The following is a 57671-nucleotide window of genomic DNA, read 5'->3' as shown; positions in this document are numbered from 1 at the left end:
CGCGAACGTGAACTCGACGGTGCCGCTCACTGGATGGCTATCGGCGGAAATGACCCGGTAGGCGATGGTGTAGGTGCCGGACGGGCCGAGATCGCGCACCGAGACGAACGCGGACGAGTCCTCGACGCGCACATCATCGAGCGACCACCGGGACCCTTCGGGGCCCGTGACAGTGAGCGCGGCGAATGCCTCCTGCAGCCGCTCGTTGAACGTCACCCGCACTTGCCCGGGCGAGGCGTCGAGGCTCGCGCCAGCAGCGGGCTCGGACTCCACCAGCGCGGCATGCGCCGAGGCGACCGCCGGCAGGATCACCCCGAGGGACAGCACCGCCGCGAGAATGGCGACAATCGCGCGCAGCGAGAAAGCGGAACGCGTGGAATGCATCAGATCCTTCCCTGGAAAGCCATGTGGCACCCTGCCCCGCGGCGGGGCCAGGCGAGCGAGGCGCGAGCTCAATCCTGAGTACCACGCCGCAGGGAGGCGCGCCACATCGTGGCCCCGGAGGAAGCGGGCCCCGGAGGAAGCGGGCCCAGAGGAAGCGACCTGGTGCGGGAAGCGCTAGCGAACGCCCAGGCGGGCGAGCAGGTCCGCCTCGATGCCGTCGAGCTCGGTGGCGATGGCCTGGTGAGCCGCCCGGCGACGCGCAGGTGCCATCCGCTCCGCGGCGCGCACTGCGGTGTTCAGCTCATCGAGGCGAGACGTGATGGCCTCGGTGAACTGCTTGACCTCCGCGTTCTTCGGATCGCGATCATGGACCTCCCGCGTCGAGGCCTCGGCGCCGGAGATCCGCGCGCCCAGCTTCGCGCCGTACCCGGTGAACTTGCCAAGATCCTCCACCGGAACGCCGTAGTTGCGAGCACGACGAGTGTCGAGATAGCCGCGTGCCGAGGTAACGCCTCGATACACCACGGGAACGAGCACAGGGGCGAGGATCCGTGTGACGCCCACGATCCGCTTCGCGCGATGCACTGTCAGCTTCCCTTCCGCAGCGGCCTTGGCGTTCTGCTCGGCGATCCTCAGGTCGTTCTCGGAGACCTTCATGCTCGCCTTCTCCGCACGCCTGCGCGCCTTGTCCTCCTGCTTGGCCAGCTTGCGCTCGAACTTCATGGCCCGGGCAGCGTTGCGGGAATCGTTGCGCGCCGCCAGCCGTGCCTCGGTCTTGGCCTTGGCCTTGAGAGCCTTGGCCTCCGCCTTGCGTGTCGCGCGACTGGGTTTCTTGCTGAACAAACCCATTCGAGTCTTCCTCCCTCATGGCGGCGTGATCCGTGGTGCTCGCCGGTGGACGATCAGTGACCATATTCGCTTCTACCCTAGGACAGGGAATAGGGTTCGTCATCGTGAACCCGCAGTCTGGTGTCCGCGTCCTCCTTGATGCGAGCGTCGTTTCCCGATGCCGCCATCGAGTACACCTTGACGCCACCGCTGCTGGGGCGGGAATGAGCGAATTGGCGCGCCGCCCCATCCCCGCGGGAGCCGTCCAGCGACGGGAGGCCGCCGCGCTGCACCGCCGCACCGTGCGCGAGATGATGGCCGCCCACCATCACGAGGGCTGGATCGCCATCGACCCTGATCAGGCGATGCGCGAGCGCGCCAACGATACCCTTGCTGCCTGCGCGGAGGGATTCCAGTGGATCTGGGGCGCGGTGCTGCCCGTCGACGAGAACGGTCGCCGTGGCGGAGCCGAGCTGCTGGTGCGGGATCCCGGGGGCACCGGCTACATCCCCGTCATCGTCGTCAACCACAAGGTGACCGACCCTGGTTCTGGCGCGATGACATCACCAGTGACCCGGTTCGATCCACGGCCGGACCAGCGCCGCAGGATACGCAGCCAGCCGCGCGACCAGTTCCGCCTCGCGCATCTCTATCGCATCCTCGAGTCCGTGGGCCTGGCCGCGCCGCGCGCCATCGGTGGTGTCATCGGCTACGACGCGGACTGCATCCTCGCCCACGACCTCGGCCGCGAGACCCCCGCCTACGGCCGCAGCGTGCTCGCCGAGTACGACTTCCGGCTCGCCGACCGCCGTGACATCGTCGCCGGGCGCGCCCGCACCTCCCCGGACCGCGTGGGGGAGTGCAAGATGTGCGAATGGTGGCCGCACTGCAAGACCCGGCTCGAGGAGTCCCACGACGTATCACTGGTGGTCAACGGAGCGCAGGCCGACATGCTGCGCGAAGCTGGCCTCCCCACCATCGACGCTCTCGCGAGCACGAGCGCCAGCGCGCCCGCCGCGTGGCATGGCGTGCCCTTCGGCCATGTCCAGGCCTTCGCCCGGGCGTGGCTCCACGACGTTCCCCTGATCCGGATGGTCGAGTGGCCCCAGGTTCGCCGCGCCGACATCGAGGTCGATATCGACATGGAGAGCTACCAGGATCACGGCGCCTACCTCTGGGGCACCTTGCTCACCGAGCGGGACAGCGAACCGCAGTATCGGCCATTCGTCACCTGGGATCCGCTGCCCACCCGCGAGGAGGGCCGCAACTTCGCCGAGTTCTGGGAGTGGCTGACCAGCATCCGCCGGGACGCCGCGCAGCGAGGGCTCACCTTCGCGGCCTACTGCTACTCGAAGAACGCCGAGAACCGCTGGCTTATCGAGTCCGCGCAACGCTTCCGAGGCATGAACGACATGCCCTCGGTCGCGGAGGTCACCCGCTTCATCAATTCCGAGGAATGGGTCGACATGCTCGATGCCGTGCAGGAGCAATTCCTCTGCCCCCACGGGCGCGGCCTCAAGAAGGTCGCCCCGGTCGCGGGATTCTCCTGGCACGATCCCGATGCTGGTGGCGAGGCCTCGATGAGCTGGTACCGGGACGCCGTCGGGTACGAGGGCGGCCCCCCGGTGCCCGACCAGCAGCAACGGCTCCTGCGCTACAACGAGGACGACGTCTGGGCCACGCGCGTGCTGCGGGAGTGGATGGACTCGCCCAGGGTGCTGGAGGTGCCCACGGAGGAGGAGCTCGACACGCGCTACCGCGCCGAGCTTGATGACGAGGCGCGGGACTAGTCGGGCAGGCCGCCCCGCGCGATGGCGCCCGGCATCGCGGTCGCCCGCCGCCCTGCGCGCGGTGGGGCCGGGCATCGCGGTCGCCCGCTTCCCGCGCGCCAAACGCGATAGAAGCCGCAGAGATCGCGGCACATTTTCTATCGCGTTTGACCGCTTCCGGTGCTTTTGCCGCAACTTGGCTGCCTCGAGCCGCCGGGGCGACCGAAAGCGACGAGCCCTGAGCTGCGAGGCGGTCAGCGGGTGCTGCTGGCCGCATCCATGATCGTCTCGGCGACCACGTCGGGACGCGAGATGTGGATCGCATGCGCGCCATCGACTTCAGTAGCAGTGGCACCGGCGCGCTCGGCCATAACGCGCTGGGCGCGGGTAGGCACCGCCATGTCCTGGCGCGGGATCACATACCAGCTGGGCACGGTTTGCCACGCAGCGTGGGTGACGGGCTCGAGGTTCGCGGTGAGGGCGAACGATCTCTGGTTCTCGGCGAGCTCGCGCGCTTGCTGCTCGGGCAGATCAGCGGCGAATGCCTCACGGAACCGGTCGGGGTCGATGACCAGATCGATGTTGGTGCCGAGCAGGTTGGTGTCGTCGGAAACGATGCGGGGCTGCACGACGGGCGGCAGGAGCTTGCCCTCGGGATAGCGGATCGGATCGATCGTGAGCTGCGCGGGCTCCCCAGGGACTGGCGCGATGCCCGCCACGTAGACGAGTGCCTCGACGCTGGGATGGGTGGTATTCGTGATGACGACCCCGCCGTAGGAGTGCCCGGCAAGCACGACAGGTCCATCTACGGTGTCGAGGACCGCGTTGAGCGCGGCAGTGTCATGCGCGGGGCCACGCAGTGGATTGTCGACGGCAATGGCGCGATAGCCGGTTCCGCGCAGCGTGTCCTCCACGGCCGCCCAGCTGGTCTTGTCGGAGAAGGCTCCGTGGACGAGCACCACGGTCGGTGGTGCCTGCGCGGAACCAACAGCCGGGACACCCGCGAGGGTCGCGATGCCGGCGAGGAACGCGATCAGGAGGCTCCTGGCGCGGCGTGCGATCATCGGGGTGCTCCCCATCCTCGAGAATGCTGTGACACGGTTCACAGTACCGGCGCGTGGGGCAGTGCGCATCCGGCCGCTGCTGTGCCGCCCGCTTCACCGCAAACGCGATAGAAGCCGCGGAGATCCCAGGTCGGTTTCTATCGCGTTTGGCGTTTTCCGGTGCGTTTGCCGACACCCGGCCGCGACCAGCACCCGGCCACGGCCCGGGCCGAGCCGGCTAGTCCAGTGCTATTCGCTGCGCGGCACGCTCGCTGAGCAGCGCGAACGCCGCACCAAGAATGAGCCACAACGTGCCCTGGACGAGCAGCGAGGCCATCCGGAAGTCCCACAGCAGGCTCGCGGGGAATCCGGCGCCTACCTCGTCGACGGCGGGCAGCACGATATACCCAGCCGATACCACGGCGAGAAAGCCCGCGATCGATGCCAGGGCGCGCAGCTCGCTCCCGGTCCGCGCTGGTACCCAGGAGCGCGCGAGGATGCCCGCGCCGATGGCAACGAGGCCCACGAGGACGATCCCGCACCACAGGAGCGTCCGTTCGGTGATCGTCGCCGGGTCACCCACCGCGGGAGGGTTGGCGGGGTACTTGAAGAATGGCACCGCCTCGAGGGCGAGCCAGCCGCACCCGGCGATGGCGAGCACCAGTGCCGGGCCACTCATGGCGACGCGGCGGCGGGCGTGGTGGGCGATCACCGCGACGATGGCGCCCAGAGCCATGCCGATCAGGGTGGTGGCGAGGAACAGGCCGAGCTTCTGCCCGGCACGACTGATCAGGGCATCCTCGCCGTGATCGTGGGACGTCCCCTCGGTGTGGGCGACGGCCTCCTCGATGGCGATGGCCGCATCGATCAGCGGCTCGCCGAGCAGGAACGCGACCGCGCCCGCAGCGATCCCGGCGATCGCGCCGGCGGCCAGCCCGCGCAGCACCAGGGAGCCGAGCGACCCCCGCAGGGGACGATCCGCAGCAGCAACGCCGTGGACGGTCGTTTGGTCGGTCAGTGGCATGGCACGCCCATCAGGTGGCGGCCGTCGTGCATCAGCTCGTGCATCAGCATTCCGGTGCCGGTGAGGGCACCTTGCTCGAAGGCCACGATGTAGAGCACGACGGCGGCGCCAGCCATGATGGCGAGGGCGATCAGCGCGGCGCGCACCGGATGGCTGCTCGCGCGCGGTGTCGATTGGATTGTCATGGGTTCCTCCTGGGATCGTCGCGTCCCAATCGCGGATGGTGACCGGCATTGCCGAGGTCTGGGCTTCCCCGCGTGGCCAGCGTGGCTGGCAGCGGGGTCACAGTGGCGCGACCGCCCCGGATTCCCACCGGGTTCCCGGCAATGTCGATAGGTGCAGCTCGAATACTAGCCGCACACCGCGCCATGGGATGCCGAGCCCACCAGCTTGGCGTACTTGGCGAGCACGCCGCGCTCGTATCGCGGTGGCAGCGGGGCCCAGCCTTCCTTCCGCCGAGCGAGCTCGGCCTCGTCCACCATCAGGTCGAGGTGCCCATTAGCGACATCGAGGCGGATCTCGTCCCCGTCCTGCACGAACGCGATCGGGCCAGCGTCCACGGACTCGGGCGCGATGTGCCCCACGCACAGCCCGGTCGTGCCTCCGGAGAACCGGCCATCGGTGATGAGCAGGACATCCTTGCCGAGCCCGGCACCCTTGATGGCACCGGTGATCGCGAGCATCTCCCGCATTCCGGGCCCGCCCTTGGGGCCCTCGTAGCGGATCACGACGACATCCCCGGCGGTGATCGTGCCGTCCTCGAGCGCATTGAGGGCAGCACGCTCGCGCTCGAACACTCGCGCGGTCCCGACGAAGACGTCGGTATCGAACCCGGCGGACTTCACGACGGCGCCTCCCGGTGCGAGGGAGCCGTGGAGGATCGTGATGCCGCCGGTGGGATGGATGGGCTTGCCGAGCGCACGGAGAACCTTGCCATCTGGGTCGGGCGGGCGGATCCCGGCGAGGTTCTCCGCCACGGTCTTGCCGGTGACGGTGAGGCAATCGCCATGCAACAGGCCAGCGTCGAGCAGGGTCTTCATGACGACGGGGACGCCGCCGATCTTGTCGATGTCGGTCATGACGTACTGGCCGAACGGCTTGACATCGGCGAGGTGGGGCACGGTGCGCCCGATGCGCGCGAAGTCGTCGAGGGTGAGCTCGACCTGGGCCTCGTTGGCGATGGCGAGCAGGTGCAGCACCGCGTTGGTGGAGCCGCCGAGCGCCATGACCACGGCGATCGAGTTCTCGAGCGCCTCCTTGGAGAGGATGTCCTTGGTGGTGATGCCGCGGCGCAGCATGTTCACCACGGCCTCGCCGGACCTGCGGGCGAAGCCGTCGCGGCGCCGATCGGTCGCGGGTGGCGCCGCGCTGCCGGGCAGCGACATGCCCATCGCCTCGGCAGCGCTCGCCATGGTGTTGGCGGTGTACATGCCACCGCAGGCGCCCTCGCCGGGGCAGATGGCCCGCTCGATGGCGTCGACGTCCGCGCGGCTCATCAGGCCGCGCGAGCATGCGCCGACGGCCTCGAAGGCGTCGATGATGGTGACTTCCTTCTCGGTGCCGTCGGAGAGCTTCACCCAGCCCGGCAGGATCGATCCGGCGTAGAGGAACACCGAGGCGAGCTCGAGGCGCGCCGCGGCCATCAGCATGCCGGGCAGCGACTTATCGCACCCCGCGAGCAGCACCGAGCCATCGAGGCGCTCGGCGCTCATCACTGTCTCGACGCTATCGGCGATGATCTCGCGCGAGACCAGCGAGAAGTGCATGCCCTCATGGCCCATGGAGATGCCGTCGGAGACGGAGATCGTGCCGAACTCCATCGGGTAGCCCCCCGCGGCATACACCCCGTCCTTGGAGGCCTTGGCGAGCCGATCGAGGGAGAGGTTGCACGGGGTGATCTCGTTCCACGAGGAGGCCACGCCGATCTGTGGCTTGGTGAAGTCCTCGTCGGACATCCCGACCGCCCGGAGCATGCCGCGCGCGGCGGCGCGCTCCAGGCCGTCGGTCACGTCGCGGCTGCGCGGCTTGATGTCGACCTCGTCGCTGTTCGTCGTCATCTGTTCTCCTCGGCGGTCCTGGTGCGGGCTGGCTATCCGCAGCCCATTGTTCTCCCCACTGGTGTGGCCCCTGCAACAGGGGTCCTGCACCAGTGGATGGACCGGCGCGGGATCGACCGCTAGCGCGGGGCCATGCGCAGCGCGCCATCCATGCGGATGGTCTCGCCGTTGATGTAATCATGCTCGACGATCATCCGTGCGAGCTGGGCGAACTCGGCGGGCTGGGCGAGGCGCTTGGGGAACGGCACGCCCTCGCTGAGTCCGAGCCGGTACTCCTCGGTGACCCCGGCGAGCATGGGGGTATCGACGATGCCCGGGGCGATGGTGTTGACCCGGATGCCGAACTGGGCGAGGTCGCGCGCGGCCGGCACGGTCATGCCATGCACGCCGCCCTTGGAGGCGCTGTAGGCGATCTGGCCGACCTGCCCCTCGAACGCCGCGACCGATGCCGTGTTGATGATGACGCCGCGCTGCCCGTGCTCGTCGATCGGTTCGGTCTTCGCGATCGCCTCGGCCGCGAGCCGCATCACGTTGAACGTGCCGAGCAGGTTCACGGTGATGACGGTGCGGAACAGCTCGAGATCGTGCGGGCCATGCTTGGACAGGATGCGTCCGGCCCAGCCGACGCCGGCGCAGTTGACGGCGATGCGCAGTGGCTCGCTGCCCGCCACGACCTGCTCGATCGCGGCCTGGACCTCGGTATCGCTGGTGACGTCGGTCGCGATGAGCGTGATGCCGGCGGGGGCGGCGCCGGCACGCTCGATCGAGCTGGCGAGATCAAGGCCGTAGACCGTGGCGCCCGATTCGACGAGGGCGGCCGCGGTGGCGGCGCCGAGGCCCGATGCCGCGCCAGTGACGATGGCGGCGCTTCCGGAGATGTTCACGAGGATGTCCTTCCTGGCAGGGGAGCAGGGGAGCAGGCGCGAATGGGTGACACGCTGTCTCCGGCAAAGCGTAGCGCGCGGGCAGTCCTAGGCCGCGAGCAGCATCGCGAGCACCGCGGTGTCGGGGTCCTCGTTGGGATCGACCCCAACCTTGTTGATCATGCTCGTCACTGTTCCATCGAGGTCCGCCTCGACCCACGACGCGCGGTGGTCGAGCCCGAGATCCGGGATTCCTGGCAGCAGCAGGCAACCGGACGCAGCGGCCACGCATTCCGGCAGGGACGGGCGGGTCTCGGAAGGAGGATGGAGCATGAGCAGTGCCGGGGGCTGTTCTCCCGCGAAGGCGCCTGGGCGCACGGCATGCTCGCCGAGCACGGGGCCCACGGCGATCAGGAGCCCCACGGCGTTGGGGACCAGGCTGTCCGGGCGGTCCTCCCGGGCACCGAATACCATGGACGTGGGCAGCAGCCCGGGCAGTGATGCGATGCGCACGGCGTGGATGAGCAGCTGGGACCATTCCCGGGTGCTCTCGGGCCAGCGGCCACTGAGCAGGAAACCGCGCAGCGTGCCATCCTGCTCGAACGGAGACATCTCGACCGATCCTGGGAACACGGCTCTTACCTCCTGCCTGCCCAGGAGCGCGGAGCCGTGGTTGGCGCGCGCCCTGTGCTAGGACTATGAGCAATTATCCCGCTGGCACACAAGATCGGTCGAGTGCCAGCCTGTTCGTCGCTCGTACATGCGATGGACACGTGCTGGTGGCCACAGTGTGAATAATCGTCTGGGGCGCTGGACAGGGCAGCCATCCAGTCCTGGAACCGTGGAGAGGGGAGTCGTGTGATCGCTGAGGATCTCGACACGGCCATCAACGAGTGGCCAGATCGGCTGCGCGAGGGCCAGCTCGCTACGGTTGGTGGCGAGGCGTCCGAGCTGCCGTTGCCCGACTTGGTGTGGGTGCTCGAGCGGTTGCGGGTGCGGGACCGGGCGATCGTCTTCCGGCTTCTTCCCAAGGGGCTCGCGCACGAGGCGTTCGAGCGCTTCGACGAGGGCTTGCGCGCCGAGCTCTTCACCAGCCTCCGCGATGACCAGGTGATCACGTTGTTCGGGGATCTCGATCCCGATGATCGCGTGCACCTGATGGATGAGCTGCCGGCGAATGTCGCCCGGAAGCTGCTGCAGGGATTGTCCAAGCACGAGCGCGAGCTGACCGCGCCGATCCTCGGCTATGACCGCGGTTCGATCGGTCGCTGGATGAGCACCGAGTACGTGCGAGTCCTTGATACCCAGACCGTGCTCGAGGCGCTCACGCAGATCCGGCATCGCGGGCGTGATGCCGAGACCATCTATACGGTCCCGGTGACGGACTCGTCCAAGCAGCTCGTGGGCGTGGTGAGCCTGCGCGAGCTGATGCTCGCCGACACGGGACGCCCGGTGGGCCAGATCATGAACGAGCCGATCAGCGTGGCTGCCTCGGAGGATGCCGAGGCCGCGGCGCGCCGTTGCCTCGATGCGCAGGTCCTTGCCCTGCCGGTGGTCGACAAGGAGGAGCGCATCGTAGGCATCCTCACTGTTGATGACGCGGTGCGGATCATCTCGCAGGCCGAGGAGGAGGATGCTGCTCGCGCTGGAGCCGCGGAGCCGCTCGGGCGCCCCTACTTGTCGACTCCGGTCCGGACGCTTGTGCGGTCACGTGTGGTGTGGCTGCTGCTGCTCGCTGTCTCGGCGGTGGCGACGGTAGGTGTCCTTGATCATTTCGAGGGTGATCTCTCCCAGGCGGTGACCCTGGCCGTGTTCATCCCGCTGATCATTGGCACGGGCGGAAACACCGGTTCGCAGGCGGCGGTGACGATCACGCGCGCGGTGGCGGTGGGCGACGTTCGGCCGCGCGATGTGGGCATCGTGCTGTTGCGCGAGATCCGCACTGGCGCGGCCCTGGGGGCGAGGCTGGGGACTCTCGCGTTCGTGGCCATTGCCCTGGTGGCGGTCTTCATCGAGGGATACGGCCTCGATATCGGGCTGGTGGTGGCCCTCTCGATGCTTGCGATCTGCACCCTTGCTGCCTCGGTGGGCGGGGTGATCCCGTTGTTCGCCAAGGCCGTGAAGATCGACCCGGCGGTGATGTCGACGCCGTTCATCTCGACCTTCGTTGATGCGACGGGGCTGATCCTTTACTTCGTGATCGCGAAGATGGTGCTGGGCCTCTAGCCGGAGTCGGCCGGCTTGCCATGGGTAGCTCGTGCTTGCGCCAAGAAAGCACCCCTGCCAAAGCACCCCTTGCCAAAGCACCCCTGCCGCGGGAAGCCGGGGCAGGGGTGCTGCTGTATCGCTGCGGTGGAGTGCCTAGACGATCAGTCCGCTGGTCTGGCTGCGCGCGCGGTCGAAGCGGGCAGCCACGTCGTCCCAGTTGACGACGTTCCAGAAGGCGTTGACGTAGTCGCCCTTGACGTTCTTGTACTGCAGGTAGAAGGCGTGCTCCCACATGTCGAGCATGAGCAGCGGGGTGAGCCCGATGGGGATGTTGCCCTGCTGGTCGTAGAGCTGCACGATCACCGGGCGGGCGCCGATGGAATCCCAGGCGAGGATGGACCAGCCCGAGCCCTGGATGGCGTTGGCGTTGGCGTTGAAGTGCGCGCGGAACTTATCGAACGAGCCGAAGTGCTCATCGATCGCCGCAGCGAGGTCGCCGGTGGGCTTGTCGCCACCGTTGGGGGAGAGGTTGTTCCAGAACACCGAGTGGTTGGTGTGGCCTCCGAGGTGGAACGCGAGGTTCTTCTCGTGGAGGTTGACCACGGCGGCGATGGTGTCGTTCTCGCGAGCCTCGGCGAGCTTCTCGAGCGCGGTGTTGGCGCCGGTCACGTAGGTCTGGTGGTGCTTGGAATGGTGCAGCTCCATGATCTGGCCCGAGATGTGGGGCTCGAGAGCGGAGTAATCGTAGGGCAGATCGGGAAGCGTATAGACAGCCACGAGCATCCTTTCCTGAGCGAGCGCGGGATTGCCTGTGGGTGATCCCGGCCCGGCTGCGGATTTTGTTCTCACTACAGCCCCAACTCTTATGCATCGGGAGGCTTTCTGCAACAACTTCGCGCTCGGCGAATTTCGCGGATTGACAATTCGTTGAGACGAAGAAATTATTCAACTTCACCGAATCCGTCGGCGCGCGCCCGGATGCCAGGGGTCCCCCGAGCGCGTAGCATTTTCACCATGACATGGTTCGACGAGCTCACTGGCCGACGCAAGACCACCATGATCACGCCTGACCAGGCCCTGCCCGGCCGCGATACCCCGATCAGGATCTCCGGGACCCACGCGGTCAACCAGCACCGCATGACCCCGCCCTTCCCTCCGGGCATGCATACCCTAGTCGTGGGCGAGGGCTGCTTCTGGGGCGCCGAGCGGGGATTCTGGCGGCTTCCTGGTGTGTACTCCACGGCGGTCGGCTACTCGGGCGGATACACCCATAACCCTACTTACGAGGAAGTGTGCACCGGCATGACGGGGCACACCGAAGCGGTGCTCGTGGTGTTCGATCCCGGGACGATCAGCATCGATGACCTGCTCGCCGCGTTCTGGGAGTCCCACGATCCGACCCAGGGGATGCGCCAGGGCAACGATGTGGGCTCGCAGTATCGCTCGGCCATCTACACCGTCGGCGAGCGCCAGCATGAGGCCGCCACGGATTCCGCGAGGCGCTACCAGAAGGCGCTCGATGCCGCGGGGCACGGCACCATCACCACCGAGATCGCTCCGCTCAGCACTTTCTACTATGCCGAGGAGTACCACCAGCAGTACCTGCACAAGAACCCGAACGGCTACTGCGGCCTCGGCGGGACCGGCGTGAGCTGCCCGGTTGGCCTCGGCGCGTGAGCATCACAAGCGTTCGAGCAGTTCTTTCTTCTTCGCGCTGAACTCCGCATCGGTGAGGATCCCGTCGGCGCGCAGCTTGCCGAGCTCGCGGATCCTGTCGTAGATCTCGCTGGGCGCCACGCTGGTAGCGCTGGCGGGAGCGGTGTCCTGCCGGTTCGCTTGCTCGGCGGCGCGCGCGTGCGCGGTAATGGTGGCGGCCATCAGCAGCAGCCGTGCTTCCTCCTCGCCGGCGCGTCCGAGCAGGCAATGCAGGTCATTGCGCGGGCTGAGCGCCTCGCGGCCGGGCTCCCGCGGCACGAGGCGGAGGATCGCGTCGGTATCGCCGTCCCGGGGTACCCATTCTGCTCGGGCGAGGTCGGCCAGCGCGATCTCTTTGCGCTGGTGCAGCTGCTTGGGCGAGGGGATCCGTGCACCAGGCCAGGTGAGGGTCACCGATGTGCTGTCGCAGGACGCGGTGCCCTCCCAGGTCTGGACGTGGAACGGCACCGCGGGCACCAGGCTAGTGATGGCGCTCTCGCTGATAGGGCCAGGGGAGGAGTCGCGGGCGAACTCAGCGGCCTGCATGATGGCGTCGGCATGGAACCGAGCGACCAGCTCGTCCGTGCCGCCCTCGCCGACGAGGGCGAAGGGCTGGCGATCGGGGGAGAGTGCCGCCCCCGCCGAGGCGAACGGATCCAGGCCGGGCGCCAGGCGCAGCCGCGCGACCCAGGGATCGCGGCGCTGGCCCGGCTGCACCTGCACTGCCTCGATGAACGCGACGGGCACGCTGAGCCGACCGAGCCCGCGATAGAAGGGATCCGAGCGGCGGCCCGCGTGGAACTCGATGGTCACCGTGTCGGTATCGATCGTCCAGACCGCATCCCGCCCGCGCAGCTCGTACATGCCCACTGATCGTAGGGGGTAGTGGGTGCGGCTGCCATGTTCCACGTGGAACATGGCGGCCGACGCTTCTCGGGCGGCAGCGCGGGTGTCAGGAACGAATACGTGACGCAACGAAACGTCAACGAGATGGTGACATCCCGGTTCGCCACTCTGAATCACCTGTGGATAACTCATCATATTTGCAGGCCAGTAGCGCCAGAATGGCGTAGTTATCCACCGAAACTGTGGATTACCCTGTGGATAATGTGCACAGGAGGGGCGCCCCCACGAGTACTTACGTCACGGGGCCTCGCTACCGCGCGAAGCGCCGAAGCAGTGGAACCCGCGCGCCCCGTCGTGCCACTATCGAGGGATGAGCGAGACGATTCCGTCCGAGCCGGCTGCCGAGATCCCCGATGCGGGGGACGGTGGCGTCACTATCGTCGATGTGCGCGAGCAGGACGAGTGGGACCAGGGGCACGCGCCCGGTGCGCTGCACATACCGATGGTCGACATGCCCGCCCGCTACGGCGAGATTGATCCTGATGACGACATCTACGTCGTGTGCCGCAACGGCGGACGCAGCTTCCAGGTGACCCTGTGGCTGCAATCGGTCGGATACGATGCCACCAACGTGTCCGGCGGAATGGTCGCATGGCAAAAGGCCGGGCGAGCCATCGAATCCGCTGATGGTGGGTCCGGATACATCTACTAGCGCCTCGCGTGGCCCGGCCATCGGAGCGGCACGCAGCGGGAAGGGGGCAGGGAGCATGACGATGCCACCGTCGTCGAGCCCGCTCCATCCCGTCCTGAGGCGCCCGGTCGACCATCGCTGGACTGCCAGCCCTCCCCAAGGGAAGCAGATCGTGCGCACTGTCCAGCCCAAGCCGGCCCCCGAGCGCACGCCCCGCTACACGCGGATCCCGACCTGGGGCCTGCGCCAGGAGCCATCGCGGCCCGAGCCCGCCCCGCGGACAAGGCTCCAGGCCCTCGCTGGCTATGCGCCCCTGCTCCTGGGGTTCACCGCCCTCCTGTACGTCGCGGCCGCCCTCGCGGAACTCATCCGGTACGGAATGGTCCTGGCCAATCGCGACCGCCTGCTCGCTCCAGTGATCGCGAACGGCTCGGACCTCCTCGTCGTCACCCTCGCCTGCACGGCTCTGCTCTTCGCGATCGGAACCGTCCTCGCGTGCGCTGCCTGGCTCGTGGAGCATCGCCGCCAATGGTTCGCGCGAGAGGGGCTGAAGGACCCGAGGCGTCCCCGCGTCCAGTTCCTCGCTAGCGTGCTTCCGCCATTCACGCTGTTCTACCCGGGGACCCTGCTCGGTGAACTGATCCACCGGGAAACGGAGCGGGATCGCGAGAACCACGACGTGGCTGCCTCCGCAGTGCTCCTCAGGGCCTGGTGGCCGCTATGGATCGTGACGTGGGCCTGCGCCATCGCGAGCGCGGCCTGGCGGATCGCCGACACGATCCAGGCCCAGGCCAATGGGATCCTCTTCGCGGCCCTGGCCAATGTGCTGGCGGCGGGCTGCGCGATCGCGGCCCTGCTGCTGATCCGGCGGCGCCAAGCGGTGCAGGGGGAGTCGGTGGAGACGGAGCGCCCGCGGTCGCCCAAGCGTTGGATCGCCTCCGTCTCCCCCTAGCGGCGATCGCGGCAGTGCTGCATGAGCGGGACGCACATGTTCATCCAACCGGCGGCCAGCGTCAGTGTTGTCTTAACCTCATGCTCTTGCCTTCGTTTCCCTGGTAGGAAAACATGGGGGTGTGACCCGCAGAAAACCAGGTCATCCTGGCATTCCACCGATGGTGGTCGCGCACCGTGGGGCTTCCGGCGAGCGACCCGAGCACACCCTGGCTGCCTACGAGCTTGCCTTGCAGCAAGGCGCTGACGCGCTCGAGTGCGATGTCCGGCTGACCCGCGATGGAACGCTGATCTGCATGCACGACAGGAAGATCGATCGGACGTCCAGCGGTCGAGGCGTGGTCAGCACGATGACGCTCGATGACCTGCGTGCCCACGACTATGGCCGGTGGCACGCGGAGATGCAGGGTCGGCAGCGCTCGGCCGTCGCGCTCGGTGATCCAGAGATCGCGGATGCCGCGGTTGACCGCTACTCCGAGCCGCTCTCGGTGCTCACTCTCAGCGAGCTGCTCACCCTCGTGCTCGACTGGGGCACGCCCAAGACCCTCTTCATCGAGACCAAGCATCCGGTGCGATACGGGGCGCTCGTGGAGGCGAAGCTCATCGCGGAGCTGCAGCGCTTCGGGCTTGCCCGCAAGCCCGCGGGCAGCTTCCCGCCCGTCGTGATGATGTCGTTCGCGCCGTCGGCGGTGTTCCGCGTCCGCCGCTCCGCGCCTGCCCTGCCGACGGTGCTGCTCGGCGAGAACTCCCGCTACCTCGGCTACCGGCCGACCACCACGGGCGTGCCGGCCGCGATTGGTCCGTCGATCGAGATGCTCCGGGAGCATCCACGGGTGGTCGAGCGCGCCCGCGCCTCTGGACGGTCCACCTACGTATGGACCGTCGACGAGCCCGTTGATGTCCAGCTCTGCCGGGACCTCGGCGTCCGCTGGATCGCCACGAACTTTCCCGAGCGCACCAAGCAGCTCCTCGGCGGCTAGCCGGACCCGTCCCAGGCTGGGCACGCCCGCCGATCGGTGCACTGATCCAGTGCCGCTGCGCCACCCCTGCGGCCCGAGGCGGTAGGTTGGCAGCGTGGGTAAGAAGAGCAAGAGAAACACAGGCCCGCGCGACGGCAGCCGTCGCGCCGAGAAGATCGCGCAGCGGCAGGCGAGGCTTGCTGATCAGCCCGCGCGCCGCCCGTTCGAGGGCTTCGCCGCGGAATGCGATCTGGTAGCCATGCGGGAGTTCGTCCCCTCGGCCACCGCGCACCTCCCCGGAGCCACGGAGCAGGCCGGGCGGCCAGTAGGGATCGCCACTGTCCTGCCGGGGGCGGTGGCCGCGATTGTCCGCAAGGACAGTGCCGATGAGCCGGGCGAGGCGCTAGCGGGACTACAGGTCGCGATGCAGTCGCCCAACCCGGCGCGCGACCTCGCTGAATCCCTGCGCTGGGTGAGCTCGGCACAGCCAGGGACATCATTGCAGCAAGCCGACACGGCGTCCTCGAGCGCGGAGCTCGCCGAGTACCTGCCCGCCGACGAGCTGCTCCAGATCACCGTCTACAACGATTTCAACTGGTGGATCCCGGAAGGGGTCGAGGCATCGGGCGAGACCGGCCTCGCGGTGCAGCGGGCCAATGAGATGATCATGCCGTCCGCGCGGCTCGACGCGGACGAGCTCGTCGCTGCCTGGTGGGTGGATGCCGGCGAGAAGGCGCACCTGCGCTGGGTGCGGGCCGAGGACGAGGACGCCCTGATGATGGCCATGGCCCGGCTGCACGCGGCGGGACAGCTCACTCTCGGTCCCGAATCACGCTTCGCGGGATCCTTCCGCACCCATGGGCTGCTCGTGCCCGTCTTCGACCTCGATCCCGACATGCATCCCGATGAGTGGGTGGCGCCAGCCGTGGAGCTGCAGGGCCGGATGGCCGAGGCGCTTTCCACCGATGCGTCGCTCACGCTGGAGGAGCGCCGCGCTCGCGACGGGATCATCGGGCGGCAGGTCACTCTCCGCTAGCATTTCGGGCGCGTGCGGCGCCCTGCGTCGCGAGCCCAGACGCCAGCAATGAACCCAGGCACGAGGATGCCCCGGACCGAATGGGGTCCGGGGCATCCTTCGCTCTGGCGAGGAGGTGGCCTAGATCGCGCCACCCGCGGCGGCGGGAGCCGTGCTGTCGCGGCCCCCCGCGCCCATCTCGCGGGCAACGAATGTCTCGAGGTCGAACAGGTTGTCGCCGGCGCGCTCGGCAACGGTGAGCAGGGTGCTCATCGTGGCAACCTCTTCCACCTGCTCCTTGAGGAACCACTGCATGAACTGCTCGCCGACGTAGTCGCCATCGTCCCGGGCAGCACGCGCGAGATGCACGATCTCGTCCGTGACGCCCTTCTCCTGCTTGACCGCTGTGGCGATGGCCTCGCGCACGGAGGCGAAGTCGTTATCGACATCGCCGATGCCGGGGATGTCCACGCGCTTGTCCCGGTCGAGGAAGTACTGCACGAGCATCATCGCGTGGTTCCGCTCCTCGTTGGCCTGCTTGTAGAAGTGGCCGGCGAGCTGGGGGAGGTCCTCGCCATCGAAGTAGACCGCTAGGGCGATGTACTGCTGCGAGGCAGTGAACTCATTGCGAACCTGCTCGCGGAGCAAGGCCAGGAATTTAGAATCATTGCTCGTATCGATGCTCATGCCCAAATGGTAGTGAAAATGCTAAATCCTGTCATCGAAGCATAGCCTCAGTGAATATAGCGCGACCTTACTAAGGCATACCAATCCTTATTGGTTCAGTAAAGTCAGAATGGTGCCCGGCCGACTATTCGATTCCCTCGGGAAGCGGGGCATCCCGGGCGATCGAATCCCACAGCGCCGTCGCGCCCTGCTCATCCCACAGCATCACGTTGCCCCTGCCAGCAACATCCATGAAACCGGAATAAGGCACGCTCACAGTCGGGATATCACCACGCAGCGACCAGGCGATCCGGCCCGTGTCCCAGATCCGATCGCCCTCATCGACCGACATCGACCGCAGCAGGGCCAGCCCGACCGGGACCGAGCGGAATGGATTGAGAACGACCCCCGGGCTTCCCGCTTTCCGCGCCAGTCGCGCCAGGAAATTCCGCTGATTGTTCATTCGATCAATATCGGCGAGCGGGGTGGACCGGCTTCGCACATATCCAAGCGCGTCCCCGCCGGAAAGGACCTGGCAGCCGGCGGGCAGATCGATTCCCGCGAGCGGATCCACGATCGGCGATTCCAGGCATACCTCCACGCCTCCGATGGCACTCGCGATCTCGGCGAAGCCACCGAACCCGATCTCCGCGTAGTGATCGATACGGACACCCGTCTCCAGCTCGATCGTCTCGACGAGCAACGAGGCCCCGCCGACCGAGTAGGCAGCGTTGACCTTGTCCTCGCCCCACCGGGGGATCGTGACGTAGGAATCACGGGGGATGCTCACGAGCACGGAGTTCCCGCGGGCCGAGACGTGCAGCAGCATGATCGTATCGGTCCGGGTGGCGCCGGCATCGCCGCCGGTGGACAGGTCCGCTACCTGCTCGTCGCTCAGGCCAGCCCGGCTATCGGTGCCGACGAGCAGGTAATTGGTCCCTGGAGTGTCGGCGATCCGGCCGGGGTAGGGGCCGAGGGCATCGACGCGATCAAGCTTCTGGTCCGCGATGACCAGGGCAATCACCGCGGCGAGGAGCAGGAGGACGAGCAGCAGCACGAGCGTGCGCAGAACCCGGGGGCGACGGCGCCGGCGCGGGGGGACGCGGCCTGGCCGGGGCTCTCCGGGGTGCTCGCCCCGATGGCCCATTCGATCACCATGCATGGCCTGACTCTACGCATATGCCCAGTATTGCTGGGCAGGATGCCACTACCTCCGGCGCGGCGCTCGCTTGCGCGAGCCCGCGGGCTTTCCGCGACCGGGCGTGCCGGTCTCGCGGCGATCGCCCTTCGGCGCGGTCCTCGGGGAGCGCGCGGAAGGCGGCTCGCCCGCGATTCCCCGGCTCGATCGCGCGGTGCGGCCCCGGACGATCCCCACCATTTCCTCGAGCAGTGGGTCGTCATTGGTGGAGCGGTCGCTCGACCAGGCGATGCCCACCTGCTGCTCGGGCCCATCGACCAGCGGTATGGACACGATGTCCTTGCGGTGATGCAGCCGGGCCAGGGATAGGGGCGCGACCACGAACCCGAGGCCGGTCGCGACGAGCGCCACGGCCTCCGCGGCGCCCGGTGGTTGCTGGTCGGGCCGTTGGCCTGGCGGGCGCCCGCCAGGCCATTCGAGCGGATCGTCCAATGGCTGCCACGCGATGTCGCCGTCGAGATCGGCGAGCGAGAGCTGGTCGGCAGCGGCGAGGTAGTGATCGCGGCCGCAGACCACCACGGGCTCCTCGCGGTAGAGGGGGATGACGCTGACCTGATCGGATGGCTGCCCAGGCCCGGGCGTGATGCGAACGAGCGCAGCATCGACATGCCCGTCGAGGATCGCCGCCCACTGCTCGGCGAGCGCAACGGGAACCAGGTCGAGCCGGGTGCCTGGCAGGCGCTCGGCCCAGCGGCCCGCCCACTTCGAGGGCATCACGCCCGGCACGAATCCCAGGCGGAACCCGGTCACTGCGGGGCTCCTTCGGTGTGTCCCAGCGACCTTCCGGGCGCGATGACATCACGCACGCGTCGCTTGAGGTCCGCGATATCCGGGAAGCCGCCGTCGATCGCTCGGTCCCACACGGTGCACGCATCTACGTCGATGCGGTAGGAGCCGCTCGGGCCGGGGCGCAGCGCCACCTCCGCGAGGTCGGCGGCGAACGTGGTCAACAGTTCCTGCGCCATCCAGGTCGCGCGGAGCAGCCAGCCGCAGCGCGCGCAGTAGGTGATGATCACTTGGTGGTCCTGGCTCATGGCTCCAGTATCGCGGACCAGCCTCCTGGCAGTGGTGCCGTCGTGGTCAACGCAGCATCGCGTACCCGACGAAGGCGACGATATCGATGAGCGCGTGGGCGGTGACGAGCGGCCAGGCGCGGGAGGTCGCCGGGAAGTAGCGCGCGAAGATGATGCCCATGACGATGTTGCCTCCGAACGAGCCAATGCCCTGGTAGAGGTGGTAAAGGCCACGGAGCGCGGCGGACACCGCGACCGCCGCCCAGGGGCGCATCCCGATCTGATGGAGCCGGACCAGCAGGTACACCACCACGAGGATCTCCTCCGCCGCGGAGTTCGCTATCGCTGAGAGGACCAGCATCGCCACCGACCACCAGGCGTCGGGCAAGGCGGCAGGAACAACCTCGACGGTGATGCCGAGCGCGCGCCCGGTGAAATAGAGCCAGAGGCCGGGCAGGCCGATCAGTGCCGCGAGCACAGCGCCAGGGAGGAGATCGCCGGCGCGCGGGCGCAGGAATCGCTGGGCGCGCGCGAGGGCGCCGCTGCGCCACAGCAGGTAGCCGCCGAGCGTGGCCCAGGCGAGCAGGCGGAGCGCGCTGGCGAGCTGGCGGAGGAAGTCGATCAGCCCGGACTGCGAGCGGCTCGCGTTGAGGGCCACGGATTGCTCGGCGAGCGCGGCGGGCGCGAGCAGGGCCTCGGTGAAGCTGATCGCGCTGTAGAAGCCTTGCAGGCCGAGCGTGACGGCGAGCACGATGACGATCTCGATGCGCAGCGCGCGCGCCTCCGCGGGGTTGCTCGCGCGGCCGGGAAAGCCGTGGAGGGGTGGTTCTCGCCAACTGCTTATGCTCACGGCCGACGACGCTAGCAGCGCGCCCCGGCTCAGGGCTGCCGGGCGCGCAATCCGTTGAGGAACGGGCAGCCCATCAGGATGCGCAGTGCCTGGTCGAGCTCCCTGGCGGAGGCCACGGGGGCGGGGAAGGCGATGCGGATGTCCTTGTCGTGGTCAGCGCGCTCGATGCGCAGGCGCAAGCCGAAGCGGTCGAGGCCGAGCGGCCGTACGCGGCCGTCGCGGAGGACCGAGGCAGGCAGCTTGCGGATGATCATCTCGAGCATCTCGGGGTGATGGTGCTCGAGATGATGCAGCCAGCATGCCTCGTGCTCGCTGAACGGGTCTGGCTGGGCGGCGGCGAGGTCGTCGATGGGCACGGACTCCGCTCCCGAGGAGTCGGCGACGACGACGGAGTGCAGCTCGATCCGCACGAGGGCGGTGGTGTGGCCGAGGTCGAGCAGGGATTCGTCGGGGCGGGCGTCGAGGAGGCGGGCGGCGATCGCGGGAACGTCGTCCGGATCGAGCGTGGTGAGCTGGCCGCGGAGCCAGATGAGGCTGCGGACGGGCTCGCGGAGCTCGAGGGGCGCGGTGTCGGCGAGCTCGAGGAGCGCTGGCACCCCTAGCGCGCCGGATTGCCAGGCGAGGGCGTGGGCGGGGCTGTCGTCGTCGATCGAGGCGAGGGCGATGCCGTTCTCGTCGATGCCGTGGACGCTGGCGGCGATGGGGGCAGTGCCATCGATCGCGAGGAGCGCGGCACGGGGGCTGGCACGGTGGAGCGCGGACCGGACGAGCTCGGCGGTGCTGGGCAGGGGGCGAGCGGGGGCTGGCTGCGGCATGGTTTCCTCACCTCTCGTTTGAATTAAGGTAAGGCTAACCAATTTGCCCGTGTGGTGGAAGCCCCTTTGCAATCCCCGCCACCGCGAGCGCCGGCCCACGCTGGCACGTACCCTCATAGCTGTGCTCACCATCGCCTACTTCGGACCCGCGGGAACCTTCACCGAAGCAGCGCTCGCAACGATGGAGCGCAACGGCACCATCGCCTCGCCCGTCCGCCGCGAGCCTGCTAGCAGCCCACCCGCTGCCCTCGCCGCGGTGCGCGCCGGAACCGCCGACCTCGCCTGCGTGCCCATCGAGAGCTCCGTCGACGGACCGGTCGTCCCCACGCTCGATGCGCTAGCCACGGGAAACCCCCTCCAGGTCATCGCCGAGACCACCCTGCCCATCGCCTTCGCCATCGCCACCCGGCCCGGCGCCACGGCCACGAGCATCCGCACCGTGGCCGCGTATCCCGTCGCCGCTGCCCAGGTCCAGCAATGGCTGCACGCCAACCTCCCGGGCGCGACCACCGTGGCCGCGGGATCCAACGCCGCCGCCGCCGACGACGTAGCGAACGATCGCGCGGATGCCGCTGTCACCACCGACCTCGCCGCGCGCCAGCGCGGACTCGATACCCTCGCCAGCGAGGTCGCCGATGTCGCTGGAGCCACCACGAGCTTCGTGCTCGTCGGGCCCCCGGCCTCGCCCCCGCCCCGCACGGGCAGCGACCGCACCTCCATCGTGCTCGGCCTGCCCAACCTGCCCGGATCCCTCGCCCGCGCCATGAACGAGTTCGCCCTGCGCGACATCGACCTCACCCGGATCCAATCGCGGCCCACCCGCACCGGGATGGGCACCTACCGCTTCTACATCGACTGCCGCGGGCACATCGACGACACCGCCGTCGGCGAGGCCCTCAAGGCGCTGCACCGCAGCGGCGCCGAGGTGCGCTACCTCGGCTCCTGGCCCACTGCGACCAGCGACGCCCAATCCCCGCCCGACGACACCGCCGAATGCGAATGGCTCGAGCGGCTCCGACGGGGTGAGCGCCCATGACCAGGACACGGCTGCTCCTCGTTCGCCATGCCGAATCCGAATCCAACGTGCTGCGCAAGCTCGATACCCGGCCCCCAGGCGCCACGCTCACCGACAACGGGATCGCCCAGGCCCGCCGCCTCGCGCAAGGACTCGCCCTCACCGAGGACGACATCATCCTCTCCTCGATCGCCACGCGCGCCCAGCAGACCGCGATGCCGCTCTTCGCGGCGCTCGGGCGCGAGCCGCGGGCCGTCGAGGGGATCCACGAGATCCAGGCCGGGGACCTCGAGAACCGTGACGATCATGAGGCCCACCGCATCTACGCCACCACCTACAGCAAGTGGCTCCACGGCGATGACATGCCGCGCATCCCCGGGGGCGAGAACGGCTACGACCTCATGGAGCGCTACCTCCCCGTCATCGACACCGTGCACGCCGACTACCTCGACGCGGCGCGGCGCATCATCATCGTCAGCCACGGCGCGGCGATCCGGGCCATCGCCGCGCGCCTCACCGGAGCCGATCCGGTCTTCGCGCTGCGCAATCGTCTCGAGAACACCGGCGGAGTGGAGCTCCTCGCCACGGGCCGGGGCTCGTGGGAGCTTGCTCGGTGGGGAACGCTGATCGAGGCGCTAGGCGCGGACGCCACCTCGATCGGCGATGCGATGGGATGACCGGGCATTCGGCCGCCACGCCTGCTCCAGCGCCCGCTGCAGGCGATGATCCGAGCCCGCGCACACCGTGACTCGCTGGTGCGCGCCATCGCGCTCCTCGAGAGGGAGCACCAGCACCCTGCCGTGCTGCGCATCGATCACCGCGACTGGGGCCCGTCCCGGTGCGGTGACCTCCACGACCCGCTCCGCGTGGTGCAGCACCTGCCCGAACTGAAACGCATCATCAGCGGCCACGCCGGCCTGGCGCAGCCCGATGATCACCGCGTTCGCGTCGCGTGCCCCGTCCACCGCGAGCGCCAGCGCATCATGGCGCACCACGGCGTCCCGCGCGGAAAGCTCCCGCCCGCGCGGGGCCGGGCCCACGATGTCGCGGAGGAAACCAGCGACCGAGCCCTCGATCGGCCCGAGCCGCACCGCGTCATCGCTGCGCGCCGCGCCCACGATCTGCCCGCCCCGGCGCGCCACCACCCCTCGGCGCATCACCGGCCGCGCACCCATCATGCTGGCGCGCGCGCTCACACTCGCCTCCGGGTCCGCGAGCACGCGCAGCAACGGGAGCACGCTCGTGCTCGGCCCCCGCTCGGTCAGCAGGCCACGCTCGAGCAACACTTCACGTGCCGCCGCATCGTCGCTGCCCAGCGGTACCTGAAGCGCCACGGGCAGCTCATCGAGCCCCGCCGCTGCCTGCAGCACAGCGAGTTCCGCCACCGAGACCGTCAGGGATGCCATCTCAGCGGCCCCCGCCAATGACGGCCGGGCACACGAGCTGCCCGGACGGCCCCACATCGAACCGGTCGCGCGGGCGCTCGCGCCGGGCGCGCTGCGGGCTCGCGTCCTCCTCCGCGCGGGCCATCGCGGCAGGCGGCATCATGGGCACGCCGGAGCGCCCCTCGGACCCGATCACCGAGGTGCTTGTTGGGCGTGGGGCCGTGGAGCTCGCGGCCTCGGGACCGGGCGCGCCAGGACCCGTAGCCAGGGGAGCGCTCATCGCGGCCTGCCGGCCGGCAGCCTCGCCCGCGCCAGTGAACAGGCTGGCAGAGAAGCCGGGCACGCCCGCAGCGCCAGGCGCGCGCATGCTCGCCGGGGCGATCGCCTGGGCCCGCGCGGCCCCGGAGCCGCGGCCATCACGAGGCTGCTCGCTCGCGGGAGCGAGCGCCGGGCCAACGAGCGGTGGCGCACCAAGCGGCGAAGCGGTCGTCATGGCAGCGCGGGCGGCATCGGCACCGAGCATCGCGACACGGCCCACCACCGTGGCTGCGGTCGGCACCATGCTCGGCGAAGCGACCGTGCCAGCAGGAGCAACACCCAGCGGAGAGGCGGGAAGACCGGCGATCCCCGGCACCGACACGCCCGCAGGCGCGGTGCCCGGCATGATTCCCACCGGATTCGTCAGCGCGCCGGTGGAGTCGAACGAATCACCATCGGCGGAGGCGAGATGCTCGGAGGCGGTTGCGCCGTCGCTGGCCTGGTGATCAGCCATGCCGGTGGTCAGCCGCGGCGGAGTGGCCGGCTCGACACCGACGGAGCAGCCAGCGCTGGCGGCATCATAGGTCCGCATGGCGGCGATGGCGCGCAGGTCCAGGAGCCGCTCCGCCGCCTCCGCGGCCGCGAGCGCCCCGGTGGTGGCGCCCACGACGCTGGCCGCCTTGGCCGCCTGGACAGCGGTGATCTCCGCCATGGTCGGCATGGCGACGCGCGAAGCGTCGCATGCCAGCGCGGTGACCTGCGCGGTCTGGCCGACCCTCATCGCGGTGGCGCTGGTCCCGTCGAGCCAGGCGGACATAGTCCGCAGGGCCGCGCGAGCCTTGTCGGATGTGCCGCCGCTCCAGCCGGACTCCATCAACCGCACCGCGGAGTCGACATGGTGGGCCGATTCGCTCGTGGCCACGGCGAGCCCGATCCAGGCGCTGCCAGCCTGGTGCATGGGCCCCCCGCCCACGCCGAGATGCAGTGGCGGGCTCAGGTCCATCGCCTTGCGCCGCTCCCACATGATCGATGTCAAGGTCATTGCTGTTCCCCCTGGTTAGTGGATGCCCTGATCAGGCGTGCGAGGCGATGGACCGGCTAGCGGCGCCATCCTGCTCGGTGTAGGTGGCCGCCTGGTGCCGCAGCGTTCGCGCTGCCTCGCGCAGCTCCCGCAGCGCGCTCACGAGGGCCGGGTCGGTGCGCGCGAATGCGTCGGAGATCCACCGCGTGCTAGCCACGGTCACCTCGTCGGCGGCACCGGGCGGCGGCGCTGCCGAGCCGCGAGCACGAGCGAGCTCGCTATCGATCCTGGTAGCGGCCGCATCGAGCTCGGCCGCGGCCGCTCGCAATGCCTCGGGGTCAACGCTGAGTTCCTGTGCCACGCGGGTCATCCTCCTTGTGCTCGGACAGGCAAGGCAGTGCCCATCGACAAGGTAGGACGCAGCAGCACGCCCATTGGTTCCCCGATGCGAGGACTTTCTCGCACGAGTTTCAGGCGCGGCTGCCGGTGGCGGGGGCTCGCCGCGCGCCGGGGCAGCCGTGGGCGGAGCTCCGCCGCGCGCCGCCCCACGAGAAGTGTGCGGTTTTGCACCCTCTGAACCCACCGCACGGTGTGGGGTGCAAAACCGCACAGAAGGGAGGCCGGTTCAGCAATGAGGCCCGCCCCAGCCGAGCCCGCACGAACCCGCCACGGCCGAGCCAGCCGCCCCGGCTAGCCCCAACCGAGCTCGTGGAGCCGGTCGTCGTCGATGCCGAAGTGATGCGCGATCTCATGGATCACGGTGATCGCGACCTCCTCGACCACCTCGTCCTCGGTCTCGCACATCGCGAGCAGCGGCTCCCGGTAGATGCTGATGGTGTCTGGCAGGGAGCCCGCGTAGAACGAATCCCGCTCGGTGAGGGCAACGCCCTGGTACAGGCCGAGGATCCCTGGCTCCTCCTCGTTGCGGGGCTCCACGAGCACCACGACGTTGTCGATCGCTCGCGCGAGCGGAGCAGGGATGAGATCAAGGGCATCGGAGACGAGGTCGTCGAAGTGGTCCTCGGTCATGATGACGCTCATGGTGCTAGCAGCCCGTCACGCTAGTTGCCCGGCGCGAGGCCGGGAGCAGGAGCTGCGGGTGGCTCGGGATCGGCGATCTGGTCGGGGCGCTGCCCGTTGATCGTGATCTCGCCGCGCGCCGGGCCCACGAGTGTGGCGAGCGCGGAACCGGGGTCGAGCTGCCCGCCGAGGGAGCAGTTGACCAAGCGGTTCCCGGCCAGCCAGCTCGACAGCGAGCGGGTGTCCCAGAACACGGTGAGGCTTTGCTGCTCCAGCCGATCGGGCCCGCCGAGGTAATCCGCGGCGACCTGCCTGCATCGCTCGTCGAGGAAGCGGTCCTGCTCGGAGACGGGGGGATGGTTGTCACCGAACTGCTCGCCGAGGTCGACGATGCCTGCCACCTCGTAGGCGTGGGGCTCCTCGCAAGGCACGGGATCGGTGGGGATGTCCAGGTTGATGCCGATGCAGAACCCGGGCTCCCACACCATGGACATGTTCTGCTCGCTGGCCTTGCCGAACATGGGGAACACCTGCCCGCTCGCGCCCACGTTCTGCAGCCCGCAGCGAATGGTGCGCTCACCGGCCTCCCAGCCGTCCTCGCCGGGATTGATCAGGTTGATGCTGTAGCGGCCGCGGGGGTCGAAGCGCGATCCCAGGTAGTCCTTGGTCGCGGGCTCGCATAGTTGCCCGCGGAGCTCGGAGAACCGCAGCTCGGTGGGGAACCCGGCGTCCTGCCCGAACTCGGATCCGGGGAAGGTGCTCAGGTCGATCGCTGCGGTGACCTCGAAGCGATGCTCCTCCGAGCAGTCGACCTTCGCGAGATCGGCAGCGTCGGGCGCTGACCACGCCAGGCAGTCGCCAGCGCTCGAGGAGCCGAACGCGTCCCCGGCGACGGATTCGGTGGTGGGCGCGGCGATCGTCTCCCACCGTTCCTCGTCCTCGGGATCGCTCGTCGCCTGCACGATGATGAGCGCGGCGACGCTGCCCGCGATGAGCAGCAGCAGGGCAATGATCGCGGCAATGCGCCAGCGCGGACGGCTATCGCTATCCGGGGGCGGCGCGGATCGGGGGGAGGAGTGCTTGGTCATCGGCATCTATCATGCACCCATCGCGGTGGTGTTTCGACCGCGCGCCCGGATTTTCCGTACCTGGAAGGAAATGGTGGGCCTGTCCCGCCGCGCCCGGGGGCAGCACGGCTACATTGGAGGGCATGGGGCACAGTGCCGAGAGGGGCTCGGGATTCTCTGACGAGGAAGCCGTTTCCGAGCTCGCGACCAGGTTGTTCGATCACGCCCGCAGCGGCCGGGAGGCCGAGCTCATGGCCTACATCGATGCTGGTGTACCGGTCGATCTCGCCAACGGCACGGGTGACACCTTCCTCATGCTCGCCGCGTATCACGGCCATCCCGGGACCGTGGCGGCACTGCTGGATCGCGGCGCGGACGCTGATCGGCTCAACGATCGCGGGCAATCCCCACTCGCGGGCGCGGTGTTCAAGGGCGAGGACGAGGTGGTCCGGCTGCTCGTGGAGGCGGGCGCGGATCCTGCGGCAGGGTCACCGCCCGCGATCGCGGCGGCCCGCATGTTCGGGCGCGAGGACTACCTGGGCCTGCTGGGCGCTGATGGCGGCCACGAGGAGCGCTAGCCCATTCGCCCCGGGACCGGTCGGCGAGCGTTCCGATGGGGAGGAAGCGCACGGGGCGCAGTAGGGTGTTAGGCGTGATCGACCTCAAGTTGCTTCGTGATGATCCTGAAGCCGTGCGGGTTTCGCAGCGGGCGCGCGGGGAGGACCCTGCCCTGGTGGATGCCCTGCTCGATGCTGATGCGCAGCGCCGCGCGGCCGTCTCGGCGGCGGACTCGCTGCGCGCCGAGCAGAAGGTGCTCGGCAAGAAGGTGGGCAAGGCGGCACCGGAGGAGCGGGATGCCCTCCTCGCTGGCGCGTCCGAGCTCGCGCAGAAGGTCAAGGACGCCGGGGCCGCGGAGTCCGCTGCCAATGAGCGCCTCGTCGCGGCGCATCGGGCGATCTCCAACCTCGTGCACCCGGATGTCCCGGTAGGCGGCGAGGAGGACTTCGCGGTCATCGAGACGGTGGGCGAGCCGCCGGTCATCGAGTCGCCGCGCGATCATCTCGAGCTGGGCGAGCGCCTGGGGCTCATCGACATGGAGCGTGGGGCGAAGGTCTCCGGCTCGCGCTTCTACTTCCTCACCGGCAACGGGGCGCTGCTGCAGCTCGGCTTGCTGCAGCTCGCGATCCAGAAGGCGGTGGCCGCGGGGTTCACGCCGATGATCCCGCCGGTGCTGGTGCGCCCGGAGATCATGGGGGGCACGGGATTCCTGGGCGCGCATGCTGCCGAGGTCTACCATCTCGCCGATGATGACCTGTACCTCGTGGGGACGTCCGAGGTGCCGCTGGCTGGCTATCACTCCAGCGAGATCATCGATCTCTCGGGTGATCCCGTGCGCTATGCGGGCTGGTCGTCATGCTTCCGCCGCGAGGCCGGCAGCTATGGCAAGGACACCCGCGGCATCATCCGGGTGCACCAGTTCGACAAGGTCGAGATGTTCACCTATTGCCGTCCGGACCAGGCCGAGGAGGAGCACCAGCGGCTCCTGCAGTGGGAGAAGGACATGCTGGCTGCGATCGAGGTCCCCTACCGGGTGATCGACGTGGCATCGGGAGACCTGGGCTCCTCGGCGGCCCGCAAGTTCGACTGCGAGGCCTGGGTGCCCACCCAGCAGACCTACCGGGAGCTGACCTCGACGTCCAACTGCACGACTTTCCAGGCGCGGCGGCTAGCGATCCGGTATCGCGATGAGAACGGCAAGCCGCAGATCGCCGCAACACTGAATGGCACGCTCGCCACGACGCGGTGGCTCGTGGCGGTGCTCGAGAACCATCAGCAGCCCGACGGCAGCGTGCGGGTGCCCGCGGCGCTGGTCCCCTTCGTGGGGCGCGAGGTCCTCGAGCCCGTTCGCTAGCGTCCCGCTTGGCCGCTGCGGCGACACCTCTATGGGGACCTGTCGGGCCGGAACAGCATGCAGCGCGTCGTCGCGGTCGCGCAGAGCTTCCCCTCGCTGGTGCGGATCTCGCCGCGCGCGGTAGCGGTGGCGCGCCCGATGTGCACGACGCTGCCGACGGCCTCAATGGGCCCGGTGCGGATGCTGACAGGTCGCAGGAACTGGGTGTTGAGGTCAAGCGTGGTGTAGCCGGTCTGCTCGGGCAGGGTCGTGCTGATCGCGAACCCCATGGCGGAGTCCAGGATGGCGGTGAGGATCCCGCCGTGCACGGTGCCGACGGCGTTGTAGTGGTACTCGGCGGGGACGAGCCTGATGGTGGTCGTCCCGTGCCCGGCGTCGACGACCCGGAAGCCGAGCGTGCGCGCGGACGGGGAGTGGTCGAGGGCGCCCTCGGCGAGCGCCCGGATGAACTCCAGTCCACTTAGTGAGACATGCTGTCCCGCTGTGCTTGCTGGATCTGACCAGGTGTACGTACGTTCCCGCTCGGTGGCAGGCATCGATACCTCATTTCCTCAGCGACAGTGTCCGGCTTCCCCGATAGGCTATTCGCCGTGGAACCTGTCTATGGCTCGATCGTGACGTTCGCCCGCGCCCTGTTCACCGCCCAGGGGCTGAGGTTCACGGTCACTGGAACCGATCACATCCCACGCGTGGGTGGCGCGGTGATCGCCGTCAACCACACCGGCTACCTCGATTTCGCTTACGCCGGCAAGGCCGTCCTGCCTGCCAAGCGCTTCATCCGCTACATGGCCAAGCACGAGGTGTTCGAGCACAAGGTCAGCGGGCCCCTCATGCGTGGTTGCAAGCACATCCCCGTCGATCGGGTCTCCGGCGGGGACGCCTACAAGGCCGCGGTGCAAGCGCTCAAGCACGGTGAGCTCGTCGGCGTGTACCCCGAGGCGACGATCAGTCGCAGCTTCGAGATCAAGGAGTTCAAGTCCGGCGCGGCGCGCATGGCCATCGAGGCCGGGGTGCCGATCATCCCCATCATCGTCTGGGGCGCCCAGCGCGTCTGGACCAAGGGCTTCCCCAAGCAGCTCGGTCGCACCCGCACACCTATCTCGGTCGCCGTCGGTGCTCCCATCGAGCCCTTCAAGCCAGCAGCCGACCTCACCGCGAAGCTCCAGTCCGACATGAAGGAGCTCCTGCTGAAGGTGCAGGACGACTACGGCCCCCATCCCGAGGGCGCCTACTGGGTACCCAAGAGGCTGGGCGGAAGCGCTCCCACCCTGGAGGAGGCCACTATCCTGGATCGCAAGGATGCCGACGCCCGCATCGCGGCACGGCGCGCGCGGGAGGAAGCGAAAGAGACATGATCTCAGGAGTGACCTCGGTCGTCGCCGACGCGGTGTACCGGCTGGTGTATGTCAAGCTGGCCGTCATCGCATCGATCATCCGAGCGCTGCAGGGCGCGCGGCTGAAGGTCACGGGCCTGGAGAACATGCCCCGCCACGGTGGAGCCGTGCTCGCGTGCAACCACATCGGCTACATGGACCCGATGTATCTCGGCCTCGTCGCGCTCATGGCCCGCCGCCGCATGCGATATCTCGCGAAGAAGGAAGTGTGGGACCATCCCGTCACCCGCTTCCTCGCGGTCACCTCGCGCGGCATCCCGGTGGATCGCTCTGCCGGCACCTCGGCATACCAGGCCGCGGTGCGGGCGCTGTGCGAGGGCGACTTCGTCGGCGTATGCCCGGAAGCGACGATCAGCCGCAGCTTCGAGCTCAAGGAGTTCAAGTCCGGCGCGGCGCGCATGGCCGTGGCGGCCGGCGTGCCGGTGGTTCCGATCGTCCTGTGGGGGACCCAGCGCATCGCCACCAAGGGCCAGCCCCCGAAGTTCCTCGGATGGAACCGGCAGGTCCAGGTCCACGTCGGTACGCCCATCGAGCCCGGAATGCCACCGCAGGAGCTCACCACTAGGCTCCACAGCGACATGGAGGAGCTCCTGCACGCCGCGCAGGCCGCCCACGGGCCCCACCCACCGGGGAGGCACTGGGTTCCTGCCCGGCTCGGCGGTACCGCTCCCACGCTTGCCGAGGCCAACGCGATGGATGCCCGCGAGCTCTCCTGGGCACGGAAGGACGGCCTCGAGCCGGAGTAGATGTGCCACGAGGGCGCATCCGGGGCACGATGGAGTAGTGAAGCCGGAACTCCTCTGCGACCTGCCCGCGCCCCTCCTCGTCGGTTCAGACGTCGATGGCACCCTCATCGATGACCTTGATCGCATCAGTCCCCGGACGCGAGCGGTCCTCAACCAGCTCGCCGGGACGGAAACCCACTTCATCCTCGCCACGGGGCGGCCACCTCGCTGGCTTGCCCCGATCATCGACCAGATCGGATTCGCGCCACTGTCGGTCTGCGCCAACGGCGCGGTGGTCTACGACGCGGAGCGTGACCAGGTGATGCACGCCGAGGAGCTGTCCGCGGAGACCCTCGGCTGGCTCTTCGATCGCATCAGTGCTGCTTTGCCGGGCAGTGGTCTCGCCGCCGAGCGGGTGGGCCGCAGCGCCCACGACGCGGCCTCGCCCCAGTTCGTCTGCGCGCCCGGCTACGAGCACGCCTGGCTCAACCCGGATCACATCGAGCTCTCCGCCACCGAGGTGATCGCGGCGCCCGCGATCAAGCTGCTCGTCCGGCACGCTGGCATGAGCAGCACCGCGATGCGTGATGTGCTCGCGCCGCTGGTGGGGGAGCGGGCTGCCATAACGTTCTCCACCGACAAGGGGCTCGTCGAGCTCTCGGCCCCCGGAGTGAACAAGGCGACGGGGTTCGAGTGGGTCGCGCAGCGGCTGGGCGTCGACGCCGGCCACGCCGTTGCTTTCGGCGACATGCCCAATGACATCGCCATGCTCGAGTGGGTGGGCCACGGCGTCGCGATGGGCAACTCGCACCCCGAGACACGAGCAGCCGCCCGCGAGGTCACGTCGACGAACAACGATCATGGCGTGGCGGTGGTGCTCGAGCGCTGGTGGTCCTGACGACAGAGGGGCCGCGCTCGGTGCGAGCGCGGCCCCTCTGCTGGTGCGGGCTTGGTCCGGAACGGGCTATCCGGCGGCCGGTACCGAATCGTTGATGTGCACCGTGGCCTCGCCAGTGGCGAGATCGAACAGCATGTGCCCGTGCTCGAAGTTCACGCGGACGCCCTCGGGAGTGCTGAACTCCTCCTCGGTGGGCAGGCCGAGCAAGCTGTCCTGGGCGCCGAGCGCCTCCCACTGCTCGCCGATGACTCCCCATACCGCTCGGGCGCCGGTGCGCTCCGACCAGTAGATGGTGCCGTTGGCGAACCGGGCGAAGCTGATGCCCTCGGCCGCGGCCTCGATCTTGCTGACCGCGTCGCCGAGCGCGCCCTCGACGCCGCCGAGCGTGTACCAGCGACGCGCGATCTCCTCATCGCCGAACTGGGTGCTTTCTGCCGCGGTGGAACGGAGCGAGGCGAGGAGCCGCTGCATGTTCTCTCCGGTGGCGCGCAGCTCGCTCGAGCTCCAGGATGCGCGGGGCGCGGGAGCCTGGTCGGGCTGTGGCTGCGGCTCGTTCTCCTCGGTGGGCTGTCCGGCCGGGGTCTCGCCGCCCTCATTGCCACTGCCCTCGTCCTCGTTGCCCGGATCAGCAGGCCCCGGATCAGCAGGCCCCGGATCAGCAGGCCCCGGATCAGCTGGTTGGGTGGGCGCAGGGGCAGAATCCTGGTACGCGGTCGCGATATCGCGGATCAGGTCCATCTGGGCGTAGCCGAGGTTGCCAGGGCAATCGGTGTAGTTGACGGCCCGGTGCGCAAAGATCTGCGGGAGCTGGATCGGCTGGCCCTGCGCGAGCCAGGTGTACTGCGTGCCCTCGGAATAGTGCGTCGAGGAGTCCTTCGGGCGAAGGTCCTCGAGGGCGAGGCGCCAGCCGGCGAGCTTGGCGAGAGCCTCGACCTGGGCGCGGGGCGGCGCCGTGTTCTGGTAGTGCCCGATCATCGAGTAGCCGGCGGTGTTGACATTGAAGCCGCCCGAGTGGGCGCCCTGGAGATCCTTGTCCATGCCACCGAACCGGCCCTCGAAGATCTGGCCGTACTTGTCGACAAGAGCGTGGTAGCCCACGTCGCACCAGCCGAGGGTCTGCGCGTGGTAGGCGTAGATCCCGCGCACGATCTGTGCGGACTGGGCCTGCGTGTAGTTGTTGTTGCCGGCGGTGTGGTGCACGACGACGGCGCCGAGGCCGCCGTTGACCTGGGGCGCGCGGCACCGGATGCCCTCGTTGGCGCCCCACTGGGCGCGGGTGATGACCTTGGGCCGCGCCGGGGCGCCAGCGATATCCGTGACGTTTCCAGCGATATCGCTGGGCGCATCGGCGATGGGCGCCTTGGAGGGCCGGATGATGATCGCGGTCAGGTTCTCGGTCTCCCCGGAACGCTCCGGCGCAGGTGGCTGGCTGATCAGCGGGCGCGAGATGTCGGTGGGCTCGCCCGCCGCCGCATCAGTAGGGGCTGCTTCCTCGGGCGCGAGCGGCTCCTCGGGCGCGGTATCGCCCTCGAGCACGGGCTGCACCATGCCGCCGATGCTGATCTGCACGGTGTTCGTATCACCGGTGAACACGACCTCGCTGGCCTCGCGGGACTCGTCGCCGATATCGCTACCGCCATCGATCGGCTCGAGGTCGAACCATTCGGTCCAGGTGTCGTCCTCGAGCTTGGCACGAACGAACGCCTCGGGATCGCCATCGCCCTCCCAGGTGAGGCCGAACATGTTGAACGAGGTGTCCTGGGTGATCTCCCGGACAATGGGCTCGCCGTGGTCGGAGATATCGGTGACCTCGCCGGGGCTGGGCGCGAGGCTCACCTCGTCGATCATCGTGGGGGCGTGGTCGGTGGTGTCGTTGACCGGGGTGATGTCAACGTTGCCGGCGGTCGCGCCGAGCCCGAGGAGCGTTCCGGCTGCAGTGAGCCCGACGGTGACACCGAGGGTCAGGATTCGTCGTGGTTGATGGTTCGGCAACGCAGTGACTCCCTTGATCTGCGATTGGGCGCGGCGCGTGAGAGCTGGACCGGCTTCGTGCTGCATGACTAGTTCGTCATCGTCTTGACGATAGGCAAGCCAGGCTCACATTTCGTGCACCGCGGAGTCACTATGTGGTCAAGAATTGACCAACACTGCTGTTACCTAACCATGTACGTGATCTCTTGAGGGACTTCGCATCACGCGTCCGAAAGTCGTTTCGCCGCGCGCGAGGCGACACCGGCGGGGCCGAAGGTCACTGGCCAGACTGGGCTGTCCGTTACGCTGAAGCCATAGCCCAGCCGCACGCCTTGTCGCAGGCCACGCCGCAAGGAAAGCAGAGGAATGCCCGGTGCCTACCGAGACTCGAACGACAGGCGATCCTGACCGTGACGCCTTCGACCTCATCATCGTCGGATCGGGGTTCTTCGGGCTCACCATCGCCGAGCGTGCCGCCACGCAACTGGGCAAGCGGGTGCTCGTCCTCGACCGTCGGCCCCACATCGGGGGCAACGCGTACTCCGAGCCCGAGCCGGAGACGGGCATCGAGGTCCACAAGTACGGCGCGCACTTGTTCCACACCTCCAACGAGCGTGTCTGGGAGTACGTCAACCAATTCACGTCGTTCACCGGCTACCAGCATCGCGTGTTCACGCTGCACAAGGGGCAGGTGTACCAGTTCCCGATGGGGCTGGGCCTGGTGTCGCAGTTCTTCGGCCGCTACTACTCGCCGGAGGAAGCGCGCGCGCTGATCGCCGAGCAGGCCAGCGAGATCGACACCAAGGAGGCCTCGAACCTCGAGGAGAAGGCGATCTCGCTCATCGGCCGCCCCCTCTACGAGGCATTCGTGCGGGACTACACGGCCAAGCAGTGGCAGACCGACCCGAAGGAGCTCCCGGCGAGCACCATCGCCCGGCTGCCCGTGCGCTACACCTTCGACAATCGCTACTTCAATGACACCTACGAGGGCCTGCCCGTCGATGGCTACACGGCATGGCTGGAGAACATGGCCGCCGATGACCGGATCGAGGTGCGCCTGGGGACGGACTACTTCGAGGTGCGCGATGAGATCCGGGCAGCATCCCCCGGGGCGCCCGTGGTCTATACCGGACCGATCGACCGCTACTTCGACTACGCCGACGGCGAGCTGGGCTGGCGCACCCTCGATTTCGAGACGGAAGTACTGCCCACCGGCGATTTCCAGGGCACCCCGGTGATGAACTATCCCGATGCGGAAGTGCCGTTCACCCGCATCCACGAGTTCCGCCACTTCCATCCCGAGCGGAAGTATCCAGGCGACAAGACCGTGATCATGCGGGAGTTCTCCCGGGCCGCCGAGAGCGGCGACGAGCCCTACTACCCGATCAACACCGCGGACGACAGGGAGCGGCTCGCCCGGTACCGCGAGCGTGCCCGCGCGGAGACCGAGCGCGACAACGTGCTGTTCGGCGGGCGCCTCGGCACCTACCAGTACCTCGACATGCACATGGCGATCGCCAGTGCTCTCGCGATGTTCGACAACATTCTCGCCCCGTACTTCACCGAGGGGACGCCCCTTCAAGCGCGGCCGAGCAGCGACTAGCCTCCCCGGCACTGACCTCACCCGCGCCACCCCGCTCGAAGAAAGGCACTACGCGCAGTGACCACCACCAGCTCATCCGCCCGGTCGCTCCTGCAGCGGATCCTGCTCCCGCGCCCCGGCGAGCCGCTCGATGTGCGCCGCCTCTACCTCGAGGAATCCCCGACCAACCCGCGCCGGGTCCATGCGACCTCGCGGACGTCCGCGTCCGTCGCGGCCGAGTCAGAGATCTCGCTGTGCACCTACTTCAACGCGTTCCCCGCCAGCTACTGGCGGCGCTGGAGCATCCTTACCCAGGTGGTGCTGCGCATCGAGGCGAGCGGTGCCTGCCGGGCGGACGTGTACCGCTCCAAGGCTGATGGGACGCGCATCCAGGTAGGAAGCGCGGAGGCGCCCACTAGCGGCGGGACGCTCGAGGTCGTGCTCGACCTCTCCCCGTTCGAGGATGGCGGCTGGCTCTGGTTCGACCTCAGCGCCGAGGAGGATGTCGAGATCCAGTCGGGTGGCTGGTACGCCCCGATCGATGCTCCCGGGGAGGGGCGTGTCGCCATCGGCATCCCGACCTTCAACCGGCCGGATGATTGCGTCAAGGCGCTCACCGCGCTCGGCTCGGATCCCCAGGTCCTCGACGTCATCGACGCGGTGATCATCCCGGACCAGGGCACCCGCAAGGCCGTCGACGAGCCCGGGTTCGCCGAGGCCGCGGCGGTGCTGGGGGATCGTCTCAGCATCCATGACCAGGGCAACATCGGCGGCTCCGGCGGCTACTCGCGCGTCATGTACGAGGCACTGCGCACCACCGATAGCCCGTACATCCTGTTCATGGACGACGACATCGAGATCGAGCCTGACTCGATCCTGCGCGCTATCGCGTTCGCCCGGTTCGCCCGCCAGCCGCTGCTCGTCGGTGGCCAGATGCTGAACCTGCAGAACCGCGCGCACCTCCACGTGATGGGGGAGGTCGTTCGCTTCGGTGAGTTCGTATGGGGACCGGCACCGCACACCGAGTACGACCACGACTTCGCTGGGGAGCCGCTCGCGCAATCCCCGGACCTGCACCGGCGCATCGACGTCACCTACAACGCCTGGTGGATGTGCCTGATCCCGCGCAACGTCGCCGAGCAGCTTGGCCAGCCCCTTCCGTTGTTCATCAAGTGGGACGATGCCGAGTACGGGCTTCGTGCCGCTGCGGCGGGGTACCCCACGGTCAGCCTCCCGGGTACCGCGATCTGGCACATGGCCTGGTCCGACAAGGACGATGTCATCGACTGGCAGGCTTACTACCACATGCGCAACCGCCTGATCGTGGCCGCGCTGCACAATCCCGGGGGAGCGCGGGCGCTGGTCAAGAGCACCATGAAGCCCCTGCTCAAGCACTTGCTGTGCCTCGAGTACTCGACCGTGGCGCTGCAGAACGAGGCGATCAAGGATTTCCTTGCCGGCCCCGGCATCCTCTTCGACGAGCTGCCGACCTCGCTGGCGAAGGTGCAGAAGATCCGCGCTGAGTACCCGGACGCCGTCGTGGCGGGCTCCGCGACCGACCTTCCCCTGCCGTCGGGCAGCGATATCGGGCAGGTGGGCCTTCCCGTGACGACCCCGGCGAAGCTCAAGCGGTTCGGCCGCGCTGTCGTGCATAACCTGCGCCCGGCCAAGGCCGCGCACCACGAGCGCCCGCAGCTCAACGTTGCCACGCTCGATGCGCGGTGGTTCCTGCTGTCCCAGGTCGATGGCGTGACCGTCACTACCGCCGATGGTCGCGGCGTGGTGTACCGCAAGCGCGATCGTGCCGTGGCGGCCCGGTTGTTCAAGGAAGCGCTGAGCCTCCGGCGCGAGCTCGAGAAGCGCTTCCCGGAGATGCAGAAGGCCTACCGGTCGGCGTTCCCGGAGCTGACCAGCCGCGAGCGCTGGGGCGAGTTCTTCGCCCAGTACGACTGAGGACGGGGACAACCATGACGCATGCCATCGAGCCGATCGGCCCCGCCACGGGCGAGGCCGCGATCCTCGTCGCGGTCCAGCGCGCGATCGCCGGACAGCCCGGAGTGCTCGGCGCGACCCGCCTGATGTCGCACTTCGGGGAGCACGCCCTCGGCTGGGTAGCGGTCGCCGGCATCGGCGCTCTCGCTGACCCAGCACGGCGCAAGCAATGGGGCGCGGTGGCGGTCGGTGCGGTCGGCGCCCATGCCGCGAGCATCGCGATCAAGCGCGTCGTGCGGCGCCGCAGGCCACATCATCCCGATATTGTGGTCAACGTTGCCACACCGAGCCAATTGAGCTTTCCATCATCACATGCAACATCGAGCACCGCGGCAGCGATTCTCCTGGGAAGGCTCACCGGTCTGCCCATCGCGGCGGCCGTGGTTCCACCCATGCTGCTCTCCCGACTGGTCCTTGGTGTGCACTATCCGACGGATGTGCTCACCGGGGCAGCGGTGGGCGCGGCCTCCGCCACCGTCGTGGGGGTCGCCGAGCGCAAGCTCGGGTGGGCATAAGCTACAGGTGTCCGATTTGGGCGCCGCCAAACATGACTAGCAATGGTCGAGAGGGGTAATGATGAGCGATCTGGTCGAGCCCGAGGATCCAACTCGCGCCAGAACGCGCAAGGCGCCTTCGTCGCTCCCCGAGGGCATCATCAAGGCGATGCGGCCACGGCAGTGGATCAAGAACGGGCTCGTTCTCGCCGCGCCCCTCGCGGACGGCTCCATCGGCGAGGGCCCCGTGCTCACCGCGGTCGCGCTGGCCTTCGTTGTCTTCTCGCTCGCCGCGTCGGGCGTGTACCTGGTCAATGACGCGCGCGACGTGGAAGCCGATCGCGCCCATCCCACCAAGCGGTTCCGCCCGATCGCTGCCGGGGTGCTCCCGGTTCCGCTGGCGTACGCGCTCGCGGTTCTCCTCTTCGTGGCCGCGACCCTGCTCTCGCTGCTCGCCAACAACACGCTTGCCGTGGTGACGGTCGTCTACATCATCATCCAGCTCGCTTACTGCTTCGGCCTCAAGCACCAGGCAGTCCTCGATATCGTCATCGTCTCCTCCGGGTTCCTGCTGCGCGCGGTGGCCGGCGGCGTCGCTGCTGGAATCCCGCTCTCCCAGTGGTTCCTGCTCGTCGCGGCGTCCGGCTCGCTGTTCATGGCGGCCGGCAAGCGCTACGCCGAGCTGAGGCTCGCCGAGGAGACCGGCGCGAAGATCCGCAAGTCGCTCGAGAACTACACCTCCACCTCCCTCCGCTTCGTCTGGACCATGTCCGCCACCGCGGTCATCGTCTTCTACGGCCTCTGGGCCTTCGAGCAGGACAGCTGCGGTCCCGGAACGCCCCGGGCGGACGGCTCCAACCTCGGATTGTTCGTAATGTCGATGATTCCGTTTACAATCGCCATCTTGCGCTACGCCGTCGATATCGATGGGGCGCAAGCTGGAGAGCCGGAGGAGATCGCCCTGGGCGACCGGGTCCTCCAGCTGCTCGCGGTTGCATGGATTGGAGTCGTCGGTGTCGCGGTCTACATCGCCTGATGGTGCCCAGCCACAAGGGGATGCGTCCCCGGGGAGAGCTCCATCGCGCGCGCCTGCAGGCGCGCTAGCGCCACGGATCGTGCTCATCACGAGCACGATCATCGTTGCCGGGGTGTTCGCGCTCGCGGCGTGGCAGCGGCGCTGGATCTCCGATGACGGCCTGATCGTCCTGCGCACTATCCGCAACCTCATCGCCGGCAATGGCCCGGTGTTCAATGCCGGGGAGCGCGTGGAGGCCAACACCTCGACCCTGTGGACCTACCTGGTGTACATGGGGACGTGGATACCCGGCACGGACCCGGAGGGCGTCGTGCTGGGCCTGGCGCTGGCGCTGAGCGTCACCGCGATCATCCTGGCGGTCCTGGGCGGAGCGCGGCTGTACTCGGGCGTTCGTTTCGAGGGCACGGGCGACGGCGGCACGGGCGACGGTGGCACGCCGAGCGTCGCGCCGTTGCTGCTGCCCGCCGGTGTCATCGCCTACATCGCGGTTCCCCCCGCGCGCGACTTCGCCACCTCGGGCCTCGAATCGGGCCTCGTCATCGCCTGGATCGCGCTGCTGTGGTGGCTCATGCTCGGCTGGGCACGCCAGCCACGCTCCGAGGCCCGCTCGACGATCCTCGTCGCGTTCATCGCCGGGCTGGGGCCGCTGGTGCGCCCCGAGCTCGCCGTCCTCGGCGGCCTGGCGATCCTGTTGCTGCTCGCCTCCCCCGTGCGGTGGCGGTTCCGCGCGCTCCTCGTGGTCGTGGCCGGAACCGTGCCCATCGCTTACCAGGTCTTCCGCATGGGCTACTACGGCCTGCCCTTCCCGAACACCGCCGTGGCCAAGGATGCCGGTGGTTCCCGGTGGCCGCAGGGCTGGCTGTATCTCCAGGACCTCGTGGGGCCGTACCTGCTGTGGCTGCCCGTCGTGGCGATGCTCATCGGCGGGACCGCTGCCTGGTTGCTCGTCCGATCCTCCCGTGGAACCGGCAATGCCGTGCCGCGCCCCTCGCGAGCGCGGAGCCGTGGCGCGGTGGTGGCCCTGTTCGTGGCCAACGGGCTCCTGCTCGGGGTCTACGTGGTCCGGGTCGGTGGCGACTTCATGCATGGCCGCCCCCTGCTGCCGGTGCTGTTCACGATCCTGCTGCCCGTCGCCGTGATTCCAGTGGTGATCCCCGCACGCCGGTGGCTGGCCCAGGCCGGGCGCGGGGCGGTGGCCGGCATCGTTGCACTGGTGGCGTGGGTCGTGGTGGTGGCATGGTCGGTGACGGTCGCGGCGGTTTCCGAGCCCAAGGCCCTCACCGAGATCCCGGACGACGGCATCGTCGACGAGCGGGCCTTCTATGTGGAGAAGACCGGGATCGAGCATCCCACTAGTGCCGAGGACTACCTGCAATACCCGCGGATGCGATCCTTGCTCCTGATCCTGGGCACCGCGCCACGGGGGTCGGTCCTCCTTCCCACCGCGGACGAGGGCTCATGGGTCTACGTGCCGCCCAAGGAGCCGGCCACCCTGGATGATGCGCGCGCCACTGCCTACTACGCGCAGCTTGGCATGGCCGCCATGGTCACGCCCCTTGATGTCCGGGTGCTGGATCATATCGGCCTGGCGTATCCGCTCGCCGCGCACACCGAGCGCATCGACGGGGGCCGCATCGGCCACGACAAGTACCTCTATCCCGACTGGGTGATCGCCGACTACGCCGCCGTGGATACCTGGGAGGCGGGCCTCATCGGATTCCTCGATCCCCAGTGGGTGCAGGACTCACAGCGAGCTCTCAGCTGCGAGGCCACTCGGTCGGTGCTAGCGAGCTATCGCGACGAGTTGACCATCCGGAGATTCGTCCGAAACATCGTTGATGCCTTCCCGCGATCGGGCTACCGCATCGAGCGCGCGCCCCTCGACGAGATCAAGCGTTGCGCGACCCTTGGCGAATAGCACATAGCCCCAGTTCACCCGTGTTTTGCTCGATCCTGGAGAACCCTTGCCTGAAATCGGGGGTTCGATGTGCGGTCCATTTAGGGGTGCGGTACGGTATTCGTGATCCATCAGTATCTGGAACGAGATCGGATCGGCGTGTAACAGTTATCGTGTTCATGCCGATCTACACAGCAAGCTCTCAGGGGTTTGCCAGGATCGCTGCGCTCCCAGCGCGGATGGCGATGCTGCTTACGGGAGGGTGACCCTGCGACGCCTTCCGGCACCACGGTGCCAGGGCAGAGCAGAGATGCACACTAGAAGAGGGAGATTTTCCATGCGATTCGCTAAACCGCGCGTGTCACAGAAGTGGCGTCAGCGGGTGCTCGCCGTGAGCGCTGCCGCGCTGGTCGTGCCGATGGCCGCAGGGCTCACCGGCGGCGCCATCGCTGCCGCGCAGCCGGCCACCGCCGCCCAGGCCGAGCTCGTCCGTATCAACCCGAGCCCCTGGGGCGATCGGTTCCAGCGCCACTCGGTGTTCTCGCCGTCGATGGGCATCAATGTCCAGGTGGACGTGCTGCGCGCGGCCGGCGGAGGCAGCGGGGCGCTCTACCTGCTCGATGGCCTGCGTGCCCCCGACCAGGCCAGCGGCTGGCAGCTCGAGACCAACGCGCTCGAGATGTTCGCCGACTCGAACGTCAACGTCGTCCTGCCCGTCGGTGGACGCTCCAGCTTCTACGCTGACTGGTACGGCCCGTCCAGCACCAACGGACAGCCCTACACCTACAAGTGGGAGACCTTCCTCACCTCGGAGCTCCCCGGCTACCTCAGTGGCCTCGGCATCCGTAGCACGGGCAACGCCATCGCGGGCCTCTCGATGGCCGGCAGCGCAGCGCTCAAGATCGCCGCTGACCACAAGCCCATGTTCAACTACGCCGCTTCGTTCTCCGGCTACCTGAACCTCTCCGCTCCCGGCATGCCGTCGCTGATCCGCCTCGCCCTGCTCGATGAGGGTGGCTACAACGTTGACGACATGTGGGGCCCGCCGTGGGATCCCGCGTGGGCCGACCACGACCCGACCGTCTTCGCCGATGAGCTCGCTGGCATCCAGCTCTACATCTCGGCCGGCAACGGCATCCCCGGTGCCTACACCCGCCTTGAGACCCCCGTTGACTACTTCAACACCGCCAACGCAATGGGCCTCGAGGTCGTCTCCATGCTGAACACCCGCACCTTCGAGGGCCGCGCCAACGCGCTCGGCCTCAACGCGACCTTCAGCTACCCGCCCACCGGCGTTCACGCCTGGGGCTACTGGCAGGACGAGCTCGCCAAGGCGCGTCCCGGCATCCTCGCCGCCGTCGGAGGCTGATCCAACCGACTAGCTAGCACCTGTGCCCCCGCCCACACTGGGCGGGGGCACAGTGCTGTTCATGGCCACCAAGCGGGTGATCGGTCGGAGCGGGCGGACCACTTTTCCGTGCACGAGCCCTGCCAGCGGGCTCTTGCATAACTACCCCGCGCACATCCAGTAACGATTCCCTCACGCATGGCATGGCGCCTCTCGTGCACCTCCAGGAACAGCGGGTATGAATGAAGCACGCACGTACCGTGCGTCCCAGCATCACCACGTCGAAGGGGAACGCTCATGCGGCCACTGCTGCAGCGCGACGCCGACCGAGCCATCAACGGACCGTCCCGCGCGCGCCGTCGCAAGCTAGCAGCCAGTGCCGTGGCGGTGTTCGCTCCGATCGCGCTCACGGCCACCACACTGCCGCTGGCCGCGGCGCCGCCGGCGCCACAGCCCGCCCAGGCGCTATCGATGCATCCCGCGGCCCCCGCGATGACCCCCGTGCCCGGAGTGCGGGTGGAGCGCGTCGACAAGTTCAGCGACCGCCACCTCGCGATGTGGGTGTACTCGCCGGCCATGGATACGACCATCCAGGTGCAGGTGCTGCTCGCGCGTGACTTCCACGCCCAGCCGCAATGGACTTTCCCCGGCCTCTACCTCCTCGACGGGCTGCGCGCCCGCGATGACCAGAGCGGGTGGACCCTCGAGACCGACGTCGTCAGCTTCTTCCAGGACAAGAACGTCAATGTGGTCATGCCGGTCGGTGGCGAGTCGAGCTTCTACACCGATTGGCTCGAGCCGGACAACGGCAAGAACTACAAGTGGGAGACATTCCTGACGGAGGAGCTGCCACCGATCCTGCGCAATGACTACCGCGTCAACGACAGCATGGGCGTCCTCGGGCTCTCGATGGGTGGCACGGCGGCGATGCTGCTGCCCGCTCGCAACCGCGGCATGTTCCAGTTCGCGGGATCGCTCTCCGGCTACCTGAGCACGACCTCCTACGGCATGCAGCGCGCGATCAAGGCCGCGGTCTTCGATGCGGGCGGCTACAACGCGGACGCTATGTGGGGCCCCGCGGGAAACGACCTGTGGGAGGAGCATGACCCGTACCTGCTCGCCCGCAACCTCAAGGGCATGAGCCTGTACATGTCTGCGGGCACCGGCGCCCAGGGCGCGCACGACCGCCCCGGCATGATGCCCGGCATCCCGGACAACTCGGCGGGCATGGCGCTCGAGGTCCTGTCTCGCCTGACCACGCAGAACTTCGCCGCCCAGCTCAAGAAGCTCAACATCCCCGCCACCGTGCGCTTCCGCAACACCGGCACCCACAGCTGGCCCTACTGGCAATCGGAGCTGCACGAGGCCTGGCCGCAGATCGCCACGGCGCTCAACGTGGACTCGGTGGGCCTCAACAACCCGGTGCAGCCCTCCGTCCTCGAGGAGCCGACCTGCGAGGTCACCGGCGCGATCGGCGATCTCGTGCAGGGCCGCGGTGACGTTGGCGTGTGCCTCACCGATGAGCGCACCTCCTCGGGCGGCAAGTACCAGGAGTTCGAGAACGCCACCGCCTACTGGTCCCCGGAGACTGGCGCGCACCTGGTGGAAGGGGAGATCGAGAAGCTCTACGAGGCAAACTCGCGCGACCTCGGCTTCCCGACCACCAGCGAGGCGCCCACGCCCGACGGGCAGGGGGCGTTCAACCACTTCGAGAATGGGTCGATCTACTGGACGCCCGCCCATGGCGCCGTCATGGTCATCGATGCGTTCCGCGATGAGTGGGCGGCACGCGGCTGGGAGGCCGGCCCGCTGGGCCTCCCGGTCGCCGCGGTCGAGAACTCGCAGGACCGGCAGGGTCGCTTGCAGCGCTTCGCGAATGGCGCGCTGTTCGCGCAGCCCCGTGGTTCCGTACTGGTCGTCGAGGGCGAGATCTGGCGCCGCTTCGAGGAGATGGGGCGGGAAACAGGACCGCTCGGCTGGCCGGTCTCGTCCGAGCATGTCATCGGCGAGGGACGCTTCTCCGAGTTCGAGAATGGCAACGTGTACTGGTCGCCGGGCAGCGGCACCTGGGCGGTGCTTGCCGGGCCGATCATGGATGCCTGGGCCGCGGCGGGCTTCGAGGCCGGGCCGCTGGGCTACCCGGTAGGTGCCCAGCACGATGTCCCCGAAGGCGTGCGCCAGGACTTCCAGGGCGGGTTCGTCCTGGTGAGGGATGGCGAGGCCGAGGTGGTCACGAGCTAACGGCGTACTTCCCCAGCGACGCCGTTGACCGCGGGCTGTGACGTGAGCAATAGGGCCCGTCGCAGCCCGCGTTCGCTCGGTAGCCTGTTGCCGGGTCCAGCAAGCGGCGCGATCCGGCCGCCAGCGGCACGTAGTGCGATGCGCGATAGGGGTAGTGGAGAAGGCATGGGGATGACGGCACGGACATGGTGGGCCGCGGCCCTCGCGGCGGCGTCGATCGCGACGCTCGGAGCGTGCTCCGATGAGGCGGTCGTCGCGAGCGACCCGGTCGTGGTGACCCCGGAGGCCACTGCCTCCGACGAGGCTGAGCCCAGCGACGCTGCCCCCAGCGAGACTGCTCGCGACGAGGCGCCGGAGGCTCCCGGGGAGACCAGCGAGGCACCGGCGGGAACCGGGCAGGACTCCCCGGAGGGCGGGGCCCCGGCCGCCGCGGATCCGCTCGACGAGTACCTCGGTGCGGTCGGCGCGGCGGGCCTGCCCGCCGGTCCGCAAGCCTCCTCGGCGCTGGACATCGGGGCCTACGTGTGCGCCGCGGGCAGGGATGGGCTGACTCGGGAGAGCATTCTGATCAACGTCACCGCTATGGTGGGACTAGAGCTGCAGCGCATTGGCTCGGAAGCCGACCCCGAACGGATCGCCGACGAGTACGTGGAGATCGCTGGCCGTCACTACTGCGATGGGTGAGTGAGAACTATGGCGTGGGCATCACAAGCACGGTCCCGGCGCAAGGGGCGGTCGCGCCTGCCCCGCCTGCTGCTTCTTCTCCTCGTCGTCATCGTGGTCATCGTGATCGTCGTCGCGCTGATCATGGCGCTCCTCGACCGGATCCGGATCCCCGGCATGCCAGGCATGCCCCCCACCACGCCCACCGAGGAGGCGCAGCAGCGCGAGTGGTGCCCTGATGTGCAGCTGTACTCGGTGCCCGGGACGTGGGAATCCTCCGCCGGGGATGACCCGCTCAATCCCACCGCGAACCCCGCCGCGCTGCTGCTCGATGTCACCCAGCCGCTCGCGGCCCAGTATCCGCTCGATCGCGCCGAGATCTATACCGTTCCCTACCCCGCGCAGTTCCAGCGCCCCGGCGGGCCGCCGGAGATGACCTACGACGAGAGCCGCGCGATCGGCAAGTCAGCGCTGTCCGACGCGATGGCCCAGCGGCATAGCGACTGCCCGCTGACGCGCTACGTCATGATGGGATTCAGCCAGGGCGCGGTCATCGCCGGCGACATCGCGTCCCAGATCGGTCGCGGCGAGGGCCCGGTGCCGCCCGAGAACGTCAGCGGCGTGGCCCTCGTTGCCGACGGGCGCTACGATCCCGCCGCGGCGACGACCATCGGGCCGCCGGTGCAGGGGGTCGGTCTGGAGATCGCGCTCGCGGGCCTGCCCGTGATCCCCGGGGCGACGCTGAGCGGAAACCGGGAGGGCGGCTTCGGCGCGGTGGCCGAACGCACTGTGCAGATCTGTGCCCCCAACGATCCGATCTGCGACGCGCCAAGGCTCGACAACCTGGTGCTCGCGTTCAATCGCTTGGTCAAGGACTACCTGAACAATCCGGTCCATGCGCTCTACGGCTCCCATGTAGTGGACGAGCAGGGAACCACGACTACGGCATGGCTGGTCGGCTGGGCCCGCGGGATAATCGACGACGCACCCGTGCAGCAGCACCCGTAGCGCGAGCGAGCCCCGGCCTGGGAAGCGCCGCGCAACGATTCCGCGGTGAATATGGTGACGGTCCCGCAACGGGGCTGGCGCTGGATCGCGGCGCGGGTGTGATGTCCCTTACTGGCAGGCACGAAAATGCATGCTGGTCACCCCATGATGACCCTTAACGCGGGCGGGGATGAGTAGCATGAGGGCTGCATAACTGTTCGGTGCAGTGAGTCACACACACTGTGTCCGTCTGTAACATACGTAATGCTTGGCACGACAGCCCAAGGGGCGGATGCGGTTCGCATATGCCCGTGACGTAGAAGGCGATGCAACAGTCATGCCCGGACGCGCCCCCGCGTGCTCGGTTCGCTGCTGGTATCGCTGGTTCACACCTGCACACTGAGGGAGAGGCATGGACGAGTTCTACAACGAGGCCGGTGAGGTTGCACTCACGCTGGAGGCGACTCTTGTGAACTGCGTCGAGCAGCACTCCCGCAGCAATGCGGAGGACCTCGCGTACCGCTACATCGACTACTCCCGCGATCGCGATGGCGAGGTCAACGAGCTCACCTGGGAGCGCTTCGGCGTGCGCGTGCGCGCTATCGCCAGTCGGCTCCAGCAGGTCTCGAACAAGGGCGACCGGGTAGCGATCCTCGCGCCCCAGGGGCTGGACTATGTCGTCGCGTTCTTCGCTGCCATCCACGCCGGCACCATCGCGGTGCCCCTGTTCGACCCCGACGAGCCCGGTCATACCAACCGCCTGCATGCGGTGCTGGGCGACTGCGAGCCTGTCGCGATCCTCACCGACACCAAGTCGGCAGCAGGCGTGCGCCAGTTCTTCCGGTCCCGCCCCGCGAGCGAGCGCCCCCGCATCATCGCGGTCGATGCGATCCCGGACACGCTCGAGGAGTCGTGGGAGCTGCCCCATCCCTCGCTCGACGACATCGCTTACCTGCAGTACACCTCCGGATCCACCCGGGTCCCCGCTGGCGTGGAGATCACCCACCGCGCGGTGAGCACCAACGTGCTGCAGATGTGCGCCTCGATCGGCCTCACCGAGGAATCCCGCGGCGTCACCTGGCTGCCGCTCTTCCACGACATGGGCCTGCTCACCGTGATCCTTCCGGCATTCGGCGGCAAGTACATCACGATCATGTCGCCCCGGGCCTTCGTACAGCGCCCGTACCGCTGGATCAAGGAGCTCGCCGCGGAGAGCGACGGCGCTGGCACGTTCGCCGCGGCCCCGAACTTCGCGTTCGAGCATGCCGCGCTGCGCGGCACCCCGAAGGAGGGGGAGACGCTCGACCTCAGCCACGTCATCGGCCTGATCAACGGCAGCGAGCCCGTCACCCCGGCCTCGATGCGCAAGTTCAATGACGCGTTCGGCCCCTATGGGCTGCCGAAGACCGCGATCAAGCCGTCCTACGGCATGGCCGAGGCGACGCTGTTCGTCTCCACCCCCAACCAGGATGACGAGGCCCACGTCCTCTATGTCGACCGCAACGAGCTCAACGCCGGGCGCATCAAGCGGGTCCGCTCCGACGAGCCGAACTCGGTCCCGCAGGTCTCGTGCGGCCACGTCTCGGTCAGCCAGTGGGCGGCGATCGTTGACCCGGAGACCGGCAAGGAGCTCCCCGATGAGCGCGTGGGGGAGATCTGGCTCCACGGCGACAACATCGGCCAGGGCTACTGGGGCCGGGAGACCGAGACCGCCGAGACGTTCCACAACAAGATCCTCGACCGGCTTCCCGAGGGCAGCCACACCGAGGGGACCAGCCTCGAATCGAACTGGATGCGCACCGGGGACTTTGGTGTCTACATCGACAACGAGCTGTTCATCACGGGCCGCGTGAAGGATCTCGTCATCGTTGATGGCCGCAACCACTACCCGCAGGACCTCGAGCATTCCGCCCAGGAGTCCAGCACCTCGCTGCGCCCCGGCTTCGTCGCCGCGTTCGCCGTGCCGGCGAACCAGCTGCCCCAGGCCGTGTTCGACAACCCGCTCAGCGGCCTCGAGCTGGATCCCGAGGATTCCTCCGAGCAGCTCGTCATCGTCGGCGAGCGGGCCCCCGGAGCGGGCAAGGCCGATCCCGTGCCCATCGCCGAGGAGGTGCGCGCCGCCATCGCCTCCCGGCACGGCGTGACCGCGCGCGATGTGCTGCTCGTGCCCGCCGGCTCCATCCCCCGCACGTCCAGCGGCAAGATCGCCCGGCGTGCCTGCAAGGCCGCCTACATCGATGGCACCCTCCGTGGTGGCCACGCCCAGACCGCGTTCCCCGACACCATGAGCGAGTGACGTTGACCTCAGAGCAGATGTCCGTTTCCCAGCTGGTCGATTGGCTCCGCCAGTGGGTGGCGGTCGCTACTGGCCAACCGATCGACCAGATCTCCGCCGAGCGCCCCATGGAGGAGTTCGGGCTGTCGTCGCGCGATGCGGTGGCGCTCAGCGGCGAGGTGGAGGAACTGCTCGGCATCACTCTCAGCGCTACCGTGGCGTACGAGAACCCGACGATCGGGGCGCTCGCCAAGCGCATCATCGAGGGCCCGCCCCCCAGCACCGAATCCGATGCGGACACCCTCGAGGAGCGGCCGCGCCCGGTCGGCCACGTGGACATCGCCATCGTTGGCCTCGCGACCCGCTTCCCCGGCGGCGCGAGCACCCCGGAAGAGATGTGGACACTGCTCGCCGAGGGGCGCGATGCCATCACCGATCTGCCCGAGGGCCGCTGGGACGAGTACGCCGGCGACCCGGTCATCGCGGCCGCGCTTGCCTCCACTCCCACGTTCGGCGGCTATCTCGACGACGTGAAGGGCTTCGACCACGAGTTCTGGGCGATGTCCCCGCTCGAGGTGGAGAACGTCGACCCGCAGCAGCGCATCGCCCTCGAGCTGACCTGGGAAGCGCTCGAGAATGCCCGCATCCCCGCCAGCGACCTCAAGGGCCGTCAGGTAGGGGTGTTCATCGGCAGTTCCGCCAATGACTACAGCCTCCTCACCGCGAGCGATCCCACGACCGCGCACTACTACGCGCTCACGGGCACCGCCTCGTCGATCATCCCGAACAGGGTCTCCTACACCTTCGACTTCCGCGGCCCCTCGGTTTCGGTGGACACCGCGTGCTCGTCCTCCCTCGTTGCCATCCACCAGGCCGTGCAGTCGCTGCGCCTCGGCGAGTCCGACATGACGATCGCGGGTGGCGTGAACATGCTGCTCACTCCGGCCGCGACGCTCGGGTTCGGTCAGATCGAGGGCGTGCTCGCGCCCGACGGACGCATCAAGGCCTTCTCGTCCGACGCGAACGGGATCGTCCGCGGCGAGGGCGGCGGGCTCGTCGTCCTCAAGCGCCTCGACGATGCCGAGGCCGCCGACGACCGGATCCTCGGCGTCATCAAGGGCTCGGCGGTCAACTCCGATGGCCGGTCCAACGGGCTCACCGCGCCAAACCCCGAAGCACAGATGGCGGTGCTGCGCGCCGCCTACCGCGACGCTGGAATAGCCCCGAGCCAGGTCGACTACGTCGAGGCCCACGGCACCGGCACCCTGCTCGGTGACCCCATCGAGGCCGATGCCCTCGGCCGTGTCCTCGGCCGCGGGCGCGATGAGATGCTTCCCACCCTCCTCGGCTCGGCGAAGACCAACTTCGGCCACCTCGAGTCCGCTGCCGGCGCGGCCGCGCTCATCAAGGTCGTCCTCTCTATGCAGCATGACCTCATCCCGGCCACCATCAACTTCGCCGGGCCCAACCCCTACATCCCCTTCGAGGACGCCAAGCTCGAGGTAGTCGACGAGATCCGCGAGTGGCCCCGCTACTCCGGCAAGGCCACCGCGGGCGTCTCCGGCTTCGGCTTCGGAGGCACCAACGCGCACCTCGTCGTCCAGGAATACGTGCCCGACGCTCTGCCCGCCACCGGACCTAGCGACATCCCGGTGCTCGCCGACGGCCCCTACATCTTCCCGCTCTCCGGTGGCGTTCCCTCGCGGCGCCGCCTGGCCGCGAAGCGGCTCCTCGAATGGCTCGAGGACGGCTCGGGCCAGGACGTGGACCTGCCGTCCCTCGCCCGAAGCCTCGCCAAGCGCAACCACGGACGGTCCCGCGCTGCCGTGGTCGCTGGCAACCGCGAGGACCTCATCGCCGGGGTGCGCGCGATCGCCGAGGGCAAGCCGCGTCCCGGCGTGTACTCCGCGGATGCCCCTTCCGCCGACGGGCCCGTGTGGGTCTTCTCCGGATTCGGCTCCCAGCACGCGGGCATGGGCCGTGCCCTCTACGAGGCCAGCCCCGTGTTCGCCGCCCGCATCGATGAGCTCGACGCGCTGCTCCTCGACGAGGCCGGGCACAGCGTCAAGGAGATGTTCTTCGACGACGGCTTCCGCTACCAGGTGGAGACCGCGCAGCTCGCGATCTTCGCCATCCAGGTGGGCCTGGCCGCCACCCTGCGCGAGTCCGGGGCGCGACCCGCCGCAGTGCTCGGGCACTCGCTCGGCGAGGTCGCGGCCGCAGCGGTATCGGGCGGGCTCAGCGTGGAGGACGCCGCGCGCGTCATCACCGCCCGCGCTCGCCTCATGGGCGAGACCGAGGCCGCCGTCACCGAGGACAACATCCGCCGCATGGCCCTCGTCGAGTACTCCGCCGACGAGCTCGCCGCCATGCGCGACGAATATCCCGGCATCGAGATCTGCGTCTATTCCGCACCCACCCAGACCGTCATTGGCGGGCCCGACGCCGAGGTGCAGGCGATCGTGGCGCGTGCCGAGGCCCAGCAGAAGCTCGGGCGCGTCCTCGACACCAAGGGCGCTGGCCACACCGCCCAGATGGATCCCATCCTCGGCGAGCTCACCGCGGAAATCATGGGCATCGAGGCCCGCCCGCTCGAGTGCGCGGTCGCCTCCTCGGTCCACGAGGGGTCCGTCTTCCCCCGTGGCAACGCGCCCATCCACGGCGAGGACTACTGGACGAAGAACATGCGGTACACCGTGTTCTTCACCAACGCCGTCCAGAACACCGTATCCGCTGGTCACACCACTTTCGTCGAGCTCGCCCCGCACCCGGTCGCGCTGATGTCCGTCGCGGCCTCCGCGTTCGCCAGCGGCCTCGTCGAGCCGCAGCTCATCTACACCCAGAACCGCAAGGAGGACAGCGCCGCGACCCTCGCCGGGGCCGTCGCGCAGCTCTACGTCCACGGGCACCCCGTCGCCCTGTCCCGCATGGTGGAGCCCGGCCCCTACGCCGAGCCGCCCCGCACCGCCTGGCTGCGGCGCGAGCACTGGACCGCCGCCCGCGCCAGTAGCGGCGGGGACCAGCGCGTCCCCGGCGCGCACGTCGCCCTGCCCGATGGGCAGCATGTCTGGGAGGTCCAGGCCCAGGCCACCAGCGATATCGATGCGCTCATCCAGGCCGCGGCGCGCGAGGTGCTCAGCGACGTCACGCTCGGCGCGGTCATCTACCACGCTGGCCTGCCCAGCAGCGGAACGCTGACCACGATGATGCACCCGCACCCCGGTGGCGCATCGCTGCGCGTCTACGGCCGGCAGGGCGAGGACTTCGTGCTCCTCGCCGACGGTGTCGTCACCGCTGGTGGCCCGCTCAGCGCGCCCGAGACCTTCGCCCGGCCCGGCAGCACCGAGCCTGTGGCGAGCGCCGCGGACACCGAGCCAGCGGAGCTGCCCGGCCAGGTGCCCGACAAGTGGGACCCCGCCAGCGGCGAGCCCGTCCGCGATCGCCTCACCCGCATCATCGCCGAAGCCATGGGCTATGCGGCCGAGGACCTGCCCGCCGAGATCTCCCTCGTCGAGCTCGGTCTCGACTCGCTGATGGCGGTGCGCATCAAGAACCGCGTCGAGCACGAGTTCAGCATCCCGCAGCTGCAGATCCAGGCACTGCGCGACGCCAGCCTCGACGATGTCGAGAAGTACCTCGTCTACGCGATCGAGAACCCCGACAAGGTCGCCGAGCTCGCCGCCGAGCAGCAAACCGGCGCGGCCCCCGTCGACGTGGCGACCATCGAGGCAGCGCCGACCGCCGCGGCCACCCCGCCCGTCGCCGAGGAGCCGAGCCCGCACGAGCCCAGCCCGCACGAGCCAAGCTCCCAGGAGTCCAGCCAGGCGACCGACCAGCGCACCGTCACCGAGGCCGCCGGGCTGGACGTGCCACCGCGCGACGCCGCCGAGCGACTCGCGTTCGCCCAATGGGCCACCATCACCGGAAAGTCCGCCGGGGGCATCTTCAACCCGCTTCCGGCGATCGACGACGCCACCGCGGACAGGCTCGCGCAGCGCCTCTCCGAGCGCGCCGGCGGCGAGATCACCGTCGAGCAGCTCCGTGCCGCTCCCAACGTCGAGCGGCTCTCCGACCTCGTGCGCGATCACCTCGAGGGCGATGTCGGCCTCGTGCGCACCCTGCGGCCCCGCAAGGACGGCAGCACCCGCGTCCCCATGTTCGTCTTCCACCCCGCTGGCGGATCGACTGTCGTCTACGAGCCGCTGACCAAGCGGCTCCCCGCCGACGTGCCCGTCTACGGCTTCGAGCGCATCGACGGACCCCTCGAGGAGCGGGTCGATCACTACCTGCCCGCGCTGCGGGAGCTCCAGCCACACGGTCCCTATGTGCTCGCCGGATGGTCGTTCGGTGGCGCTCTCGCCTACACCGTGGCCCACCGGCTGCGCGCCGAGGGCGAGGACGTGGCGCTGCTCGGATTGCTCGACACGGTCTTCCCGTCCGAGCCGATCCCCGACACGCCCGAGGAGATCGAGCTGCGGTGGAAGCGGTTCGCCGACTTCGCCAAGGTCAACTACGGGTTCGAGCCCGAGCTGCCCATCGACAAGCTCGTCCAGACCGACGACGCCGGGCAGATCCGCATCATGCTCGACCAGCTCAAGGGCACCAACCACACCATCAGCGGCGGGATCATCGAGCACCAGCGCGCCTCCTACCTGGACAATCGCGCGGCCTGGAAGCTCCAGCCCGAGGCCTACGACGGCGCGGTCGTGCTGTACAAGGCCGAGCGCATGCACGACGGCGCCGTGCAGCTCGAGCCACGCTTCGCCAACATCGCCCCCGATGGTGGATGGGGACCAGTGGCGCAAGCCCTCGAGGTCGTGCAGCTCACCGGCGATCATCTCGGCGTGGTCGACGAGCCGGTCATTGCCCGTGTCGCCGAGCATCTCTCTGGCAAGCTTGACGAGATCGAAGCCCACCGTTCCCCACAGTGAGGAGCTGCCGCGCGTGAACACGACAGCCGAGAAGCTTGCCGACCTGCGTACACGCCTGGTCAAGGCGCAGGACCCCGGTAGCCCCCGGGCGATCGCCAAGCGCGACGAGAAGGGCCTGGCCTCGCCCCGGCAGCGCATCCACGCACTCCTCGACCACGGCAGCTTCGTGGAGATCGGGGCGCTCGTCAAAGCGCCGGGCTCCCCGGACAATCCCTACGGCGATGGCGTCGTCGTGGGCCACGGCCTCATCGAGGGCCGTCCAGTCGTCGTCTTCTCCCACGACCAGACCGTATTCGGCGGCAGCCTCGGCGAGATGTTCGGCCGCAAGGTCTGCGCCGCCCTCGACATGGCGCTCAAGGTCGGCTGCCCCGTCATCGGCATCAACGACTCCGGTGGCGCCCGCGTGCAGGAAGCCGTCACCTCCCTCGCCTTCTACGCCGAGATCGGGCGGCGCCAGATCCAGCTCTCCGGGCTCGTTCCGCAGATCTCGGTCATGCTCGGCAAGTGCGCGGGCGGCGCGGTGTACGGCCCCGCGATCACCGACTACATCGTCGCCGTCGAGGACCAGGCCTACATGTTCATCACCGGCCCCGATGTGATCCGCGCCGTCACCGGCGAGCACATCTCCGCCGAGGAGCTCGGCGGAGCCCGCAAGCAAGCCGAGTACGGCACCGTCCATCACGTCGCGAGCACCGAGGCCGACGCCTTCGCCTGGGTGCGCGGGCTCCTGAGCTACATGCCGTCGAACTGCAACGAGCCCGGGCCCATCGTCAACCCCGGCCTCGAGCCCGAGAAGACGGACTCCGACATCGCGCTCGACTCGTTCATGCCCGACGCCGACAACTCGGCCTACGACATGCACGACATCCTCCGCAACCTCTTCGATGATGGCGAGTTCACCGAGATCTCCCCGGACTTCGCCCGCAACCTCCTCGTCGGCTACAGCCGCCTCGACGGTCGCACCGTCGGCGTCCTCGCCAACCAGCCTTTCCACCTCAGCGGCGCCCTCGATATCGATGCCTCCGAGAAGGCAGCCCGCTTCATCCGGTTCTGCAACGCCTTCGAGATCCCCATCGTGTGCGTCGTCGACGTGCCCGGATTCCTCCCCGGGCTCGAGCAGGAGCGCAACGGGATCATCCGCCGCGGCGCAAAGATCCTCAACGCCTACCTCGAGGCCGACGTGCCCAAGGTGACCGTCGTCGTGCGCAAGGCCTACGGCGGTGGGTACGCCGTGATGGGCTCCAAGAACCTCGGCGCCGACCTCAACTTCGCCTGGCCCACCGCGCGCATCGCCGTGATGGGAGCCGAGGGCGCGGTGGTGCTGCTCAAGCGCAAGGAGCTCGCTGAGGCGGGGGAGCGCGCGCCCGAGGTCCGGCGACAGTTCATCGACTACTACAACGAGTTCGTCGCCACCCCCTACATCGCGGCGGAGCGCGGCTACATCGATGCGGTCATCGCCCCGTCCGACACCCGCCTCGAGCTGCGCCGTGCCCTGCGCGCCCTGCGCGACAAGACGGTGCAGCGGCCGGTGAAGAAGCACACCCTGCATCCCGGCTGATCTGGCGGCGGCTGGCTGGTGGGGCTGGGGCTGGGGCTGGCTCGCCTGGCTGGCTCGCCTGGCTGGCTCGCCTGGCGCCAAAAGCACCGGAAACTGCTAAACGCGATAGAAAAAAGCTGGGATTTCCGGAGGCTTCTATCGCGTTTAGCGTTTGGCTACCCGCGGCGGCCGCGTCTAGCGTGCGGCGACCACGTTTGGCTACCCGCGGCGGCCGACTCCCAGCGTAGGTCGGGCGCCACGCGGAAAGCTCTGTCGATCAGCCTTTATCGGCAGGCATCCGCGGCTTTCGCGTAGTACTCCTTGAGCTCGGGGTAGTAGTCGTCGAAGCTCGGTGCCGGGGATCCCGCAATGGCAGCGACGAGATTGTCGAGGTAGTACTCCCAACCAGGCCCGGTTCCACTGACGGAGTCGAGATCGTCGATATGCTGGGTGAAAGTTAGCAACGTGCCAGCGGTCTCCGTCGACAATCGAGCCTCGAGCCGCCAGCTCCCGTACTCATCCTCCGCGGAAACGGCGAGAACGTGCGGGGGCTCGCACTTGTCGATCCGCATGCCGATGGCCGGGCCCTCCTCCTCGAACGTCATCGTGACCATGATCGTGTTGCCTGGGGCCCCATCGCCCGTCCAGGTTCCGAACCAGCGGCCTGTTCGCTCCGGTTCGGTGATGCTGGCCCACACGTCGTCGATGTCCGCGCGGAAAGATCGCGTCAGTACCAGGTCAGGGCCGAGCGCTGTCGCGATCACCCGCCCGGTCGGTGTCTTCGTCATGCTGAGTTCCTCTTCTCCTGCGGGTGGTAGATCTTCGCGTTCCGTCGGTCACGCTGGGTCCGGTAGACCTCAGTGCCCAGGGCATCCAGTGCCTGCGACCAGCTGAAACGGAAGCCGGTGAGCCAGCGATCCAGTTCTTGCAGCGGACGGGCATCGAGGTGGTAGACCCGGGAACGTCCATCGTTGGCGCCGGGGGATTCCGAGACAAGCCCGCAATCGCGCAGGATGCGGAGATGCCGGCTCACTGCGGGCCTGCTGATGGGAAACTGGTCGGCGATCTGGCCCGCGGTCAGTGGCGAGTCCCGGAGCATCTCCAGGATTTCCCGGCGAACCGGGTCCGCGACCGCGTGGGCTACCTTCACCCAATCAATGTAACCCTATAGTTACGCATATGTCGATGCGTGGCAGCCCGGCATCGCCGTGGGTGATGGTTGCGCCTGGCGGGGCCAGCCGATGCCATTGGGGCCAAACGCACCGGAAACTGCTAAACGCGATAGAAAACTCCCAGGATTCCCGGAGGTTTCTATCGCGTTTGGCGCTGGGAGACCCGCGGCGACCGACCCGCCACCGGACGTCGGCTACGGCACGATGGGCCCGGGCGACCAGAGGCCGGAGCGCGTCACCGTGTCATGCTCGATGTCGGCGGGCACGGCGTCGGGCACGTAGCGGTCGTAGTCGATGAGCTCGCCCCAGTCGCGGCGCCAGTCATCGCGCAGATAGGTCGCCATGGTGGTGCTGTCGTTGAGGGTGTTGGTCAGGCCGAGGGAACCACCAGCGAACGGGCTCTGCCAGGAGTTCGCGCCGGCAATGACGCCCCGGTCGGGAGTGATCCGGTACTCGGCGGGCTGCGCGACACCGTTGATGTGCAGGTATGGCTGCTGGCACGGGAAGTGCAGGCCGACCGTCCAGTCGAGCAACACGGGCTGCTCGCTGCCCACGAGGTCCTGGAGCGTGGTGACCTGGGGCACGCGCGGCGGGGTCAGGGCGAGCCATTGCCGGGCCTCGAAATCCTGGTCCCGAGCGACCACGCGCACCACGTCAGCTTCCTCGGGGATATCGCTCATGGGGACGCGCAGGTTGCGCCACATGGGCGAGGGGCCGGGGTCGATCGGCTGGATGCGCCCCATGGCCTCGAAGGAGCCGCCGTTGCTGCGCCCGTACTCGACCTCGAGGGTCTGGCCGTAGTCGCGGATGCCGTCGGCATCGGTGGAGTCGATCAGGCCGGCCGCGGTGACGACGAGCAGCGGCGATTCAGGGGACCGCTCGGGAAGCTCGTACCAGCCGGTGAGCAGCTCGGCGACCTCGGACTGCGAGTCGGTGAACGAGCCCAGCACCGGCACGCGGGCCGGATCGAGGCCGAAGGGCAGGGTGACGAGGGAACCGTTGATGCCGGGCTCGTCAAGGAACTCGGTGGTGATGGAGGCTCCGCCGACGCGGGGCCCGTCCGGATTGATGGTGGAGGGGCCTGATCCGTTGACGTCGATGTCCTCGGGGACAAGGTCAACCCGGATGCCGTTGGGGTCGAAGCCAGTATTGAGGCGCCCGCCAAAGGCTTCCTCCGGATCTTCGCCGGTCGCCGGGCTGAGCAATCCGGAGTTGATGTCGGCCTCGACGAGCACATCGGTGGCCAGGCCGCACGGCGAGCCGCGCAGCGCGTCGATGTTCGACCGTGCGATCGAGTACGCGGGATACTGCGACACCGCGCCCTTGGCCAGGGAGAGCATCGCGAACACCACGAACGCGCTGGTGACGATGGCGACCGGGGCCTGGAACGGCATCAGTGCCCAGCGGCGCAGGCCCCTGGCCTCGGTGTGGCGGAGGTAGAGGAACGCACCGATGATCAGGAGCAGCAAGCCGATGGCGAGCACTCCGGTGGCCAGCACAGGGCCGTCGATGGAGGGGCGCTTGTCCCACCACGGCACGCCGAAGCTGCCCACGTACCAGTAGCCGTTGGGGCCGGTCGCGGCGTAGGCGGCGAGCAGCAGGACGATCGAGCCGTAAAGGACCTTGTTGCGCGGCGATTGGAACAAGGCCGTGGTCAGGGCGACGGCGCCGAGCGCGGCGATGGCAGCACCGATGCCGGCGAACGCGCCGAAGTGATGCACCCACTTGGTGGGGGTGGCGGCGAGGAAGCCGAAGGACATGATGGCAACGGCGAGCAGGCGGATCGACGGTCCCCGCGCCATCCGGCTCTTCGAGGCTTGGTGGATGATCGCCGCGCCAGCGGTGAACATCGACAGCACCATCATCAGCACCGGGATGCGCCGCGCGAGCGAGCCATCCGCGGTCTGGCTGAACAGCTCCGAGTAGCGGAAGAACTCCTCGTACCAGGCGAGGGAGGGTCCGATGGCGGTGCGCA

At 68.6% G+C, this 57671-nt stretch carries 52 protein-coding genes and 1 riboswitch (1 of these 53 running past the window's edge); of the genes, 26 read left to right on the top strand and 26 right to left on the bottom strand.

Annotation, left to right across the window (positions count from 1 at the left end; translation table 11 throughout):
* Both HT102_RS10810 and HT102_RS10805 read right to left on the bottom strand, forming a co-directional pair.
* A protein-coding gene (locus HT102_RS10810) for a copper resistance CopC family protein (RefSeq protein ID WP_192039448.1) crosses the window boundary here: on the bottom strand, positions 1-384 show its 5' portion. The gene continues 183 nt to the left of window position 1, outside the view; only the first 384 of its 567 coding nucleotides appear in the window; it begins with the start codon at positions 382-384; its stop codon lies off the left edge, out of view.
* A gap of 174 nt (positions 385-558) precedes the next feature.
* Positions 559-1233 carry a DUF6474 family protein gene (locus HT102_RS10805; RefSeq protein ID WP_192039447.1) on the bottom strand — a complete coding sequence of 225 codons (675 nt, stop codon included), beginning with the start codon at positions 1231-1233 and terminating at the stop codon, positions 559-561.
* Between the two features lie 104 nt (positions 1234-1337).
* Between HT102_RS10805 and HT102_RS10800 the strand changes: the two genes are divergently transcribed.
* Positions 1338-3002, top strand: a complete 1665-nt coding sequence (locus HT102_RS10800; protein ID WP_192039446.1) for a TM0106 family RecB-like putative nuclease — start codon at positions 1338-1340, stop codon at positions 3000-3002.
* Between the two features lie 233 nt (positions 3003-3235).
* Here the strand turns inward: HT102_RS10800 and HT102_RS10795 are convergent, their stop codons facing one another.
* The 6 genes from HT102_RS10795 to HT102_RS10770 all read right to left on the bottom strand — a co-directional run bounded on the left by HT102_RS10795 (position 3236) and on the right by HT102_RS10770 (position 8580).
* Complete coding sequence (locus tag HT102_RS10795; RefSeq protein ID WP_192039445.1) at positions 3236-4045, bottom strand: alpha/beta fold hydrolase; 810 nt, start codon at positions 4043-4045, stop codon at positions 3236-3238.
* 217 nt (positions 4046-4262) lie between these two features.
* Complete coding sequence (locus tag HT102_RS10790) at positions 4263-5048, bottom strand: CbtA family protein (RefSeq protein ID WP_192039444.1); 786 nt, start codon at positions 5046-5048, stop codon at positions 4263-4265.
* Entirely contained in the window at positions 5039-5233 is a 195-nt protein-coding gene (locus tag HT102_RS10785; RefSeq protein WP_192039443.1) for a CbtB domain-containing protein, read from the bottom strand. Before HT102_RS10785 ends, HT102_RS10790 begins: the two co-directional genes overlap by 10 nt.
* Positions 5234-5264: 31 nt before the next feature.
* Positions 5265-5418, bottom strand: a riboswitch (cobalamin riboswitch).
* Entirely contained in the window at positions 5399-7105 is a 1707-nt protein-coding gene (ilvD, locus tag HT102_RS10780) for a dihydroxy-acid dehydratase (RefSeq protein WP_192039442.1), read from the bottom strand. Its footprint overlaps the riboswitch before it by 20 nt.
* Positions 7106-7224: 119 nt before the next feature.
* Positions 7225-7989: an SDR family NAD(P)-dependent oxidoreductase gene (locus tag HT102_RS10775; RefSeq protein ID WP_192039441.1), complete on the bottom strand. Its 765-nt coding sequence runs from the start codon at positions 7987-7989 to the stop codon at positions 7225-7227.
* Positions 7990-8076: 87 nt separating this feature from the next.
* Positions 8077-8580 carry a peptidase gene (locus HT102_RS10770; protein WP_192039594.1) on the bottom strand — a complete coding sequence of 168 codons (504 nt, stop codon included), beginning with the start codon at positions 8578-8580 and terminating at the stop codon, positions 8077-8079.
* 246 nt (positions 8581-8826) lie between these two features.
* Between HT102_RS10770 and mgtE the strand changes: the two genes are divergently transcribed.
* Positions 8827-10194, top strand: a complete 1368-nt coding sequence (gene mgtE / locus HT102_RS10765; RefSeq protein ID WP_192039440.1) for a magnesium transporter — start codon at positions 8827-8829, stop codon at positions 10192-10194.
* A 135-nt stretch (positions 10195-10329) separates the two neighbouring features.
* On the opposite strand, the gene HT102_RS10760 is transcribed toward mgtE, so the two are convergent.
* The gene (locus tag HT102_RS10760) at positions 10330-10953 is read right to left on the bottom strand and encodes a superoxide dismutase (protein WP_192039439.1); all 624 of its coding nucleotides are present in this window, start codon (positions 10951-10953) and stop codon (positions 10330-10332) included.
* 237 nt (positions 10954-11190) lie between these two features.
* Between HT102_RS10760 and msrA the strand changes: the two genes are divergently transcribed.
* Positions 11191-11853: a peptide-methionine (S)-S-oxide reductase MsrA gene (gene msrA, locus HT102_RS10755; RefSeq protein ID WP_192039438.1), complete on the top strand. Its 663-nt coding sequence runs from the start codon at positions 11191-11193 to the stop codon at positions 11851-11853.
* A gap of 3 nt (positions 11854-11856) precedes the next feature.
* On the opposite strand, the gene HT102_RS10750 is transcribed toward msrA, so the two are convergent.
* The gene (locus tag HT102_RS10750) at positions 11857-12735 is read right to left on the bottom strand and encodes a DUF4429 domain-containing protein (protein WP_192039437.1); all 879 of its coding nucleotides are present in this window, start codon (positions 12733-12735) and stop codon (positions 11857-11859) included.
* Between the two features lie 352 nt (positions 12736-13087).
* Between HT102_RS10750 and HT102_RS10745 the strand changes: the two genes are divergently transcribed.
* The 4 genes from HT102_RS10745 to HT102_RS10730 all read left to right on the top strand — a co-directional run bounded on the left by HT102_RS10745 (position 13088) and on the right by HT102_RS10730 (position 16354).
* The gene (locus tag HT102_RS10745) at positions 13088-13429 is read left to right on the top strand and encodes a rhodanese-like domain-containing protein (protein ID WP_192039436.1); all 342 of its coding nucleotides are present in this window, start codon (positions 13088-13090) and stop codon (positions 13427-13429) included.
* Positions 13430-13580: 151 nt separating this feature from the next.
* Entirely contained in the window at positions 13581-14360 is a 780-nt protein-coding gene (locus HT102_RS10740; protein WP_192039435.1) for a DUF4328 domain-containing protein, read from the top strand.
* A gap of 160 nt (positions 14361-14520) precedes the next feature.
* Positions 14521-15339, top strand: a complete 819-nt coding sequence (locus tag HT102_RS10735) for a glycerophosphodiester phosphodiesterase (RefSeq protein WP_192039434.1) — start codon at positions 14521-14523, stop codon at positions 15337-15339.
* A gap of 94 nt (positions 15340-15433) precedes the next feature.
* A complete protein-coding gene (locus tag HT102_RS10730; RefSeq protein ID WP_192039433.1) occupies positions 15434-16354 on the top strand; it encodes a DUF5926 family protein in 921 nt (306 codons plus the stop codon).
* A 120-nt stretch (positions 16355-16474) separates the two neighbouring features.
* On the opposite strand, the gene HT102_RS10725 is transcribed toward HT102_RS10730, so the two are convergent.
* The 6 genes from HT102_RS10725 to HT102_RS10700 all read right to left on the bottom strand — a co-directional run bounded on the left by HT102_RS10725 (position 16475) and on the right by HT102_RS10700 (position 20875).
* Positions 16475-17020 (bottom strand): ferritin, encoded by a 546-nt coding sequence (locus HT102_RS10725; protein WP_192039432.1) that lies wholly within the window; start codon positions 17018-17020, stop codon positions 16475-16477.
* Between the two features lie 124 nt (positions 17021-17144).
* Positions 17145-18161 (bottom strand): LCP family protein, encoded by a 1017-nt coding sequence (locus tag HT102_RS10720; protein WP_225443540.1) that lies wholly within the window; start codon positions 18159-18161, stop codon positions 17145-17147.
* A gap of 45 nt (positions 18162-18206) precedes the next feature.
* Complete coding sequence (locus HT102_RS10715) at positions 18207-18947, bottom strand: LysR substrate-binding domain-containing protein (RefSeq protein WP_333473391.1); 741 nt, start codon at positions 18945-18947, stop codon at positions 18207-18209.
* Complete coding sequence (locus HT102_RS10710; RefSeq protein ID WP_192039431.1) at positions 18944-19231, bottom strand: SelT/SelW/SelH family protein; 288 nt, start codon at positions 19229-19231, stop codon at positions 18944-18946. Before HT102_RS10710 ends, HT102_RS10715 begins: the two co-directional genes overlap by 4 nt.
* Before the next feature lie 46 nt (positions 19232-19277).
* A complete protein-coding gene (locus HT102_RS10705; RefSeq protein ID WP_333473390.1) occupies positions 19278-20060 on the bottom strand; it encodes a CPBP family intramembrane glutamic endopeptidase in 783 nt (260 codons plus the stop codon).
* A 29-nt stretch (positions 20061-20089) separates the two neighbouring features.
* Entirely contained in the window at positions 20090-20875 is a 786-nt protein-coding gene (locus HT102_RS10700) for a DUF2470 domain-containing protein (protein WP_192039430.1), read from the bottom strand.
* A 121-nt stretch (positions 20876-20996) separates the two neighbouring features.
* Between HT102_RS10700 and pheA the strand changes: the two genes are divergently transcribed.
* The gene (gene pheA, locus HT102_RS10695) at positions 20997-21911 is read left to right on the top strand and encodes a prephenate dehydratase (protein ID WP_192039429.1); all 915 of its coding nucleotides are present in this window, start codon (positions 20997-20999) and stop codon (positions 21909-21911) included.
* A complete protein-coding gene (locus HT102_RS10690) occupies positions 21908-22567 on the top strand; it encodes a histidine phosphatase family protein (RefSeq protein WP_192039428.1) in 660 nt (219 codons plus the stop codon). Before pheA ends, HT102_RS10690 begins: the two co-directional genes overlap by 4 nt.
* Here HT102_RS10690 and HT102_RS10685 read toward each other — a convergent pair.
* From HT102_RS10685 to HT102_RS10665, 5 genes are all read right to left on the bottom strand, one after another.
* Positions 22526-23296: an ESX secretion-associated protein EspG gene (locus HT102_RS10685; RefSeq protein WP_192039427.1), complete on the bottom strand. Its 771-nt coding sequence runs from the start codon at positions 23294-23296 to the stop codon at positions 22526-22528. The genes HT102_RS10690 and HT102_RS10685 overlap by 42 nt on opposite strands.
* A 1-nt stretch (position 23297) precedes the next feature.
* The gene (locus HT102_RS10680; RefSeq protein WP_192039426.1) at positions 23298-24575 is read right to left on the bottom strand and encodes a PPE domain-containing protein; all 1278 of its coding nucleotides are present in this window, start codon (positions 24573-24575) and stop codon (positions 23298-23300) included.
* A 31-nt stretch (positions 24576-24606) separates the two neighbouring features.
* On the bottom strand, positions 24607-24924 hold the full coding sequence (locus HT102_RS10675) for a PE domain-containing protein (protein WP_225443539.1): 318 nt from the start codon (positions 24922-24924) through the stop codon (positions 24607-24609).
* Positions 24925-25244: 320 nt separating this feature from the next.
* On the bottom strand, positions 25245-25595 hold the full coding sequence (locus HT102_RS10670) for a metallopeptidase family protein (RefSeq protein ID WP_192039424.1): 351 nt from the start codon (positions 25593-25595) through the stop codon (positions 25245-25247).
* A gap of 20 nt (positions 25596-25615) precedes the next feature.
* A complete protein-coding gene (locus tag HT102_RS10665; protein ID WP_225443538.1) occupies positions 25616-26662 on the bottom strand; it encodes a septum formation family protein in 1047 nt (348 codons plus the stop codon).
* A gap of 122 nt (positions 26663-26784) precedes the next feature.
* Between HT102_RS10665 and HT102_RS10660 the strand changes: the two genes are divergently transcribed.
* Complete coding sequence (locus tag HT102_RS10660) at positions 26785-27219, top strand: ankyrin repeat domain-containing protein (RefSeq protein ID WP_192039422.1); 435 nt, start codon at positions 26785-26787, stop codon at positions 27217-27219.
* A gap of 74 nt (positions 27220-27293) precedes the next feature.
* Positions 27294-28553, top strand: a complete 1260-nt coding sequence (serS, locus tag HT102_RS10655) for a serine--tRNA ligase (RefSeq protein ID WP_192039421.1) — start codon at positions 27294-27296, stop codon at positions 28551-28553.
* Positions 28554-28582: 29 nt separating this feature from the next.
* Here the strand turns inward: serS and HT102_RS10650 are convergent, their stop codons facing one another.
* The gene (locus HT102_RS10650; protein ID WP_192039420.1) at positions 28583-29089 is read right to left on the bottom strand and encodes a PaaI family thioesterase; all 507 of its coding nucleotides are present in this window, start codon (positions 29087-29089) and stop codon (positions 28583-28585) included.
* A 54-nt stretch (positions 29090-29143) separates the two neighbouring features.
* Between HT102_RS10650 and HT102_RS10645 the strand changes: the two genes are divergently transcribed.
* From HT102_RS10645 to HT102_RS10635, 3 genes are all read left to right on the top strand, one after another.
* Positions 29144-29908, top strand: coding sequence for a lysophospholipid acyltransferase family protein (locus HT102_RS10645; protein WP_192039419.1), 765 nt, complete (start codon positions 29144-29146; stop codon positions 29906-29908).
* Positions 29905-30693 carry a lysophospholipid acyltransferase family protein gene (locus HT102_RS10640; protein ID WP_192039418.1) on the top strand — a complete coding sequence of 263 codons (789 nt, stop codon included), beginning with the start codon at positions 29905-29907 and terminating at the stop codon, positions 30691-30693. Before HT102_RS10645 ends, HT102_RS10640 begins: the two co-directional genes overlap by 4 nt.
* A 61-nt stretch (positions 30694-30754) precedes the next feature.
* A complete protein-coding gene (locus HT102_RS10635; RefSeq protein ID WP_192039590.1) occupies positions 30755-31570 on the top strand; it encodes an HAD family hydrolase in 816 nt (271 codons plus the stop codon).
* Between the two features lie 66 nt (positions 31571-31636).
* Here the strand turns inward: HT102_RS10635 and HT102_RS10630 are convergent, their stop codons facing one another.
* Positions 31637-33628 carry an N-acetylmuramoyl-L-alanine amidase gene (locus HT102_RS10630; RefSeq protein WP_192039417.1) on the bottom strand — a complete coding sequence of 664 codons (1992 nt, stop codon included), beginning with the start codon at positions 33626-33628 and terminating at the stop codon, positions 31637-31639.
* A gap of 286 nt (positions 33629-33914) precedes the next feature.
* On the opposite strand from HT102_RS10630, the gene glf reads away from it, so the two are divergent.
* From glf to HT102_RS10570, 12 genes are all read left to right on the top strand, one after another.
* The gene (glf, locus tag HT102_RS10625) at positions 33915-35144 is read left to right on the top strand and encodes a UDP-galactopyranose mutase (protein ID WP_192039416.1); all 1230 of its coding nucleotides are present in this window, start codon (positions 33915-33917) and stop codon (positions 35142-35144) included.
* Between the two features lie 57 nt (positions 35145-35201).
* Positions 35202-37076: a glycosyltransferase gene (locus HT102_RS10620; RefSeq protein WP_192039415.1), complete on the top strand. Its 1875-nt coding sequence runs from the start codon at positions 35202-35204 to the stop codon at positions 37074-37076.
* 14 nt (positions 37077-37090) lie between these two features.
* Positions 37091-37630: a phosphatase PAP2 family protein gene (locus HT102_RS10615; protein ID WP_192039414.1), complete on the top strand. Its 540-nt coding sequence runs from the start codon at positions 37091-37093 to the stop codon at positions 37628-37630.
* 61 nt (positions 37631-37691) lie between these two features.
* The gene (locus HT102_RS10610; RefSeq protein ID WP_192039413.1) at positions 37692-38645 is read left to right on the top strand and encodes a decaprenyl-phosphate phosphoribosyltransferase; all 954 of its coding nucleotides are present in this window, start codon (positions 37692-37694) and stop codon (positions 38643-38645) included.
* Positions 38623-40563, top strand: a complete 1941-nt coding sequence (gene zomB / locus HT102_RS10605; protein ID WP_192039412.1) for a flagellar motor control protein ZomB — start codon at positions 38623-38625, stop codon at positions 40561-40563. The genes HT102_RS10610 and zomB overlap by 23 nt, the downstream gene beginning before the upstream one ends.
* Before the next feature lie 316 nt (positions 40564-40879).
* Positions 40880-41911: an alpha/beta hydrolase gene (locus HT102_RS10600; protein WP_192039411.1), complete on the top strand. Its 1032-nt coding sequence runs from the start codon at positions 40880-40882 to the stop codon at positions 41909-41911.
* 276 nt (positions 41912-42187) lie between these two features.
* Positions 42188-44131 (top strand): alpha/beta hydrolase-fold protein, encoded by a 1944-nt coding sequence (locus tag HT102_RS10595; protein WP_192039410.1) that lies wholly within the window; start codon positions 42188-42190, stop codon positions 44129-44131.
* Between the two features lie 171 nt (positions 44132-44302).
* On the top strand, positions 44303-44815 hold the full coding sequence (locus HT102_RS10590) for a DUF732 domain-containing protein (protein ID WP_192039409.1): 513 nt from the start codon (positions 44303-44305) through the stop codon (positions 44813-44815).
* Positions 44816-44824: 9 nt separating this feature from the next.
* Entirely contained in the window at positions 44825-45802 is a 978-nt protein-coding gene (locus tag HT102_RS10585) for a cutinase family protein (RefSeq protein WP_192039589.1), read from the top strand.
* 391 nt (positions 45803-46193) lie between these two features.
* A complete protein-coding gene (fadD32, locus tag HT102_RS10580; protein ID WP_192039408.1) occupies positions 46194-48077 on the top strand; it encodes a long-chain-fatty-acid--AMP ligase FadD32 in 1884 nt (627 codons plus the stop codon).
* 17 nt (positions 48078-48094) lie between these two features.
* Positions 48095-52987, top strand: a complete 4893-nt coding sequence (locus HT102_RS10575) for a type I polyketide synthase (RefSeq protein ID WP_192039588.1) — start codon at positions 48095-48097, stop codon at positions 52985-52987.
* A gap of 13 nt (positions 52988-53000) precedes the next feature.
* Positions 53001-54545, top strand: coding sequence for an acyl-CoA carboxylase subunit beta (locus tag HT102_RS10570; RefSeq protein ID WP_192039407.1), 1545 nt, complete (start codon positions 53001-53003; stop codon positions 54543-54545).
* 263 nt (positions 54546-54808) lie between these two features.
* Here the strand turns inward: HT102_RS10570 and HT102_RS10565 are convergent, their stop codons facing one another.
* The 3 genes from HT102_RS10565 to HT102_RS10555 all read right to left on the bottom strand — a co-directional run.
* Positions 54809-55312 carry an SRPBCC family protein gene (locus HT102_RS10565; protein ID WP_192039406.1) on the bottom strand — a complete coding sequence of 168 codons (504 nt, stop codon included), beginning with the start codon at positions 55310-55312 and terminating at the stop codon, positions 54809-54811.
* Complete coding sequence (locus HT102_RS10560) at positions 55309-55674, bottom strand: metalloregulator ArsR/SmtB family transcription factor (RefSeq protein ID WP_333473388.1); 366 nt, start codon at positions 55672-55674, stop codon at positions 55309-55311. Before HT102_RS10560 ends, HT102_RS10565 begins: the two co-directional genes overlap by 4 nt.
* Before the next feature lie 216 nt (positions 55675-55890).
* The coding region (locus HT102_RS10555; RefSeq protein ID WP_192039405.1) for an arabinosyltransferase C-terminal domain-containing protein at positions 55891-57671 on the bottom strand (1781 nt) is incomplete at its 5' end.

Origin of the sequence: Lolliginicoccus lacisalsi (assembly GCF_014841105.1) — a bacterium.
GTDB lineage: Bacteria > Actinomycetota > Actinomycetes > Mycobacteriales > Mycobacteriaceae > Lolliginicoccus > Lolliginicoccus lacisalsi.
The sequence above is the reverse complement of the archived record's forward strand: the minus strand, read 5'-3'. Positions and strand labels throughout refer to the sequence as shown.

Excerpts from the sequence above, each read along its gene's own strand:
- HT102_RS10805 (WP_192039447.1), bottom strand. The coding sequence starts at position 1,233 with ATGGGTTTGTTCAGCAAGAAACCCAGTCGCGCGACACGCAAGGCGGAG.
- HT102_RS10795 (WP_192039445.1), bottom strand. The coding sequence starts at position 4,045 with ATGATCGCACGCCGCGCCAGGAGCCTCCTGATCGCGTTCCTCGCCGGC.
- HT102_RS10790 (WP_192039444.1), bottom strand. The coding sequence starts at position 5,048 with ATGCCACTGACCGACCAAACGACCGTCCACGGCGTTGCTGCTGCGGAT.
- HT102_RS10785 (WP_192039443.1), bottom strand. The coding sequence starts at position 5,233 with ATGACAATCCAATCGACACCGCGCGCGAGCAGCCATCCGGTGCGCGCC.
- ilvD (WP_192039442.1), bottom strand. The coding sequence starts at position 7,105 with ATGACGACGAACAGCGACGAGGTCGACATCAAGCCGCGCAGCCGCGAC.
- HT102_RS10770 (WP_192039594.1), bottom strand. The coding sequence starts at position 8,580 with ATGTCTCCGTTCGAGCAGGATGGCACGCTGCGCGGTTTCCTGCTCAGT.
- msrA (WP_192039438.1), top strand. The coding sequence starts at position 11,191 with ATGACATGGTTCGACGAGCTCACTGGCCGACGCAAGACCACCATGATC.
- HT102_RS10750 (WP_192039437.1), bottom strand. The coding sequence starts at position 12,735 with ATGTACGAGCTGCGCGGGCGGGATGCGGTCTGGACGATCGATACCGAC.
- HT102_RS10745 (WP_192039436.1), top strand. The coding sequence starts at position 13,088 with ATGAGCGAGACGATTCCGTCCGAGCCGGCTGCCGAGATCCCCGATGCG.
- HT102_RS10735 (WP_192039434.1), top strand. The coding sequence starts at position 14,521 with ATGGTGGTCGCGCACCGTGGGGCTTCCGGCGAGCGACCCGAGCACACC.
- HT102_RS10725 (WP_192039432.1), bottom strand. The coding sequence starts at position 17,020 with ATGAGCATCGATACGAGCAATGATTCTAAATTCCTGGCCTTGCTCCGC.
- HT102_RS10720 (WP_225443540.1), bottom strand. The coding sequence starts at position 18,161 with ATGCATGGTGATCGAATGGGCCATCGGGGCGAGCACCCCGGAGAGCCC.
- HT102_RS10710 (WP_192039431.1), bottom strand. The coding sequence starts at position 19,231 with ATGAGCCAGGACCACCAAGTGATCATCACCTACTGCGCGCGCTGCGGC.
- HT102_RS10700 (WP_192039430.1), bottom strand. The coding sequence starts at position 20,875 with ATGCCGCAGCCAGCCCCCGCTCGCCCCCTGCCCAGCACCGCCGAGCTC.
- HT102_RS10690 (WP_192039428.1), top strand. The coding sequence starts at position 21,908 with ATGACCAGGACACGGCTGCTCCTCGTTCGCCATGCCGAATCCGAATCC.
- HT102_RS10685 (WP_192039427.1), bottom strand. The coding sequence starts at position 23,296 with ATGGCATCCCTGACGGTCTCGGTGGCGGAACTCGCTGTGCTGCAGGCA.
- HT102_RS10680 (WP_192039426.1), bottom strand. The coding sequence starts at position 24,575 with ATGACCTTGACATCGATCATGTGGGAGCGGCGCAAGGCGATGGACCTG.
- HT102_RS10675 (WP_225443539.1), bottom strand. The coding sequence starts at position 24,924 with ATGACCCGCGTGGCACAGGAACTCAGCGTTGACCCCGAGGCATTGCGA.
- HT102_RS10670 (WP_192039424.1), bottom strand. The coding sequence starts at position 25,595 with ATGAGCGTCATCATGACCGAGGACCACTTCGACGACCTCGTCTCCGAT.
- HT102_RS10665 (WP_225443538.1), bottom strand. The coding sequence starts at position 26,662 with ATGACCAAGCACTCCTCCCCCCGATCCGCGCCGCCCCCGGATAGCGAT.
- HT102_RS10660 (WP_192039422.1), top strand. The coding sequence starts at position 26,785 with ATGGGGCACAGTGCCGAGAGGGGCTCGGGATTCTCTGACGAGGAAGCC.
- HT102_RS10650 (WP_192039420.1), bottom strand. The coding sequence starts at position 29,089 with ATGCCTGCCACCGAGCGGGAACGTACGTACACCTGGTCAGATCCAGCA.
- HT102_RS10640 (WP_192039418.1), top strand. The coding sequence starts at position 29,905 with ATGATCTCAGGAGTGACCTCGGTCGTCGCCGACGCGGTGTACCGGCTG.
- HT102_RS10630 (WP_192039417.1), bottom strand. The coding sequence starts at position 33,628 with ATGCAGCACGAAGCCGGTCCAGCTCTCACGCGCCGCGCCCAATCGCAG.
- HT102_RS10615 (WP_192039414.1), top strand. The coding sequence starts at position 37,091 with ATGACGCATGCCATCGAGCCGATCGGCCCCGCCACGGGCGAGGCCGCG.
- HT102_RS10610 (WP_192039413.1), top strand. The coding sequence starts at position 37,692 with ATGAGCGATCTGGTCGAGCCCGAGGATCCAACTCGCGCCAGAACGCGC.
- HT102_RS10600 (WP_192039411.1), top strand. The coding sequence starts at position 40,880 with ATGCGATTCGCTAAACCGCGCGTGTCACAGAAGTGGCGTCAGCGGGTG.
- HT102_RS10595 (WP_192039410.1), top strand. The coding sequence starts at position 42,188 with ATGCGGCCACTGCTGCAGCGCGACGCCGACCGAGCCATCAACGGACCG.
- HT102_RS10590 (WP_192039409.1), top strand. The coding sequence starts at position 44,303 with ATGACGGCACGGACATGGTGGGCCGCGGCCCTCGCGGCGGCGTCGATC.
- HT102_RS10585 (WP_192039589.1), top strand. The coding sequence starts at position 44,825 with ATGGCGTGGGCATCACAAGCACGGTCCCGGCGCAAGGGGCGGTCGCGC.
- fadD32 (WP_192039408.1), top strand. The coding sequence starts at position 46,194 with ATGGACGAGTTCTACAACGAGGCCGGTGAGGTTGCACTCACGCTGGAG.
- HT102_RS10575 (WP_192039588.1), top strand. The coding sequence starts at position 48,095 with ATGTCCGTTTCCCAGCTGGTCGATTGGCTCCGCCAGTGGGTGGCGGTC.
- HT102_RS10565 (WP_192039406.1), bottom strand. The coding sequence starts at position 55,312 with ATGACGAAGACACCGACCGGGCGGGTGATCGCGACAGCGCTCGGCCCT.